Annotated in this window: 52 protein-coding genes (2 of these 52 cut by a window edge); 44 read left to right on the forward strand and 8 right to left on the reverse strand. The window is 42.2% G+C overall.

Annotated features, from left to right (window positions below):
- The 13 genes from BXY41_RS05205 to BXY41_RS05265 form a co-directional block, all read left to right on the forward strand.
- A protein-coding gene (locus tag BXY41_RS05205) for a metal ABC transporter ATP-binding protein (protein WP_104435418.1) crosses the window boundary here: on the forward strand, nt 1–17 show its final stretch. 691 nt of this gene lie to the left of the window's left edge; only the last 17 of its 708 coding nucleotides appear in the window; its start codon lies off the left edge, out of view; it ends in the stop codon at nt 15–17.
- Nucleotides 4–810: a metal ABC transporter permease gene (locus BXY41_RS05210; protein ID WP_104435421.1), complete on the forward strand. Its 807-nt coding sequence runs from the start codon at nt 4–6 to the stop codon at nt 808–810. Before BXY41_RS05205 ends, BXY41_RS05210 begins: the two co-directional genes overlap by 14 nt.
- 21 nt (nt 811–831) lie before the next feature.
- Nucleotides 832–1794 (forward strand): CobW family GTP-binding protein, encoded by a 963-nt coding sequence (locus BXY41_RS05215; protein ID WP_104435423.1) that lies wholly within the window; start codon nt 832–834, stop codon nt 1792–1794.
- Between the two features lie 4 nt (nt 1795–1798).
- Nucleotides 1799–3340 (forward strand): permease, encoded by a 1542-nt coding sequence (locus BXY41_RS05220; RefSeq protein WP_104435425.1) that lies wholly within the window; start codon nt 1799–1801, stop codon nt 3338–3340.
- A complete protein-coding gene (locus BXY41_RS05225; RefSeq protein ID WP_104435427.1) occupies nt 3337–4200 on the forward strand; it encodes a TIGR03943 family putative permease subunit in 864 nt (287 codons plus the stop codon). Before BXY41_RS05220 ends, BXY41_RS05225 begins: the two co-directional genes overlap by 4 nt.
- A 175-nt stretch (nt 4201–4375) precedes the next feature.
- Complete coding sequence (locus BXY41_RS05230) at nt 4376–5344, forward strand: ABC transporter substrate-binding protein (RefSeq protein ID WP_207657051.1); 969 nt, start codon at nt 4376–4378, stop codon at nt 5342–5344.
- A 19-nt stretch (nt 5345–5363) separates the two neighbouring features.
- Nucleotides 5364–6377 (forward strand): FecCD family ABC transporter permease, encoded by a 1014-nt coding sequence (locus BXY41_RS05235; protein WP_104435429.1) that lies wholly within the window; start codon nt 5364–5366, stop codon nt 6375–6377.
- Nucleotides 6374–7399, forward strand: coding sequence for a FecCD family ABC transporter permease (locus BXY41_RS05240; protein ID WP_104435431.1), 1026 nt, complete (start codon nt 6374–6376; stop codon nt 7397–7399). The genes BXY41_RS05235 and BXY41_RS05240 overlap by 4 nt, the downstream gene beginning before the upstream one ends.
- Before the next feature lie 13 nt (nt 7400–7412).
- Nucleotides 7413–8222 carry an ABC transporter ATP-binding protein gene (locus BXY41_RS05245; RefSeq protein ID WP_104435433.1) on the forward strand — a complete coding sequence of 270 codons (810 nt, stop codon included), beginning with the start codon at nt 7413–7415 and terminating at the stop codon, nt 8220–8222.
- Nucleotides 8223–8316: 94 nt separating this feature from the next.
- A complete protein-coding gene (locus BXY41_RS05250) occupies nt 8317–9528 on the forward strand; it encodes an HD-GYP domain-containing protein (protein ID WP_104435435.1) in 1212 nt (403 codons plus the stop codon).
- 13 nt (nt 9529–9541) lie between these two features.
- A complete protein-coding gene (locus BXY41_RS05255) occupies nt 9542–10729 on the forward strand; it encodes an MFS transporter (protein WP_104435437.1) in 1188 nt (395 codons plus the stop codon).
- A 397-nt stretch (nt 10730–11126) separates the two neighbouring features.
- Nucleotides 11127–12659: an ABC-F family ATP-binding cassette domain-containing protein gene (locus tag BXY41_RS05260; RefSeq protein WP_104435439.1), complete on the forward strand. Its 1533-nt coding sequence runs from the start codon at nt 11127–11129 to the stop codon at nt 12657–12659.
- A 153-nt stretch (nt 12660–12812) separates the two neighbouring features.
- On the forward strand, nt 12813–13388 hold the full coding sequence (locus tag BXY41_RS05265; protein WP_341457803.1) for a nitroreductase family protein: 576 nt from the start codon (nt 12813–12815) through the stop codon (nt 13386–13388).
- Nucleotides 13389–13460: 72 nt separating this feature from the next.
- On the opposite strand, the gene BXY41_RS05270 is transcribed toward BXY41_RS05265, so the two are convergent.
- Entirely contained in the window at nt 13461–14369 is a 909-nt protein-coding gene (locus tag BXY41_RS05270; RefSeq protein ID WP_104435441.1) for a LysR family transcriptional regulator, read from the reverse strand.
- 192 nt (nt 14370–14561) lie between these two features.
- On the opposite strand from BXY41_RS05270, the gene BXY41_RS05275 reads away from it, so the two are divergent.
- The 18 genes from BXY41_RS05275 (at nt 14562) to BXY41_RS05360 (ending at nt 32802) form a co-directional block, all read left to right on the forward strand.
- Entirely contained in the window at nt 14562–15836 is a 1275-nt protein-coding gene (locus BXY41_RS05275) for an SLC13 family permease (RefSeq protein WP_104435443.1), read from the forward strand.
- A 14-nt stretch (nt 15837–15850) separates the two neighbouring features.
- On the forward strand, nt 15851–16993 hold the full coding sequence (locus BXY41_RS05280; RefSeq protein ID WP_104435445.1) for a 2-methylaconitate cis-trans isomerase PrpF family protein: 1143 nt from the start codon (nt 15851–15853) through the stop codon (nt 16991–16993).
- 49 nt (nt 16994–17042) lie between these two features.
- On the forward strand, nt 17043–19331 hold the full coding sequence (locus BXY41_RS05285; protein ID WP_104435447.1) for a hydratase: 2289 nt from the start codon (nt 17043–17045) through the stop codon (nt 19329–19331).
- 13 nt (nt 19332–19344) lie between these two features.
- On the forward strand, nt 19345–19644 hold the full coding sequence (gene citD, locus BXY41_RS05290) for a citrate lyase acyl carrier protein (RefSeq protein WP_104435450.1): 300 nt from the start codon (nt 19345–19347) through the stop codon (nt 19642–19644).
- Nucleotides 19641–20543: an aldolase/citrate lyase family protein gene (locus BXY41_RS05295; RefSeq protein ID WP_185140338.1), complete on the forward strand. Its 903-nt coding sequence runs from the start codon at nt 19641–19643 to the stop codon at nt 20541–20543. Before citD ends, BXY41_RS05295 begins: the two co-directional genes overlap by 4 nt.
- 1 nt (nt 20544) lies before the next feature.
- Entirely contained in the window at nt 20545–22107 is a 1563-nt protein-coding gene (gene citF, locus BXY41_RS05300) for a citrate lyase subunit alpha (protein WP_104435452.1), read from the forward strand.
- A complete protein-coding gene (gene citG, locus BXY41_RS05305) occupies nt 22108–22998 on the forward strand; it encodes a triphosphoribosyl-dephospho-CoA synthase CitG (protein ID WP_104435454.1) in 891 nt (296 codons plus the stop codon). It abuts the gene before it with no gap.
- A gap of 11 nt (nt 22999–23009) precedes the next feature.
- Complete coding sequence (gene citC / locus BXY41_RS05310) at nt 23010–24005, forward strand: [citrate (pro-3S)-lyase] ligase (protein ID WP_104435456.1); 996 nt, start codon at nt 23010–23012, stop codon at nt 24003–24005.
- A 188-nt stretch (nt 24006–24193) separates the two neighbouring features.
- Nucleotides 24194–24865 (forward strand): amino acid ABC transporter permease, encoded by a 672-nt coding sequence (locus BXY41_RS05315; RefSeq protein WP_432765499.1) that lies wholly within the window; start codon nt 24194–24196, stop codon nt 24863–24865.
- A gap of 29 nt (nt 24866–24894) precedes the next feature.
- Complete coding sequence (locus BXY41_RS05320; RefSeq protein WP_104435461.1) at nt 24895–25743, forward strand: transporter substrate-binding domain-containing protein; 849 nt, start codon at nt 24895–24897, stop codon at nt 25741–25743.
- Nucleotides 25744–25764: 21 nt separating this feature from the next.
- Nucleotides 25765–26502 (forward strand): amino acid ABC transporter ATP-binding protein, encoded by a 738-nt coding sequence (locus tag BXY41_RS05325; RefSeq protein ID WP_104435463.1) that lies wholly within the window; start codon nt 25765–25767, stop codon nt 26500–26502.
- Nucleotides 26503–26552: 50 nt separating this feature from the next.
- Complete coding sequence (locus tag BXY41_RS05330; protein ID WP_242980047.1) at nt 26553–27707, forward strand: double-cubane-cluster-containing anaerobic reductase; 1155 nt, start codon at nt 26553–26555, stop codon at nt 27705–27707.
- A gap of 3 nt (nt 27708–27710) precedes the next feature.
- Nucleotides 27711–28466 (forward strand): acyl-CoA dehydratase activase, encoded by a 756-nt coding sequence (locus BXY41_RS05335; protein WP_104435468.1) that lies wholly within the window; start codon nt 27711–27713, stop codon nt 28464–28466.
- 260 nt (nt 28467–28726) lie between these two features.
- On the forward strand, nt 28727–29758 hold the full coding sequence (gene selD / locus BXY41_RS05340) for a selenide, water dikinase SelD (protein ID WP_104435470.1): 1032 nt from the start codon (nt 28727–28729) through the stop codon (nt 29756–29758).
- Between the two features lie 48 nt (nt 29759–29806).
- On the forward strand, nt 29807–30709 hold the full coding sequence (locus BXY41_RS05345) for a selenium metabolism-associated LysR family transcriptional regulator (RefSeq protein ID WP_104435472.1): 903 nt from the start codon (nt 29807–29809) through the stop codon (nt 30707–30709).
- A gap of 42 nt (nt 30710–30751) precedes the next feature.
- Entirely contained in the window at nt 30752–31861 is a 1110-nt protein-coding gene (locus BXY41_RS05350; protein WP_104435474.1) for an aminotransferase class V-fold PLP-dependent enzyme, read from the forward strand.
- A gap of 33 nt (nt 31862–31894) precedes the next feature.
- Nucleotides 31895–32509 (forward strand): sulfurtransferase-like selenium metabolism protein YedF, encoded by a 615-nt coding sequence (gene yedF, locus BXY41_RS05355; RefSeq protein WP_104435477.1) that lies wholly within the window; start codon nt 31895–31897, stop codon nt 32507–32509.
- Between the two features lie 17 nt (nt 32510–32526).
- A complete protein-coding gene (locus BXY41_RS05360; protein ID WP_104435479.1) occupies nt 32527–32802 on the forward strand; it encodes a putative Se/S carrier protein in 276 nt (91 codons plus the stop codon).
- Nucleotides 32803–32806: 4 nt separating this feature from the next.
- Here BXY41_RS05360 and BXY41_RS05365 read toward each other — a convergent pair whose 3' ends face one another.
- Nucleotides 32807–34363, reverse strand: coding sequence for a PucR family transcriptional regulator (locus tag BXY41_RS05365; protein WP_104435481.1), 1557 nt, complete (start codon nt 34361–34363; stop codon nt 32807–32809).
- A gap of 244 nt (nt 34364–34607) precedes the next feature.
- Between BXY41_RS05365 and BXY41_RS05370 the strand changes: the two genes are divergently transcribed.
- Nucleotides 34608–36602: an oxidoreductase gene (locus BXY41_RS05370; protein ID WP_104435484.1), complete on the forward strand. Its 1995-nt coding sequence runs from the start codon at nt 34608–34610 to the stop codon at nt 36600–36602.
- Between the two features lie 73 nt (nt 36603–36675).
- Here BXY41_RS05370 and BXY41_RS05375 read toward each other — a convergent pair whose 3' ends face one another.
- From BXY41_RS05375 to BXY41_RS05395, 5 genes are all read right to left on the reverse strand, one after another.
- On the reverse strand, nt 36676–37056 hold the full coding sequence (locus tag BXY41_RS05375) for a cupin domain-containing protein (protein WP_104435486.1): 381 nt from the start codon (nt 37054–37056) through the stop codon (nt 36676–36678).
- 146 nt (nt 37057–37202) lie between these two features.
- On the reverse strand, nt 37203–37862 hold the full coding sequence (locus BXY41_RS05380) for a potassium channel family protein (RefSeq protein ID WP_104435488.1): 660 nt from the start codon (nt 37860–37862) through the stop codon (nt 37203–37205).
- A gap of 49 nt (nt 37863–37911) precedes the next feature.
- Entirely contained in the window at nt 37912–38562 is a 651-nt protein-coding gene (locus BXY41_RS05385) for a potassium channel family protein (RefSeq protein WP_104435490.1), read from the reverse strand.
- Nucleotides 38563–38583: 21 nt separating this feature from the next.
- Nucleotides 38584–41391 (reverse strand): cation-translocating P-type ATPase, encoded by a 2808-nt coding sequence (locus tag BXY41_RS05390; RefSeq protein WP_104435492.1) that lies wholly within the window; start codon nt 41389–41391, stop codon nt 38584–38586.
- 233 nt (nt 41392–41624) lie between these two features.
- Nucleotides 41625–42464, reverse strand: a complete 840-nt coding sequence (locus BXY41_RS05395; protein ID WP_146088553.1) for a MurR/RpiR family transcriptional regulator — start codon at nt 42462–42464, stop codon at nt 41625–41627.
- Nucleotides 42465–42679: 215 nt separating this feature from the next.
- On the opposite strand from BXY41_RS05395, the gene BXY41_RS05400 reads away from it, so the two are divergent.
- The 4 genes from BXY41_RS05400 (at nt 42680) to BXY41_RS05415 (ending at nt 47896) form a co-directional block, all read left to right on the forward strand.
- Nucleotides 42680–44074, forward strand: a complete 1395-nt coding sequence (locus tag BXY41_RS05400; protein ID WP_104435671.1) for a PTS transporter subunit EIIC — start codon at nt 42680–42682, stop codon at nt 44072–44074.
- Between the two features lie 41 nt (nt 44075–44115).
- A complete protein-coding gene (locus BXY41_RS05405) occupies nt 44116–45585 on the forward strand; it encodes a glycoside hydrolase family 1 protein (protein ID WP_104435496.1) in 1470 nt (489 codons plus the stop codon).
- 112 nt (nt 45586–45697) lie between these two features.
- On the forward strand, nt 45698–47044 hold the full coding sequence (locus tag BXY41_RS05410; RefSeq protein ID WP_104435498.1) for an MATE family efflux transporter: 1347 nt from the start codon (nt 45698–45700) through the stop codon (nt 47042–47044).
- An 18-nt stretch (nt 47045–47062) separates the two neighbouring features.
- Nucleotides 47063–47896 carry a MerR family transcriptional regulator gene (locus BXY41_RS05415; protein WP_104435500.1) on the forward strand — a complete coding sequence of 278 codons (834 nt, stop codon included), beginning with the start codon at nt 47063–47065 and terminating at the stop codon, nt 47894–47896.
- A 105-nt stretch (nt 47897–48001) separates the two neighbouring features.
- Here the strand turns inward: BXY41_RS05415 and BXY41_RS05420 are convergent, their stop codons facing one another.
- Nucleotides 48002–48559 carry a GNAT family N-acetyltransferase gene (locus tag BXY41_RS05420; RefSeq protein WP_104435502.1) on the reverse strand — a complete coding sequence of 186 codons (558 nt, stop codon included), beginning with the start codon at nt 48557–48559 and terminating at the stop codon, nt 48002–48004.
- Nucleotides 48560–48773: 214 nt separating this feature from the next.
- On the opposite strand from BXY41_RS05420, the gene BXY41_RS05425 reads away from it, so the two are divergent.
- The 8 genes from BXY41_RS05425 to BXY41_RS05460 form a co-directional block, all read left to right on the forward strand.
- Entirely contained in the window at nt 48774–49886 is a 1113-nt protein-coding gene (locus BXY41_RS05425) for an ArsR/SmtB family transcription factor (protein ID WP_104435505.1), read from the forward strand.
- Nucleotide 49887: 1 nt separating this feature from the next.
- A complete protein-coding gene (locus BXY41_RS05430) occupies nt 49888–51561 on the forward strand; it encodes a M3 family oligoendopeptidase (RefSeq protein ID WP_104435507.1) in 1674 nt (557 codons plus the stop codon).
- A 182-nt stretch (nt 51562–51743) separates the two neighbouring features.
- Entirely contained in the window at nt 51744–53486 is a 1743-nt protein-coding gene (locus tag BXY41_RS05435; RefSeq protein WP_104435509.1) for a peptide ABC transporter substrate-binding protein, read from the forward strand.
- Nucleotides 53487–53568: 82 nt separating this feature from the next.
- Nucleotides 53569–54528 carry an ABC transporter permease gene (locus BXY41_RS05440; protein WP_104435511.1) on the forward strand — a complete coding sequence of 320 codons (960 nt, stop codon included), beginning with the start codon at nt 53569–53571 and terminating at the stop codon, nt 54526–54528.
- A gap of 17 nt (nt 54529–54545) precedes the next feature.
- On the forward strand, nt 54546–55463 hold the full coding sequence (locus tag BXY41_RS05445; RefSeq protein ID WP_104435513.1) for an ABC transporter permease: 918 nt from the start codon (nt 54546–54548) through the stop codon (nt 55461–55463).
- A gap of 12 nt (nt 55464–55475) precedes the next feature.
- Nucleotides 55476–56546 (forward strand): ABC transporter ATP-binding protein, encoded by a 1071-nt coding sequence (locus tag BXY41_RS05450; protein ID WP_104435515.1) that lies wholly within the window; start codon nt 55476–55478, stop codon nt 56544–56546.
- Nucleotide 56547: 1 nt separating this feature from the next.
- The gene (locus tag BXY41_RS05455; protein WP_170072223.1) at nt 56548–57513 is read left to right on the forward strand and encodes an ABC transporter ATP-binding protein; all 966 of its coding nucleotides are present in this window, start codon (nt 56548–56550) and stop codon (nt 57511–57513) included.
- Between the two features lie 10 nt (nt 57514–57523).
- Nucleotides 57524–57671: the 5' portion of a hypothetical protein gene (locus BXY41_RS05460; protein ID WP_104435517.1), read on the forward strand. 206 nt of this gene lie beyond the right edge of the window; only the first 148 of its 354 coding nucleotides appear in the window; the start codon lies at nt 57524–57526; the stop codon falls past the right edge of the window.

Consider the following 57671-nt stretch of genomic DNA (forward strand, 5'->3'; position numbering starts at 1 on the left):
GTGATGGAGATATTTAATTATGCCTTTATGCAGAGGGCCTTTGTAGTGGGAATCCTGCTTGCCATGGTGATTCCCTGTATCGGTGTGGTAATTGTGTTAAAAAGGCTTTCCATGATTGGAGATGCGCTTTCCCATACTTCTCTGGCAGGAGTTGCGTTCGGGCTGATTATTGGAATTAATCCGGTTGCCGGAGCAGTGGCTGCCTGCATTATGGCTGCCCTTGGAATCGAGGCGATACGAAGAAGACTGCCCCGTTATTCGGAAATGTCCATCGCCATTATTATGTCTGCCGGAATCGGTCTGGCAGGTGTGCTGTCTGGCTTTGTGAAGAACTCTGCCAATTTTAACAGTTTTCTCTTTGGCAGTATTGTGGCAATCAGCGATATGGAGATGTTTCTGGTTATCGGAGTATCCTTAACGGTGCTTTTGCTGTTTGTACTTCTTTATAAAGAACTGTTTTACATTGCCCTTGATGAAAGGAGTGCAAGACTTGCCGGTGTTCCAGTTAAAATAGTCAATTTTATATTTACCGTATTAACGGCAGTTACGGTCTCCATTGCGGCAAGAACCGTAGGAGCCTTAATTGTTTCGTCCATGATGGTGATACCCACTGCCTGTTCCATGCAGTTTTCCAAAAATTACAGGCAGACGGTCCTTTATGCCATTGTTTTTGATGTGGTATTTATGATAATCGGTCTTTTTGCTGCCTATTATCTGGGATTAAAGCCGGGAGGAACCATTGTATTAGTAGGTGTGGTTTTCCTTCTCTTTATATTTATTGGAAAAAAACTGCTTGGAGTGAAAGGTTAGGTCACGATAAGGAGTAGATCAATGACAGATTTATATATCATATCCGGTTTTCTTGGGGCAGGTAAGACCACACTGATACAGACTATGGTCCCTGCCGTTTTTGAAAACCGGAAGGTTGTAGTAATAGAAAATGATTTCGGCGATGCCGGAATCGATGAAGAACTTTTAAAAGGTGACAGTTTAACTGTGACCAGTTTAAACTCAGGGTGTATCTGCTGCAGTCTGAACGGAGATTTTAACAGATCCCTGGAACAGGTTGTAAAGGAGTATGCGCCGGAGGTAATTTTAGTGGAGCCGTCTGGAGCAGGGAGACTTTCTGATATTATTAAAGCCTGTATGAACCAAAAGGATCTGGTGAAGATCTGCCGCTGTATTACGGTGGTGGATGTGATGAATTTTGATAAATACAGGGAAAATTTCGGAGACGTGTTTATTAATCAGATTCAATTCGGTGATTTAATTCTTTTGAGCCATTTAAGCGGGAAAGCAGGAGAGATCCGGGAGACCATGGATAAAATCAGGAAACTGAATCCTGAGGCAAGAATTGAAGCGGATTTTTGGGACGGGATTCCTGCAGAAGTATTTCGTGAGGGCGACAGGGTTTCTCTTACGGAGTCTTTGATGGAAGATCTGAAAAAGCCCATAGCGCTTAATCGGAAGATTCGAACCGGCGGTAAGGGAGAATGTGCGGTGCGACCTCTGTTTCGTTTTACCAGAGACTTCTTTTTATCAGTAAGTTTCGATTGTGAGGAAGTTCTTACAGAGGAGGAGCTGAAAGCGAAAATTAACAGAGTGACCGGTCAGGCTGATGGAATGATTCTGAGAGGAAAAGGGATCGTGAAAGGGCCAGCTGGAAGCATTTCTTTTCATTACATACCCGGAATGCTTAAGATACAAAGCTTACGGGGAGAAGGAAACAGTGTGTGTTTTATCGGGACGGGAATAAAGAAAGAACAGATTATATCATTGTTTAAAGGAGAATGACACCATGGTAATACCTGCTTGGGTAGTCACAGGATTTCTTGATTCCGGGAAGACAACGCTGATAAACCGGTTAATCCGGGAAGAGCTTTCTGAACAGGAAGTCCTGGTGATTCAATTTGAGAGGGGAGACACCCCCCTTGCTGAAGGGGAAGGAGTGCGCTCTCTTTATTATTCTAAGGCGGAAATAGAGGAATCACCATACGATGTGGCTGATTCCATTTGTGAAGAGATAAAGAAGGATCCGGCAGAGTTAATCTTAATTGAGTGGAACGGAATGGAGCATTTTCATCGATTTGAGGAGATGTTTCTTCAGTTTCATTTAAAGCCGGCCATCCATGTGGAAAAGGTTATTTATGCAGGCGATGAAAAAGGTCTGAAGCACAAAATTGCAGATTCCGGATTGATTTCCATGTCCCAGATTGCTGCAGGCAATCTGGCGTATTTAAGGGCGGAGGAGAATGCAGAACTAAATGCGCGGGAGCTTTTTCAGATTAATCCTGACATCCATGTATTTACAGAAGGAAAATGGGATCGTTTTAAGAAAAAAATGTTTCAGTATGAAGTAAAATCCCAGATATCCCTGCTACTGGTGGCTGCTGCAGCCATTTTTTATCTGATAGCCAATACTTATCTGGGATCTTTTGTTACCTTGTTTTTGGGAGTGTTTTTACAGGCGGTGCCTTTTCTTGTGATCGGGGTGTTACTTTCCTCCGCCATACAGGTTTATGTATCAGCGGACTGGATCCGGAGTAAATTTCCCAAGAATATGGTTTTAGGGCAGCTGTTTGCCATAGTGGCGGGATTCTGTCTTCCGGTTTGTGACTGTGCTTCCATACCAGTGTTTAAAGGTCTGGTAAAAAAAGGAGTTCCGTTATCGGCTGCAGTTACCTTTATGCTGGTTTCTCCAGTGATTAACCCGGTTGTAATATTGTCTACCTGGTATGCTTTTAATGGGAACCTGAAGATCATTGCAGCAAGATGCGGATTGGGAATGTTATGTGCAGTGCTGACGGGACTGACCTGTCTGATCAGTCCTCCCCAGAAGGTTCTGTTAGCAGATCCGGTAATACAGGGAGGAGATGGGTACGGAGATTATGAGATTCCCACATCGGATGACAGCAAAGCAGCCCGTTTCTTTAAGATGATGCGTCATGCCCAGAATGAATTTTTTACAGTTGGAACGTACCTGCTTACGGGGATTTTTGTATCCACCGTGCTGCAGGAGGTATGGCCGGGAATGACCCGGTCGGGAGGGGGAATTCCCATCCTGGCATCGGTAGGGTTTCTGATGGCAATGGCATTTATCCTGTCTTTGTGCTCCTCTTCCGATGCAATTGTGGCAAGAACCATGGCAGGTGTTTTCCCGGCTGGGGCACTGATGGGCTTTCTGGTGTTTGGTCCCATGATTGATTTAAAGAATGGAGCTATGCTTCTTGGCGGTTTTGAAAAGAAGTTTATTGTCCGCCTTTTTGTTACAACGTTCCTGATATGCTTTGGTGTAGTTGGAATATTTGCCTTACTTGGAAGCGGAGGGATCCGGATATGAAACTAAGAGGAAAGGGATTGAATATTCAGGCATTGACGGAAACGGCCTGCTATCTGATTTTTGGAATTCTTCTGTTTCGTCTGACTGTAACAGGCGCCTATCTGTCCTATGTGACTCCAAGAATGAAGCCTTATTTATATGGTTTATCTGCAGTCATGGTACTGTGGGCAGGAATGGCAGTTTCCAGAGTTTTCCGCCCCAAATATAAAGCCCGCCTGTTTCACTGTGTGGTTCTTGGTATTCCCATTCTTGTTTTAGCAGTGCCGCCGGCACCACCGACGGGAAGTGCTGCAATAAAGAATTATTCCAGTTCCAGCATACCCGGATCCTCTTTGGAAAGTGGCGGAAATGGTTATGGGAGTTCCAGTGAACAGGAAACGGCAGAGGCAGAACAACCGGATTATAGTGCCGGTTATGAAGGAAATGCAGAGGATGACCAGCAGGGACAGACTGAGCAGCCCGAGCTTTTAAAAGGAGCCGGTTTAAATGGAATTGATCAGGACAGCAAGACGATTACCATAGCAGATGATGACTATTATGCATGGATGACAGAGCTTGGGGCCCATGGGGATCAATACCAGGGCTATACCGTTACCATGAAAGGATTTGTATTTTTAGATTTGGAAAACCGGCAGGAAAATGAATTTGCCCTGGTTCGTCTGTCCATGTGGTGCTGTTCCGCAGATATGGCGCCCATGGGACTGATGGCATATGACTTAAAAGGGCAGGGGTTTAAAGAGAATGACTGGGTTACAGTTACGGGAAAGCTGTCTGTAAAAGACGGTTATCCTACCATTGAAGCAGAAACCATGGTGGCAGCGGAAAAGCCCCAGCAGGAGTATGTTTATCCTTATTACTGATAAAGCAGGAGAACGGTGCGTAACGCATTTTTCTCCTGCTTTATTGATATTTTATCTCAGTTGTCCTATGTTGACAGAAGGTGGATCCAATGATAGACTGTACAGGTATTTCTGCTAGTTAGCATAAACTAACTAATGAGAAATTAAATCAATAAGAACAAAGGAGTGTATAAGATTGAAGCTTATAAAACTTTTTTCCGGATTCATGGTACTTGCAGTTCTCTTATCTGGATGCGGGGCATCCGGACAGAGTGGGGAGAGTACGAAAACAGAAACCGTAACTGCGAAGACAACGGAAGGGGAGTCTTCCAGAGTCATTGAACATGCCATGGGAACAACGGAGATCAAAGGAACGCCTCTTAGAGTTGTAACGCTGTTCCAGGGAGCAACGGACAGCGCCCTCCTTCTTGGCGTAACCCCTCTTGGTGCAGTAGAATCCTGGGCGGAAAAGCCGGTTTATGAATACTTAAGGGGTCAGATGGATGGCGTGGTGAATTTAGGAATAGAAACCCAGCCCAACTTAGAGGAGATCATTGCGCTAAAGCCCGATTTAATTATTGCTTCTAAAGTCCGTCATGAAAAAATATATTCCCAGCTCAATGAAATTGCACCAACTGTTATGGTAAAAGAGGTGTATCAGTGGAAGGATACGTTGAATATCTGTGCAAAAGCCCTGAACAAAGAAGAAAAGGCAGAAGAGTTTTTTGCAAAGTGGGATGAAAAAACCGCATATTTTAAAGAAAAGGCAGCAGATAAAATCAAGGATACCAAGGTGGCAGTGATTGATTTCCGGGCGGATCATGCCCGAATCGTTTATACAGGCTTTGCTGCTACGGTATTAGATGACATGGGGATTGAACGTCCGGAAAGCCATAAGAAAGAGGAGTGGGGGGTTATGCTTCAGTCTGAGGAGGCAATTCCACAGATGGAGGCAGATCTGATTTTTGACCAGACCAACTTAAATGAGGCAGAAAATGTGACAAACCGGGATAAATGGACCTCCAATCCATTATGGTCCAATCTGACCGCAGTAAAAAACAATCAGGTATATCCGGTTAATTCTGTATTCTGGAACAGCGGCGGCGGCCCTCAGGCAGCCATGCATATGCTTGAGGAAGTATATGAATTTTACGGAATAGAATAAGAGAAAAGGAGAAAGGCCTATGGCTTGGCTGCGGACCACAACACAAAAAACAGCAGTATTAACTGGACTTCTTGCAGGAATGGTGTTCTGCTTTGGAGCCAGCGTATCTCTTGGTACTTATTCCATTGCTTTTCATGAGGTAGTTCAGGCGTTTATTCATTTTGATCCTGGTTTGACGGAGCATATTCTGGTTATACATACCAGGCTTCCAAGAGCAGTCACAGCCATGCTGGTGGGTGGAAGTTTAGGGGTTTCCGGCGTGCTGACCCAGGCACTGACCAGAAATCCCCTGGCTTCCCCCAGTATCCTGGGGATTAATTCAGGCGCCGTTTTTTTTGCGGTGCTAGCTTCCTCCTTTGCAGGGAATCTGCCTGCGGAAGGTGTTTTATGGGCAGCTTTTGCAGGAGCGGCTCTTTCTGCCGTTTGTGTATACGTTCTGGGGTCGGTAGGGAGAGATGGTCTGACACCTGTTAAGATCGTACTGGCCGGATCTGCCATTACTGCACTTTTTTCCTCTTTTACCCAGGGAATTCTGGTTTTAAGCGAATCGGGAATCCGTAACACCTTATCCTGGCTGGCAGGAGGCATTGCAGGCCGTGATATGAAACAGCAGATGATGGTGATTCCCTATATGGCAGCAGGTATGCTTCTGGCCCTGCTGCTTTCGGTTCCTGTGAATATTTTATCTTCAGGAGATGACGTTGCAAAAGGATTGGGACAGCGTACCCTGCTTGTTAAAATCATAATGGGAGTCTGCATTATATTATTAGCAGGCAGCTCCGTGGCAGCAGCAGGCTCCATCGGCTTTGTGGGTCTGGTAGTTCCCCATTTGTCCAGAAATCTTGTGGGGCAGGATCACAGGTGGATTATTCCCTACAGCGCAGTACTGGGAGCGGCTCTTTTATTATCTGCTGATGTACTGGCCAGATTTATAGTCATGCCTTCCGAAGCACCGGTGGGAGTCATGACAGCTCTCATAGGTGCACCATTTTTCATTTATATCGCAAGAAAAGGAGGGAAAGGCAGACGATGAAATTAAGATTAAAAACTGCAGCTGCAAAAGGTGCATCAGCACCAAAAAGAAAGCTTCTGATACTTGCCATATTACTGGCTGCTTCCTATGCGGCCTGCGTCTGCGCAGGATCTCTGATTCTTTCTCTAGATACTGTTCTTCTTGGAATTCTTGGAAAGTCTGACAGCCAGGTGAAAATGATTCTGGAGACTGTCCGGCTCCCCCGTGCAACAACTGCAGTTCTTGCAGGAGCAGCACTTGGAGTTTCCGGAACTCTCCTTCAGGGTACCATAAGAAATCCCTTAGCCGCTCCCAATGTAATCGGTATTACCGGAGGAGGCAGTCTTTTTGCAGTTCTGTTCCTCAATTATTTTCCGGATGGTGGAACGGTTTTCCTTTCTCTGGCATCATTTCTGGGAGCACTTGTAGCAGCAGTGCTTGTCTACTTGCTGGCATTTAAGAAAGGAGTAACCCCCATACGGCTCATACTGGTCGGGATCGGTGTTTCATCTGTGACAAGTGCTTTGACCACCCTGCTGCTTTCTAAAAGTAAAAATGCGGCAGTGGATAAGGCTTATTTATGGATGGTGGGCAGTGTGTATGGCGCGGACTGGAACGATGTGCGCCTTCTTCTGACCTGGTTTTCCATTTGCTTTTTCTTTTCCATGGCATACTCCCGCCATATTGATGTGCAGGGGCTGGGAGATGAAGTGGCAGCAGGTCTGGGAGCTCATTTACAGAGACACAGGGCAGTCATTATTTTACTCAGCGCTGCTTTATCGGGAGGCGCGGCAGCTGTGGTGGGAGCCATCGGATTTATCGGTCTGATTGCACCCCATATGGGCCGCCGTCTGGTGGGGACAGAGCATATCTTTCTGCTCCCTGCCTCGGCACTGATCGGTGCCTTGATCCTGCTGGTTTCCGATACGGTAGCCAGAACGGTATTCCTGCCGGTTGATGTGCCTGCAGGAGTATTTACTGCCGCAATCGGAGCTCCATTTTTCATTTACCAGCTTTACCGCAGCCGCAATCAGTCCAATTGACAGGAGAAAATACATGAATGAATTATTGACCAATCAATTATCTCTGTCCTACGGAGACCAGCTTATTATAGAACAATTAAATCTTCATATTCCAAAAGGAAAGATCACCATACTGGTGGGAAGCAACGGGTGCGGAAAGTCAACGCTGCTAAAATCCCTCTGCCGTCTGTTAAGACCCGGCAAAGGAAACGTGGTTCTGGACGGACAGGATATCTTTAAAATGTCCACAAAGGCTGTGGCAAGAAAACTGGCGGTATTGCCTCAGGGTCCCACTGCGCCGGAGGGACTGACCGTTTCCCAGTTAGTAAGACAGGGCAGATACCCTCATCAGAATTTTATGGGGCAATGGACCAGGCAGGACGAGGAAATGGTGCAAAAAGCCATGGAAGATACCAATGTGATAAGTATCGCTGACAGAACTGTAGATTCCCTCTCCGGCGGTCAGCGCCAGCGCGCCTGGATTGCCATGACTCTTGCCCAGGGAACGGAGTACCTGCTTTTAGACGAACCCACTACATATCTGGATCTTGCCCATCAGATTGAGGTGCTGGATCTGCTTTATGACTTAAATGCCAGAGAAGGACGCACCATTGTTATGGTACTTCACGATTTAAATCTTTCCTGCCGCTACGGCCATCACATGGTTGCATTAAGTAATCGCAGAGTATATGCCGAGGGGGCACCGGAAGAGGTTATGACTGCAGAGACAGTCAGAAAAGTCTTTCATCTGGAGTGTGAAATCTCCACAGACCCATTATTTGGAACACCTTTACTTATCCCCCATGGCAGAGGAAGGAACATGACCCCAGCCCATTCTGGTTGACAGACATCACTGGCTGATTTACAATAAACTTATACAAAATTTACCAGTAGATGAGTGACTCTACTGGTTTGGATAAGGAAGGAGCTGATACGATATGAAATTCAGCTTAAATGATTTTTTAATCGCTGTCTCCTTTGCATTGGACTTTATGGAGAAGGACCGGCTGGGAATGCAGTCCAATCATGGAAAGAGAACGGCATATTTAACCGTATGCATCGCCAGGAGGATGAATTTATCAGAGGAAGAGATTTATGATGCAGCTGCGCTCTCTATCCTGCATGATAACGGTTTAAGTGAATCAAGCCTTTATGAAGAGCTTCCCGGGGAATGGGATCATGCAGTAAATAGATTTGAAGGCTCCAGAGGCCATTGTATGATTGGAGAAAAGAATATAAAAGATTACCCGTTTCTGACAAAACCTCAGGATGTAATTCTCTATCATCATGAGCGTTATGACGGAAATGGGTATTTCGGGTTAGAAGGAGATGACATTCCCCTTATTTCCCAGATTATTGCTGCGGCTGACAGCTTTGAAAACTATTTCAAGTTTGCTGACGGAGATTATTCTCATGGAGAGGTGCTGAAATGGCTTTCCATCTGTCAGGCTGGCATGGTTTGTCCAAGGCTTGCCAAAGTTCTTCAGCAGATGGTGGAAGATCAGTCAGTCTGGGCAAATCTAAGCAATGACAGGATTGAGCAGGCACTTGATGAGGTGGTTCCGTCCTTTGAGATGGAGGTGCCTCTGGATAAAATTCGTCAGGTTACCGGCGTATTCTCCAGAATCGTTGACTGTAAATCCAGCTTTACCAGACGCCATTCCAAGGGTCTGGCGGAAAAAGCAGCCCGAATGGCAGAATATTATAATAAGGATCAGGCGGAGACAACCAGGCTGATAATTGCAGCTGATTTACATGATTTAGGGAAGCTGGCTGTGCCAAACAGCATTCTTGACGTTCCCCGTGCCCTGACACCGGAGGAATTTGAGACAGTTAAAAAGCATGTGTATTATACAAGAGTTGCCCTTGAGAAGATCAAGGGGTTTGAAGACATCACAGAATGGGCAGCCAACCACCATGAAAAGCTGAACGGGAGGGGATATCCCTTTGGTAAAACAGGCGCTGAACTGGATTTTAATTCCCGTATGATGGGTTGTCTTGATGTGTACCAGGCGCTTACGGAGGATCGCCCTTACCGGACTGGAATGCCTCACAGTCAGGCAGTTAAGGTCCTTTCTGATATGGCAGACAGTGGTTTTGTGGATTCTGGCATTACAAAGGATATAGACCAGGCATTTAGTTCTGTTTAACAAGGGGGAGTTTATGAAGTATGAAAAAGTAGCATTATCAATTATTCTGGTTTCTTTGCCATGCCTGGTTTTTGACTTTTTACTGCCTGCTTATACCACAGAGTTGGGCTATACCGTGTTTCAGTTAAGTATTCTGTATTCAGTTTATTCATTTTCAGAATTGGTAATGAGATTACTGATTGGGAAGATTTCAGACCGTTACAGCCGTTTTCTGGTGCTGTGTTGTGCCATGCTTCTGTACGGGATTGCTTATTTTTTATTTTCCCAGGCAAGAGGTCTGGGATATTTACTGGCTGCAAGAATGGTACAGGGTGCGGCGGGAATTCTCTTGACAATTTCAGCCGTCAGCCTGATTACAGCTGAGAAAACAAGTTTTGCAAAAGGGCTTGGAAGATATGGCGGGAACCGGCAGCTGGGCGGAATCATAGGAATCGGTCTGACATTTTATGTACTAAAACGCACTGATTTTTTAGAGGGCTGGAGCCAGATCTTTTTAATCAGTTCTGCTTTTGCAGTGGTTTCGCTGATTCTTTTATTTATAAAGAAACCTTCTCATGCAAGTGAACCGGCTTCCCGGACTGGGAAAGTGGTCTATACTCCACTGGAACAGAAGATCTGGATGTTGAATCTTTTATATTGTATACCGGTCAGGCTGGTGGGAGTTTTAGTGATTCCATATATGATGGAGGCATATCATACCGATATGCAGGCGATTGGATTCGTCTTTATGCTGCCGGTGATACTTACTGCCTTTTTAAGTCCCAGAATCGGACAGATTGGAGATAAGCTGGGCTATAAGAAAACAATTTTTTCTGCGACTCTGATTGCAGCTGCTTTCATGGTTTTGCTGGTTTTCAGCCCTAATCTGCAGATATTTGCCATTGTCTGGACCTTGTATCAGATCGCCCTTACGGCACAGGACTATTCCTTGGATGCACTGTTTGTGCAAGGGGTTCCGGAGCAGGTAATGGGAGATTTTTATGGAAAGTATATGCTTAGCACCAGTCTGGGCGGAATCATTGGCCCATTCATTGGAGGAAGCGTTTCTTTGCTGGCTGGGGGAAAGGCGCCCTATTTTCTCTGTGCTGTTTTTCTGACTGCTATCAGTATACTTGTATGGAAACTGATCCCTGCTGGAGGAAAGTCCGAAAGGAATGTGCCTGGGTTGACAGAAAATCAGGATGGTGATATAGTCATTTAATCAAAGGTAAGGAGAGCAGATAATGAATTTTTTTATTAGCGATCAATTGACAAGACGAATGAACTCTGTACAAATCAACCCGGTGAAACATTGTACAGAGTATGGCGGTTACTGATACGCTTATAAGATTCATCGGGAAACAGTGCAGCAATAAGAACAGCGTTACAGGCTGTTTCTTCTTTTGATGCCTGTTTTCCCTGCTTCTTTTTGCGGTGAAGGGTCATGGACAATGTTTTATTTGTTCATGGCCTTTTGTTGTATGAAGTTGAAACAGAAGGCTGAGAGAGTTTAATCCAGGTCTTCTGTTTTTTTATTTAAAACCTGCAAAGGGGATATCAGGATTGAAAGAGGAAATGGTCTGTATTTGAAATGAACACAGGAAAGAAGGAAATAAGACGTGAGTTTATTGGAGATTACAGGCTTATCTCACTCATTTGGAGATAATCAGTTATTTTTTGAAACAGATTTAGTTCTTAATAAAGGAGAACATATTGGAATTACAGGGCAGAATGGTACGGGGAAAAGTACCCTGATTAAAATTTGTACAGAACAGATCATACCGGATCAGGGCAGAGTGGTGTGGCATCCCGGCACAAAAGTGGGTTATCTGGATCAATACGCCAGCATGGACAATGGGATGACAATGAAAGCATTTTTAAAAACAGCATTTGAGGAGCTTTATACTCTGGAGAAAAGAATGAATGAGCTGTATGACCGTGCAGCCAGAGGGCAGGAAGGAGCTCTTAAGTCGGCGGCTGTCTGCCAGGAACAATTGGAGCATCGTGATTTTTACCGGATCGATTCACAGATTGATCTGGTTTGCCAGGGGCTGGGACTCACTTCCCTTGGGTTGAACCGTCTGATTGGAGAAATGAGCGGTGGTCAGAGAGCGAAAGTCATTATGGCAAAGCTTTTAATTGAAAAGCCGGATGTATTGCTTTTAGATGAGCCCACCAATTTTTTGGATCATGATCATATTGTCTGGCTTCAGGATTATTTAAGCGGGATCGAACAGGCATTTATGGTGATCTCTCATGACGAGGGGTTTCTGACCAAAACAACAAACTGGATTTGTGATATTGATCAAAAAAGAGTGGTGAAATATTTTGGCTCTTACGGAGAATTTTTGAAAAAGAAGGCTCAGCTACGGGAAAATTATACAAGGCAATACTGCGCACAGCAAAAAGAGATCAAAAAGACAGAAGAATTTATCCGTAAAAATATAGCAGGAAGAAAATCCAAAATGGCAAGAGGCAGGCAAAAACAGCTTGACCATCTGGAACGAATGGAGGCACTGGATCAAAAAGAAATCAGACCTTTTTTCCGGTTTGATCAGGGGACGATTCCGACCGCAGGAAAACTGAAGGTATCAAATCTGACTGTAGGTTACGGTTCTCCTGTTTTATCCTGTGTGAACTTTTCTATGAGAGAGGGGGAAAAGGTGGTGATAACGGGATTTAACGGAGCGGGTAAATCTACGCTGTTAAAAACCCTGATGAATCAGATTCCTGCCATAGGCGGTAATTTTTGTTTTTCTCAAAAGGCAGTCATCGGGTATTATGAGCAGGATCAGGTATGGGAAAATAACAGTCTGACACCCTTAGAAATCGTGTCGGATCATTTTCCATTACTGGATAGAATGGAAGTGAGAAAAAAACTGGCTCAGAATGGGATATCAAAAAAACATGCTCTGCAGCCTGTGGGAACCTTAAGCGGGGGAGAACAGGCAAAAGTTAAGCTATGTCTGCTGACAGGAAGAACTTATAATTTTTTAATACTGGATGAGCCAACCAATCATCTGGATGTACAGGCAAAACTGGCACTCAAAGAGGCATTGGGGGAATTTTCCGGCACTGTTTTGCTGGTCTCCCACGAGATTTCCTTTTACAGGGATTGGGTGGACAGAGTGATTGATATCAGTTTTTATTGATAATTAATTTTGTTAAATATAATTTATTAAAACCATATTGACTTACGTAGAATAATATGGTAGTATTTTACTATAATAATTGTTAATGAATAAAACACGTGAGAAGTGAGATGATTCTCATAGTGGTTTCATATAAAATAAGGAGGAACAAACATGATGTCATTTATTCAGAGCCTTGAGAAGAGAAGAACCTATTATAATATCAACCGTGAGCTTCCTGTATCGGAAGAGGAAGTACTGGATATTATCAGAAAGGTAACAGAAGCAACACCGGATGCGTTCAATATGAAGAGTGCCAGAGTAGTGGTTGCACTTGGAGAGAAGCAGGATCAGCTGTGGGACAGTGCCTATGAAGCATTTGGCGGGCAGGTGGATAAAAGTAAGACTGATTCCTTTAAGAACGGGTATGGAACCATTCTTTATTTTATCGATGAAGAACTTGTAAAGTCATATCAGGAACAGTTTGCCCTCTATGCAGATAACTTCCCGGTCTGGGCGAATCAGTCCAACGGCATGCTTCAGTCTAATATCTGGACTGCATTGCGGGAAGCAGGTGTGGGAGCATCTCTTCAGCATTATAATCCGGTTATCAATGAGGCGGTTGCCAGATTGTTTGACATTCCGGCTGGCTGGAAGCTGATTGGCCAGATGCCATTTGGAGGCATCGGCGCAGAACCAGATGGCAAAGAGAAGGAAGATATTAACAAGAGAGTTGTTGTAAAGAAGTAATGATCGTTTAAAAGCTGTCCGGCACTTGTTCGCCGGGCAGCTTTTTCCATTCTCTGATTCTGTTATGTGAAGTTATGTGAAGTCTTTTACTATTTTAATATATTCATTTGCATGATAATTCAAATACGATCCTTTCCGGTAAGCAGCCACAAAGTCAACCATGGTATTTGGCGTACCAAAGGAAAAACATATCAGCTTGTCTAGAAAATTCATATGCTTTAAATGGGTATCTGTGACAAACGTCACTCCATAATTTCTGGAAGCCAGCTCTGCTCCTGCCCGGATATTGCTTGTAATCAGCATCTTATCAGGCTGGAAGCCAACCTGCTGGAAGACACGTTCAATTGTCTGACGGGAACGCTGATCGGTCTCCTGAAGAATTAATATTTCATCCTTAAGAAGGCTTAAGTCAAACCATTGGTGATTGCAATCATCCCTGGTAATTCCCTGATCTGCCAGCGGATGTCTTTTTGACATGACAAGAAGCATTTCTTCATGGCTGATGACCTCATAATCAACATCAGGACTTTTTACCGGTTTGTTAAAAAAGGCAAGATCTGTCTCACCGGAGAGAATCATGCTTTCCAGTGTGGTTGAAGCAGACTCCTTAATATTAATAATGACATTTGGATACAGACTCTTGAAGATAGGAAGGGTACAGGGGAGCATATAGGTTCCACGCATAACCGGAAATGCAATATTTAATACCCCGATATTGCTCTTAATAATATCTGACAATTCATTGTCCAATTCTTTTTTCAGCTGGAGGATTTCTCCGGCTTTTTTCACGTATCGTTCCCCAGCATAGGTCAGTATAAAACGGTTTCCAATCTTTTTAAACAGCTTCTGTCCAAGGCTGCTTTCCAGACTTTGCAGGAACTTGGTAAGGGTAGGCTGGGAAATATAAAGGGAATTGGCAGCTTTTGTTATATTCTGATACTTGGCAACTGCCAAAACATAACTCAAATCTTTAAAATCCATGGTATCACCTCTTCATCCATTTTACCTGAAGCAAATCAAAAAAACAAGAAAATTATAGTTAAAAACTATAATTTATATGAAAAACATGAATTAGACATATAGTTAAGAAAATGTTATATTTACCATATCGATCGAATTATAATTCAGAGATGGTAACCGTTAGATAAAATTAAATAATGAGGTGGAACAGGCATGAACTACATAGATATTATATCTATTCTATTTTTATTTGTAGTGGTGGCAATTGGGTTTGTTAAAAAGTGCAATATTGGTGTCCTGGCAATCGGATCAGCGTTGATTCTTGCCAGATTGGGGGGCCTGAGTGACAGCAAGGTACTGGCCGGTTTTGATGCGAAATTGTTTATTACATTGGTTGGGGTGTCGTTTTTGTTCAGCGTTGCACAGGTGAATGGTACGCTGGAGCTTGTTGCAAAAAAAGGAATCGGACTTGCAGGAAAGAGAACTTATCTGGTTCCGGTCATTATATTCCTTGTAGCTGGATTCCTGACCATTATCGGACCAGGAAATATCGCGGTAGGAAACTTAATGACAGTAGTAGCAGTAACGATTGCAGTCAGCATGGGAGAAAATCCATTGTTATTTGCTTTGGCGGCGAAAGTGGCAGCCAATGGTTTTACCCTGTCTCCATTAACGCCTCCGGGAGTTTTAATGGAGAAGCTTGGAACAGAGGCAGGTTTTACCGGATTTGAAATCCCGGTCATGTGGAACTGCATTTTATGGTCAACCATCCTTATGATAGGTTTCTCTATTTATTATAAGATCTGGAAAATTAAACCTGCGGACAATAACAATATTTCACTGAAAGTCAAAGAACATCTGAATAAACAGCAGTGGATTACAATTATTGGCGTACTGGTTATGGTGGTCATGGTTGTTGGTCTGAATATTAACGTAGGGCTTGCTTCATTTTTTGTTGCAGCAGCATTGGTAATTTTAGGCGTAACAGATGAAAAGAAAGCGTTGGTAAAGGTACCATGGGGAACACTCCTTTTAATCTGTGGAGTGGGTGTGTTAATGAACGTTGTAATTGAACTGGGTGGCCTGGATCTGATGTCTAAAGGTCTGTTATCTATCATGACACCAAAGACAGCGGCTCCGATTATTGGAATCAGTGCTTCTATTTTATCATTCTTCAGTTCAACTACAGGTGTGGTAATGCCTTCCATGATCCCTACCCTTGGACCGATTGTACAGTCATTAGGAACTGGAAATGCAGGCTTTACAGAGCTTGCCAGTGTGGTAATCACTTCTTCCTTATCAGCAGCATTCAGCCCGGCATCTACCGGAGGCGGACTGATCCTGGCCGCATATATGACAGCGTCAAGCGCTGAGGACAAAGATCAGGAGCAGAATAAACTGTTCGGCCGTTTGTTTTTGATCGCATTTGTCTGCGTAATCGCAAATGCTATTTTAGCAACAATCGGAATTTATGGAATTATTCGATAATTGGAGGAACCAACATGTTAGATAGGCAAAGAAGAAGAATTCCCTGTTCCATTATGCGGGGAGGTACCAGTAAAGGTGTGTACATACTGGAGAATTATCTTCCTTCTGAGGAGCAGGCAAGGGATGAAATTCTCATGAAGATCATGGGAAGTCCTGATATCAAACAGATCAATGGTCTGGGAGGTGCAGCTTCTGTTACAAGTAAGGTTGCAATTATAGGGGTATCCAGCCGTGAGGATGCAGACGTGGATTATACCTTTGCACAGGTATCAGTGGATAAACCCCTTGTAAGCTATAAAGGAAACTGCGGCAATATTTCTTCCGGAGTGGGACCTTTTGCGGTTGAACAGGGACTTGTAAAAATAACCGAGCCTGTCACAATTGTTAAAGTATTCAATACAAATACAGGGAAAATTATTGAAGAAGAGGTACAGGTAAAAGACGGAGCAGTCAAATACGATGGTGATTTTGCCATTGCAGGAGTTCCGGGAACCGGTGCTCCCGTTAAAATGAAGTTTCTTGATCCGGCTGGAAGTGTCTCGGGAAAGCTGCTGCCTACGGGCAATGCAGTGGATCTGCTGGAGGTTCCCGGCATTGGGCAGGTAGAAGTATCCATTGTTGATGCAGCAAATCCATTGGTATTTGTAAAGGCTTCAGACCTGGGACTGACTGGAAAAGAACTTCCAAAAGAACTGGACTCTGATCAGGAAAAACTGGATCTTTTAGAGACGGTAAGAGGACTTGCAGCTGTTAAGATGGGATTAATCACCGATTACAAGAAATCGGCATGGGAGATGCCCGGAATCCCTAAAATGACGTTTGTGGCAGAACCGGATGAGTATGTGACCAACTCCGGAAGTACCATAAAGGGAGACAGCATTGATCTGTTATCCCGTATGATGTCCATGCAGAAGACTCACCCCACCTACGCCATGACTGGTGCCATGTGTACAGCAGCGGCTGCCATTATTCCGGGCAGTGTGGTAAATCAGGTTTTAAGACCAGGAGCAGATACAAAATTTATCCGTATCGGTCATGCAGGCGGTATTCTGGAAGCAGGTGTTGATTTCCATGTGGAAGGAAATGAAACAATTGTGGAAGATACATTTGGATTTCGGACCGCAAACCTGATACTGGAAGGATTTACATATTGCTGATCGGGGACGATGAAACAACTTAATTGTTAGAAAGCAGGAGGATTAACACGTGGTAAAACTTTATGACAGCGGCGTATATCTGATAAATGGTGAGGAAATTGTTTCTGAAGAGGATTACCTGAAATCAGGAGCCCTGACAGATTCAGAGAAAGAAGAAGCAAAAAAAGGGACAATATCCTATCATATTTTAAAGAACCATAACACTTCTGATAATATGTCCCATTTAAAAATTAAATTTGATGCCATGACCTCCCATGATCTCACTTTTGTAGGAGTTATCCAGACCGCCAAAGCATCTGGCATGGATAAATTCCCCATTCCTTATGTACTGACCAACTGCCACAATTCTTTGTGTGCAGTTGGCGGTACGATAAATGAAGACGATCATGTTTTTGGTTTGTCAGCGGCTCAAAAGTATGGAGGCATCTATGTTCCTCCTCATATTGCAGTCATTCATCAGTATATGAGGGAAATGCATGCAGGCGGCGGTCAGATGATTTTAGGTTCTGACTCCCATACCCGTTATGGAGCATTGGGAACCATGGCAGTTGGCGAGGGCGGCGGTGAGCTGGTAAAACAGCTTCTTTCAGATACCTATGATCTGGCTTATCCGGATATTATTGCTGTCTACCTGACTGGGAAGCCAAATCCCGGAGTGGGTCCGCAGGATATTGCCCTGGCAATTATCGGTGCAGTATTTAAAAATGGTTATGTGAAAAATAAAGTTATGGAATTCGTGGGACCAGGAATAGCCTCTATGAGCACGGACTTCCGCAACGGAATTGATGTAATGACAACGGAAACTACCTGTTTAAGCTCCATATGGAGTACAGATGAGGATACAAAAAGTTACTTGTCCATCCATGGCAGAGAGGCTGATTACCAGGAATTAAAACCTGCAGACAAGGCTTATTATGATGGCTGTGTATTTGTGGATTTAAGTACAGTGAAACCTATGATTGCACTGCCATTCCACCCCAGCAATACATATGAAATTGATGAGCTGAATGAAAATCTGGGTGACATTCTGCGTCAGGTAGAAAAAGAGGCAGAGAAAGTAAGTAAGGGACGTGCCCCATTTACTCTGACCGATAAAATAATCAATGGAAAACTTAACGTTCAGCAGGGAATTATTGCCGGCTGTGCAGGCGGCAATTATACCAATGTCATAGAAGCTGCCAATGCATTAAAAGGAAGAGACTGCGGCTATGGTGAATTCTCCCTTTCCGTTTATCCGTCATCACAGCCTGTTTACATGGATCTGGTGAAAAAAGGCGCTGTGACAGATTTGATGGAAGCAGGAGCCGTGTTAAAGACTGCTTTCTGCGGACCGTGCTTTGGTGCTGGTGATACACCTGCTCATAATGGCTTAAGTATCCGTCACACCACCAGAAACTTCCCCAACCGGGAAGGCTCCAAGCCTGGAAACGGTCAGATGGCGGCCGTTGCACTGATGGACGCCCGTTCCATTGCGGCCACTGCAGCAAATGGTGGTGTCCTTACTTCTGCAGAAGCCTTTGACTGCTGGGGAAATATACCGGATTATCAGTTTGACAGCACTGTATATAAAAAGAGAATATACCAGGGATTTAATCAGGAACAGAAAGAGAAGGAGCTGGTATGCGGTCCCAATATTAAAGACTGGCCGGAAATGAGCGCTTTGACAGAGAATATCCTCTTAAAAGTCTGCTCTAAGATTATGGATGAGGTTACAACTACAGATGAGTTAATACCTTCCGGTGAAACCGCTTCCTACCGCTCCAATCCATTGGGACTTGCTGAATTCACCTTATCCAGAAGAGATCCCGCTTATGTGGAACGAAGTAAAAGTGCTGACCGTCTGGAAAAAGCAAGAACTGCAGGAAAATCTCCGGCAGAGTTAGATCCCAAGCTGACAAAGATCTATGATTCCATTAAAAAAATACCTGGTATGGAAACCATTGAAATATCGGATACAGAAATCGGAAGTATGATTTATGCAATTAAGCCGGGAGATGGTTCTGCCAGAGAACAGGCAGCCAGCTGTCAGAGAGTCATTGGCGGACTTGCCAATATTACCAGAGAGTATGCAACAAAACGCTATCGTTCTAATGTGATGAACTGGGGAATGCTGCCATTTCAGATGAAGGCTGAACCGGAATTTGAAACTGGCGATTATATTTTTGTTCCTGGAGTATGTACTGCATTAGAAAGCGGAGATATGTCGGATATCACAGCCTATGTGATAAAAGAAGATTCAGCTCAGGAAATTCATTTATATATCACGGACATGACTCAGGAAGAACGTGAGATTGTGAAAGCAGGAAGCTTAATCAATTACAACAGAAAACGGAAATAAGAGGAGGAACAATATGGAAATCGTGCAGCCGGCAATGGCCGGAACACTGGAATCCAGCGACTGCCAGGTTACGGTAGAACCTGGTAATAATGGTATAGAATTTAATCTGGAAAGTGTGGTTATCAACCAGTATGGGAACCAGATAAAAAAGGTTGTAATGGAAACTCTTAAAAATATGGAAGTCAGTCAGGTGAAAATCTCCATCGTAGACAAAGGAGCACTGGATTGTACAATAAAAGCGCGTCTGGAAGGGGCATTGTTCCGTTCTGTCGGGCAATTTGATCATCTTCCATGGGGAGGAGCCATTCGATGATGAATCCGGAAAAGAAAAGACTGAGAAGAACCATGATGTTTTTAAATGCCCAGAAGCCGGGTTTAATCAAAGATCCCTACATTTATAAGCCGGATTCCATTATGCTGGATTTAGAGGATGCAGTGGCTGAAAACCAAAAGGATGCTGCACGCTTTTCCCTTTATCATGCTTTAAAAGAAATTGATTACCACAAGTGTGAACGGGTAGTCCGCATCAATGCCCTGGATACCCCTTACTGGAAAGAAGATATCCGTTGTGCCATAGCAGGTGGGTGTGATTCCATTCGAATTCCAAAGACAGAGCGGGCGGAGGATGTGAAGCTGGTTGAGGAAACGATTGCAGCAGCAGAAAAGGAATTCCATATTCCGGAAGGAAGAACCCTTATTATGGCAGCCATTGAATCCGCCAGAGGAGTAATGAAGGTTCTTGAAATCTGTGAATCCTCAGAACGGCTTTTTGGTATTGCCCTTTCCGGAGGAGATTACACCAAAGATTTACAGACACGCATTACCGGAACCGGTGTGGAGCTCATGGGTGCAAGGCAGCATATGATCATAGCAGCCAGAGCGGCGGGCGTCCAGTGCTTTGACACTGTTTATACGAATTTGGATGACATGGAAGGCTTTCGAAAAGAGGTTGAATCCATTCATTTAATGGGATTTGACGGAAAATCAATTATAAATCCAAGACAGATCAGGATTGTACATGAAATATTTACACCAACAGTGAAAGACATTATCTTTGCAGAAAAGGTAGTCAAGGAAATCGATGATAAGAAGGCAAAGGGAATCGGTGTATTTACCGTTGACGGAAAGATGATTGATATCGCATTTTATGACGGTGCGATCCGTACCATTTATATGGCGAAAGCATCTGGTGTATATAAGGGGGATTTGTAAAATGATAAATGCAGTTGGAAGAGATATCCCGGATGAGATCTTGAAAGCCACTGGAAAGGAAGTATTTCAGGGAATTCACTACAGAGACGGATATACTTATAAAAAAGATGGCCCGGTAACCAGATGTGTTAGTGATAATACCAGGAGTAAATTGGTAGACAGCATTCATGATGCACTGATTAAATGCAACATAAAAGATGGTATGACTCTTGGCTTCCATCATCACTTTCGGGAAGGTGACTATATCGTCAATATGGTAATGGAAGAAGTGCACCGGCTTGGCATTAAAGATATCACCATTTGCGCCAGTTCCCTTGGTAAGGCTCACGATCCAATCGTTCCATATATAGAAGACGGAACCATAACCAATATCCAGTCCTCTGGCGTCAGAGGAAAAATCGGACAGGCTATTTCCGCCGGAAAGTTAAAAGGACTGGCCATCATGCGTTCTCATGGAGGCCGGGTTCGCGCCATTGAAAGCGGAGAGACCAGAATTGATATTGCATTTATCGGTGCACCCACCTGTGACGACTACGGCAACTGCCGTGGAATCGGAGGCAAAAGTAACTGCGGTGTTCTTTCCTATGCTCTTGTAGACGGAGATTATGCTGACCAGGTTGTTGCAATTACCGACTGCCTGGTTCCTTTCCCCAATTTTCCTGCGCATATCAGCATGACAAAGGTGGATTATGTAGTCGTGGTAGATGCCATCGGAAACCCCGATAAGATTGCCACAGGTGCTGCAAAGCCCACCACAGATATGAGAAAGCTGATGATGGCGGATTACTGTACCCAGTTTGTTGTTAATACTCCTTATTTTAAAGACGGATTTTCTTATCAGACCGGAGTGGGAGGGGCCTCCATTGCATCTACCATCTCACTTGCTAAAATTATGAAGGAACGCAATATCCGCATGCGTTTTGGTGTAGGCGGACTGACAAAACCCATGTGTGATCTGTTGGCAAATGATCAGGTAGACTGTCTTTTGGATACCCAGGATTTCGATCTTGATGCAGTAGAATCAGTAAAAGATCTGAAACACTTCCGTATTTCTGCCGGAGAGTATGCAAATCCGTTTAATAAAGGTGCTGTTGTAAATAAACTGGATTTTGTTATTCTGGCTGCACTTGAAGTGGATATTAATTTCAACTGTAACGTGGTGGTTGGCTCAGACGGAGAGATCACCGGAGCCCAGGGAGGCCATCCGGACACAGCTGCCGGTGCCAAATGTGCAATCGTCATCGTTCCGCTGTTACAGGGAAGAATTCCTGCTGTCTGCACGGAAGTAACTGCTGTGACCACTCCGGGAGAAAGCATTGATGTAGTAGTGACTGATTATGGAATTGCCATCAATCCTAAGAGAAAGGACTTAATTGACGCCATGAGAGGAGTGGACCTTCCTTTTAAAACAATTGAAGAACTTCGGGACATTGCCTATTCCATGGTTGGAGAGCCAGAAAAAGTGAGATTTGATGATAAGGTGGTAGGGATTATCGAAAGCCGGGATGGAACCATATTAGATGTCGTGCGCAAGGTGAAAGAATATACATTCGCAGATAATTAGATGATAGATACAGACAAGAAGAAATATAGTACTTATGCCCACCGGATTGGAGACATGGCAGGATCAGCATTGCTGGAGGAAGTTTATACGGCGCCAAAGCCCGGGCTTGTGGATCCCCTCAGTAATGGAGCTCACCGGGATATGAATCTGCTTACATTTAAAAGAAGCACAAATGCTTTGCTGCCTTTTTTTCATGAATTTGCTGAAACAGGAATTCATATGTCTGAAAAACCAGAAGGCTGCTTCTTAAAGATCCGTCAGATCGGCATTCAGGCAGAAAATGCGATGTATGAAGCCACCGGGCAGGTCAATACCCATAAAGGGGCTGTGTTTACCATGGGTATCTTATGTGCGGCTGCCGGAAGCTGTTTTAAAAAGTATGGTCAGGTGTCCATCAGCAGTCTGATTATGCAGGAACAAAAAATGGTTCGGAATATTTTATTAAATGAACTTGACTCCATACAGTTTAAAAACAGGAAAGATACCCATGGCCAAAAGAATTTATGTACTTATGGTTCCAGAGGAATCAGGGGAGAGGCGGCAGATGGTTATCCTTCAGTCATAAACCTGGCATTACCCGTTATCAGACAGGGGAAGAAAGAGGGACGCCATTGGAATCTGGTGAAAATCCAGACGCTGTTTACCCTGATGAGTCAGGTGGAAGATGGAAATATCCTGTCCAGGTGCAGGCGTGAAGGGCTCAGGGAAGTACAGAAACTGTCTCAGGAATTTTTGCTTGCAGGCGGTGCTTATTCCCAAGGTGCTATGGAGGAGTTAATAAAACTTGACACCTATTTTATTCATAAAAACTATAGCAGCGGCGGATGCGCCGATTTGCTGGCCGCCTCTATCTTTTTATCTGAGATTGAGGATGGGTGGGCAGGAAAGTGAGCAGGTGAATTATGCTGGAAGGAAGACCATTGCAGGGCCGTGCACTGGAGGAATTAAAAATATTTTTAGCCAGTCAGGAACTTAACTATGATGAGGGGATTGAATATAGTGCATGTATACTTGACGATGATTTCAAAATCATTGCAGCAGGTTCTGTAGAAGAGAATGTGTTAAAGTGTATTGCGGTAGATCCTCATCATCTGGGAGAAGGATTATCCGGCAGTGTGGTGTCCCAGCTGATTCAGTATGAGTTTGAGCATGGAAGAAGCAGGCTTGTCCTATATACAAAACCAAAGAATGAGGAAATGTTTAAGAGTTTAGGATTTTATACCGTGTTCCAGACAAAATCTGTATTGTTTATGGAGAATGAGAAACAGGGATTTAAAAAATTTATCCAGGCAATACAGGAAATAACACCAATCGATGCCAAAGATTATGGGAGAATAGTTGGCGCTGTGGTTGCCAACTGTAATCCGTTTACACTGGGACACCGGTATTTAATAGAAGAAGCTTTGAAACAGTGTGACTATCTGCATGTGTTTGTATTATCGGATAAGCGGACCTTTTATAGCGCGAAAGACCGTTATCAGATAGTTTTAAAGGGAACAGAAGATTTAAATCGGGTGATGGTTCATCAGGCTTCTGATTATATGGTTTCTGCCGCCACTTTTCCCACCTACTATCTGAAAGAAAAGGCGTTTGCAAATAAAGCCAATTGTGAATTTGATCTGGAAATGTTTGCTGAAATAATTGCCCCACCCCTTAAGATATCCAGACGCTTTGTAGGAACAGAGCCTATATGCAGAGTAACCGGTTCTTATAATACAGCAATGAAACAGATTCTACCTGAATATGGAATAGAAGTCATAGAGATTGAACGAAACATACAGGGAGATGAAGTGATCAGCGCTTCAAGAGTCAGAGAAGCTGTTAAAAATGGCAGGTTTCAGGAAGCAGAAAGACTGGTGCCGGAAACGACATGGGAATATTTAACACAAAAATCATAAGTATGTAAGCAATCATAAAGTAGTAATCAAAGACCACCGGCTTATCTTGTCGGTGGTTTTTGATTATCCCTGGAAAGGGTTATTATTGGTATTACGTATAGATGGGAGAACGATTAATATATATTTTGAATTTGTTTCGCATATGGCGTAATGCTATAATTATGCTATATAAAATGAAAGATTAAGGAGTGCAAAATTTGTTTGACTTATCTTATTTTTTTAGCGTATTTCCAGTTATAGCATCAAAATTACAGGTGACACTTTTGCTGACCCTGACGGCTGCTGTTTTTTCCATCATCATTGGAATCACAATTGCAGTGATTGCATATTACAAGATCAGGATCTTTTATCCCATTACCCGTTTTTATTTGTCCATTTTAAGGGGGACTCCTCTGGTGGCTCAGTTATATTTTTTTTACTATGGGCTGGCGCGGGTCAGTGAAATTGTTCTGAACATGAAGCCGCTGACGGCAGTGGCATTGGTTTTAAGTCTAAATACCGGTGCCTTTATGTCAGAAAGCATTCGTGGAGCCCTTCTTTCAGTGGATTCAGGGCAAAAGGAAGCTGCCGCCATGATGGGGATGTCAGAGCTTCAGACAATCAGAAGAATCGTCCTGCCTCAGGCATTTCGTGTTTCACTGCCCGCACTGTTTAATGATTTGATTAATCTTTTAAAAGCTACGTCTCTTGCATTCATGCTTGGTGTCAGAGATATTATGGGACAGGCCAAGAGTGAGGGCGCGCAGTCCTTTCGTTACTTTGAAATCTATCTGGCAGTCATGATTATTTACTGGCTTTTAGTGTTGGGATTTTCTCATCTTCATAAGATTATGGATAGAAAATGCATGGAAATGTACTAATGACGAATTTAAATTGGGAGGAAATGAAAATGAAAAAAATGATACCGATTCTCTTCACTGCTGTGGCAGTGACCCTTTCTGGCTGCAGCAGTCAGGCTGTTTCCAAAGCAGCAGATGGAAAGAAAACAGCAGAAGAAAGCGTTAAATCAGAAGCCACAGTGGCTGCAGGGAAGCGTAAAGTTATTATAGCTACTGGCGGCACAGGAGAGCCTTACAGTCTGCTGAGCAGTGATGGAAAAGAATGGACCGGAATTGATGCAGAGATGTGGAGTGAAATCGGAAAACGTACTGGATGGGATATTGAAGTTAAGCAGGCAGAATTTTCCTCTTTATTTGGTGAACTGGATGCCGGACGTGTAGACGTGGCAGCAAATTGTTTTGCTACTACAGAAGCCAGAATGGACAAGTATACCACGTCTCATCCCTATTATGGTGATGCCCAGTGTGTGATTGTCAACGAAGATAAGTCGGATATCAACACCTTTGAAGCATTAAAAGACGTTACCATTGGAGTGACACAGGGGCAGGCCTCTCAGGTGTCTGTGGAAAAAATGGCAGATACATATGGTTGGAACGTAGTGGTTTATGAAACAAGTGATACGGGATATCAGGATCTGCATTTAAAGCGGATTGATGCCATGGCCACCACAGACAGCCTGGTACATAAATATGAAAAAACTCAGAACATGAAGTTTCATATTCTGGATAACAGACTGTTAGCCAATAACGTTGCCTATTATTTTCAAAAAAATGACAAAGGAAAGGAACTTTGTGAGGAAGTAAACCAGGTCCTTGATAAAATGATGGAGGATGGAACCACTTCAAAAATTGTTACAAAATGGATGTATTCCGATATGACCAAAATGATACACAAATAAGCACATGGAAAGGTACTGAAAATGATTGAAATAAGTCATTTATGGAAGTCGTTTGACGGAGAGACTGATATTTTAAAAGATATTAATATATCCATTCAAAAAGGTGAGATTGTAGCAATACTTGGTTCTTCAGGAACCGGAAAATCAACATTGCTACGGTGCCTGAATTATTTAACAAAGCCAACCGATGGAATCATTCGCATCGGCAGTCATGGGATTGATGCAAAGAAACATTCTAAAAAAGAGATTATGGAGCTGAGAAGTCACTCTGCCATGGTTTTTCAGAATTATAATTTATTTAAAAATAAAACAGCCATTGAAAATATTATGGAAGCCTTGATAACCGTGAAGGGGAAAAGTAAAAAGGAAGCACAGGAGATTGGTTTAAGGCTGCTGGATAAGGTCGGAATGCTGGAGCGGAAGGATTTTTTTCCCTCCAGGCTTTCCGGGGGTCAGCAGCAGCGGGTAGGCATAGCCAGAGCGCTGGCTCTCAATCCAGAGGTTTTATTACTGGATGAACCTACCTCTGCGCTGGACCCTGAGCTGGTAGGAGAGGTGTTAAACACCATTCAGAAAGTAGCGGAAGACGGTGCTACCATGATTCTTGTTACTCATGAGATTATGTTTGCACGAAGGATAGCCACCAGAATCTTGTTTATGGCAGAGGGTACCATAATTGCGGATGGGACACCAAAGGAGATACTGGACAACCCGGAAGATGAGAGAGTGAAACGTTTTCTGGATTATAATCTGAAATAAATTACCTCTCTGGGAATCAGAGAATCATATTTGAAAGGAGTCTTACAATGATCGAGATGAAAAAGGAACTGCCCCAGATATTTGATAGTTTTGCTGAGGCCAGAAAAAACGGGTTTCTTGCAGTAAAGAAAATTAAAGATTCAGGTAAGGGAGTGGTGGGACAGTTTTGTACTTACACACCTCTTGAGATATTTATGGCGGCAGGGCTGGTTTCTGTAAGCCTTTGTTCCACCAGTGACGAGACAATTCCTGATGCGGAAAAAGATCTGCCAGGTAATCTGTGTCCGCTTATTAAATCAAGCTATGGTTTTGCAGTTACGGATAAGTGTCCTTATATGTATTTTGCAGATCTGGTGGTTGGAGAAACAACCTGTGACGGCAAGGTAAAGATGTACGAACTGCTTGCCAAAAAGAAAAACTTACATATTTTACAGCTTCCACGCAATCAGTTTTCTCCGGAATCAAAGGCACTCTGGAGGTCAGAAATTGTCCGCTTAAAAGAGCGGGTAGAAAAAGACTTTGGCGTGACAATTACCGATGATATGCTGAGAGATGCCATTCATAAACGCAATGAAGAGCGGAGACTTCTAAAGGAGCTGTATGAGTTAAGCACCTTGTGTCCTCCTCCCATTACGGGCTTGCGCCAGCTTCAGATTTTATTTGGTTCCCAGTTTAAATTTGACTGGAAGGAAAAAACAGAAGAAATCCAGAATGCAATCAATCAGATAAAATCAGGCTATGAAGCAGGAGAACGGCCGGTATCCGTAGATGCCCCCCGGATTCTCATCACCGGATGCCCCATGGGGGGAGTAACGGAGAAGGTAGTTAAGGTGATTGAAGAAGCTGGCGGTGTAGTCGTTGCTTATGAAAACTGTACCGGAGCCAAGCAGATGGATCGGCAGTGTTTAGAAGAAGGAGATCTGATCACCAACATTGCAGAACACTACCTGCAGATTGGCTGTTCCATTATGACACCCAATCCCAACCGGTTTGAACTGTTAGGAAGGCTGTGTGAACAGTTCAAAGTGGATGGAGTAGTGGAAATGACTCTGCAGGCGTGTCATACGTATGCGGTAGAGTCCCATACAGTAAAGACGTTTTTAGAAGAAAGAAACATCCCTTACCTGCAATTAGAAACAGATTATGGAACAGCAGATATCGGACAGCTTTCAACAAGAGCTGGTGCATTTGTGGAGATGTTGTAAACAATGAAACAGATAACTGTAGGAATTGACTGTGGATCAGCCGCCTGTAAGGGAGTCCTGTTAAAAGAAGATTCCATTGCTGCAGTCTGTGTAAAACCCACAGGCTGGAATCCAAAAGAAACTGCCAGAACCGTCTTTCGGGAGCTTCTGGAACAGACAGAAACAGCGGAGCACGAGGTACGTGTGGCAGCAACTGGATACGGAAGAGTGGGAATTGATTTCGCCCATAAAAAAATAACAGAGATTACCTGCCATGGGTCAGGTGCAGATTACCTCCTTAAAGGAGTTCGCACAATTATTGATATTGGAGGCCAGGACTCCAAGGTGATTTCGGTGGAAAATGGTAAGGTGATGTCCTTTCAGATGAATGATAAATGTGCCGCCGGGACAGGGAGATTTCTTGAAATGTCTGCTCATCGCATGGGGTTGGATTTGTCTGATTTTCAAAAGCAGTTAACCGAAGGGAAACGCTGTTCTCTAAGCAGTATGTGTGCAGTTTTTGCCGATTCAGAAATCGTATCCCTGCTGGCAGCAGGGAACACCCGTGAAGAAATTGCCGGTGGAATTATCCAGTCTGTGGTGACAAAAGTAATGGCACTGGCAGGAAGAGTCGGGACGGAGTCTCCCATTCTTTTAACCGGAGGTCTGGCACAAATGGAGGGAATCCGCAAAGAACTGGAATTGCAGACCGGATGTCCCGTAAATGTTTCTCAATTCTCCCGCTATGCAGGAGCCATTGGAGCAGCATTAAAAGCATAAGTATTATAATAAGAGGTAAAGTTAAAATGCACAGTTACTTTCGGGTAATTGTGCATTCTTTGTTTGTATTTATAATTAGTTTTTATGGCTGTTATGAAAAATAGATACATTATTATTAAAACATAGCTGCTTTATAGATAAAATTAATAAAAGCAAACCACATTATAACCAATATTTTCTTGTAAAATGACAAAGTTTCCATTATTATTTAAATGTAGATTGTAGACAATCTACAATACTGACTGGTTTAAGGAGAAGTTATGGACATACGTAAGATTAATAAGTTTACCTCTTGTGGTGGCTGCATTGCCAAACTGCCTCAGGGCATGTTAAAAGAAGCGTTATTAAACATCCCTGTTTTTGACGACCAGAATCTTATTGTGGGATTTGATACTTCTGATGATGGGGCAGTATATCGTCTGAGGGATGATCTGGCGATTATTCAAACCCTCGATTTTTTCCCTCCCATGGTAGAGGATCCTTATTTATTTGGAAAAATAGCGGCAGCAAATGCATTAAGTGATATTTATGCAATGGGGGGAGAAGTGAAAGTTGCTCTTAATATTGTCTGCTTTCCTGAGGATGAAGACCCGGCTATCTTAGGTGAGATACTCAGGGGAGGAGCCGAAAAAGTAAAAGAAGCAGGAGGAGTTCTTAGCGGAGGTCATTCCATTACAGATAAGGAACCAAAATATGGCCTTTCTGTCACAGGAATCGTCAATCCCCAAAAGATTATGAGAAACAATTCCTGTTGTATGGGGGATGATATCATACTTACCAAGCCCCTGGGAGTGGGACTTGTAACATCTTCCTATAAAGCCGGAGAAGCCTCCCTGGAAAGCTATGAGCAGGCGGTTAACAGCATGCAGACATTAAATAAATATGCAGCAGATGCAGGTAGAAAATATCGGCTGCACGCTTGTACGGATGTGACTGGATTTGGTTTTTTAGGACATTTAAACGAAATGGTTACAGAGGAATATACCATTCAGGTAGAATGCTCAGAAATTCCTTATATAAAAGAAGCATACCGATTGGCGGAGGTATATTTAATTACAGGCGGAGGTAAGAAAAACCGGAAGTATTTGCAGGATAAATTGCGGTTTGAACAGGTCCCTCAGCCGATGCAGGAAATATTATTTGATCCTCAGACTTCCGGAGGTTTGCTGCTTAGTGTAGATCCACGGGACACAGAAGGGTTATTAAAGGATCTGGCTGATTTAAATATAGTAAGCTCTAAGGTTGCCTCTGTAATTTCACGTCAGGATAAGAACATGATTATCTCAGGATAATTACTTACATACTGGAATGAATCTTTTTGGTTGAAAGGTTGTGTCACTATGGATTTAAAACAACTGGAAGCATTTGTTTATGTGGCTAAGTTGAATAGTTTTTCAAAAGCGGCTGATACAATTTATTTATCTCAGCCTACGATTAGTTCCCATATTAATGCTTTGGAAAAGGAATTAGGCACGCAGCTGTTAATACGTTCCACAAAGGAAGTTTATCCGACTAAAAGCGGACTGGATTTTTTCGTATATGCTCAGAATATGCTGGCGCTGCGTGATGAGGCAATTCATTCTGTCGCACAGGGAGGCAGCAGTATCAGAGGGGAAATATCGTTATTGGCATCCAGTGTTCCGGCACAGTATTTACTGCCTTCTCTGATCGCCGTATTTCAGAAGAGCTATCCTGACATCCTGTTCAAGGTCCGGCAAAGTGACAGTGAGCAGGTAGGGAAGATGCTTTCTAACTGCATTTATGATTTTGGTATTACAGGTACAAGACTCTCTGGAAACAAGTTTGTTCAGGTACCATTTTATCATGATTCGCTGGTACTTGCAGTTCCTGCCTGTTATTCAACTCCACAGAATCTGTCACCGGAAATGTTAATCAAGCTCCTTCGGACCCAGCCGTTTATTATGAGGGAAGATGGATCCGGGACAAAGAAGGAACTGGAGAATTTCCTTCTTCATCTCAATCTGACTCTGGAACAGTTAAATACGGTCTGCTGCTTTAACAATACTCACAGCGTTTTACAGGCTGTATCCAGCGGAGCCGGTATCTCATTTGTATCGAGGGTATCTTCCGCCATGTATAAACAGATGGGATTAATAAAAACCATTGAGTTAAATGATTTTGTAATTAAACGGAACTTTTATCTCCTGTCAAAAAAAGAAATGATTCTACAGCCTGTTCAGAAATTGTTTCAGACATACCTTCTTAATTATTATAAGGAATAACGATGACGATACCAGTATTTAACTGGTGCCAGAAAGGATTTTATGATGTATTTTGATAGCGCTGCTACTTCATTGCCCAAACCTCAATGTGTAATCGATGCTGTTACAGCTGCAATGCTTACCCAGGGTAACCCATCAAGAGGAGTGAACAATGCTTCCCTTGCGGGACTCAGATGTATAACAAATGCGAGACAGGAGATTGCCCGTTTTTTCGGCGGTGAAAATGAGGTTGATGTGGCATTCTGCCAAAATGCCACCATGGCACTGAATCAGGCAATTGGCTCTGTCGGCAAACATATTGTGACGACTGCGGCAGAACACAATAGTGTCCTTCGGCCGGTTTACCGGACAGGAGATTATACCATTGTTCCAGTGGACACAAAAGGAAGACTGGATATAAAACAGGTAGAGGAAGCAATTCGGCCGGATACCGGGGCGGTTGTAATGACCCACGCTTCCAATGTGACTGGAAATAGTTATGATATATCCGCAGTTGGAGAACTTTGCAGGCAAAAAGGAATCTATTTTATTGTAGACGCCTCCCAGTCTGCCGGGCTTTTGCCCATTGATATGAAAGCAATGAACATAACTGCACTTTGCTTTAGCGGACATAAATCCCTATATGGTCCTCAGGGAACAGGCGGCATATGTGTAAAACCGGAGTTTTCCATATCTCCCATGTTGACAGGTGGAAGCGGCAGCAATACATATTCAAAAACCGGTCCGGAGGAGATGCCAGAGCGGCTGGAGGCCGGCACTCAAAACAGCCACGGGATTGCAGGACTTCTGGCTGGCGTCCGGTATGTAAGCGGGAATAGAGAATTGTTTTTAAATCAGGCAATGGAATTGACAGATTATTTTCTGGAAGAGTTAAGAAAAATACCCTCTATTCAGGTTTATGGTGATTTGAAGTGCACCGCACGTACTCCGGTAGTGGCTCTAAATGCAGCTAAAATGGGAAGCAGTGAATTGGCATTTGAGCTTAATGAAAAGTATGGGATCTGTGTCCGTGCGGGAGCCCATTGTGCTCCGCTTATGCATGAAGCCCTGGGAACAAGGGACAAAGGTGCGGTTCGTTTTTCCTTTTCACATATGAATACCATGGAAGAAGTGGAATCTGCCGTAAAGGCTCTTCGGGATATATGTAGTTAATATATAAAATTTGAATACAAGGAGATGACTGGTATGAAAATAATTGATGCTATGGGAAAGGCCTGTCCGGTTCCGGTAGTCCTGGCTAAGAAAGCAGCGGCAGAACTTGCTTCAGAGGGCGGAGAATTACAGGTGCTGGTAGATAATCAGCCTGCATGCGAGAATTTAAGAAATATGGCAGAAGGAAACGGCTATGCTGTCATGGAAGAAAAGATCGAGCCTGGCAGATATCGGGTTACCATAACGGTTCCGGTACAGGAACAGGCGCAGGTTCAGTCTGTCACAGAGCAGACTCCAGTAAAAAGGGAAGAGAGCGGACTGGTCGTTGTCATCAGCAAAGATTCTATGGGGCAGGGAAGTGAAGAACTGGGAAAAATACTTATTAAAGGGTTCTTGTTTTCCCTCACCCAGTTAAAGAATCCGCCAAAGGCTGTCTTATTTTTTAATTCAGGTGTCCTCCTCACGGTGGAGGGATGCAATACATTAGATGACCTGCGTGAACTGGAGCAGGCAGGTACCCAGATTGAAATCTGCGGAACTTGTGCGGATTATTATTCTGTGAAAGACTCCATTGGTGTTGGTAAGATTGTAAACATGATGACAATTACAGAGCGTATGGCTTATGCAGGCTCTGTCATTAACATATAAGCTGAAAGGAATGCCTCATGGAAGATATTTTGTTCACATTTCACAACACACATCATTCAATTATGGCTGAGACACTATTGCTGGGTGAAAAAATATCAGTAAAGGTTATGCCCATGCCGGAGGCGATTACTGCCGGCTGTGGGCTATGCCTTCGTCTGCCGGAAGGAGACTGCCCGAAAGCTCTTGAAATTCTGAAACAAAGCAGTATTATACCAAGAGGAGTTTTAAAAAAGACAGCAGAAACATATAGTAATCTGCCCATAGAGCGTTTTCAGGCTTCCCCATCAACCTGACAGGTCATTCTATGGCTTGGAGGATAATCAGGGAGAGCCTGACTCTTATGATAATGTCAATCTTGTTTAAATCAAGGCCGGTGATATCTTTAATCTTTTGAATGCGGTATTTTAGTGTATTAAAATGGATATGCAGACAATCCGAAGCAGTGTGCAGATCCAGCTGATGCTCCAGGTAGCAGGTCAGTGATTCCATTAAGGCTGTACTATGAAGCCTGTCATATTCAATCAGATCATGAATGCCTGGTTCCACTATGTGAACAGGCGGGTTTTGAAGCAGATAGGTTTCTGCCAGATCTTCTAAAATATAATCTTCATAATAAAACAATTGTTCCAGGCCTTTCTTTTGTCTTGAAAAATCAAAGGCTTTTTTTGCCTGTTCTAAGGCATGACCTGCCTGTGAGAGGTCCAAAAAGGCGCGGCTTACTCCTGCAAACAAATGATTCGCACTTAGAATCTGCAGAAAGTTCTGCAGCCGGTCATCATCAAGAGGAGACTTGGTGCATTGATCAGAATCCAGGAGGATCACTATCTTGCCTTCCAGCATCTGAGTCAGCCCTCCGATAAAAAATTTATTCAGCAGTGTACAGATATAAACCATTTTCTCCCTGGAGTCAAAAAGGTCATTGTCTGTAATATAAATTAAGTATATGTACTTTTTAAAGTGGAGTCCGGATTTCTTCATTAGCTGCCTGATCTTTTCCGGATTGGGCTGCTGGGTTTTTAAAACATAAAGAAATATCTCCGATAACGGGGAATCGTAGGAGCAGTAAAAATGCGCATCATTACATAACCGGATTCCCGCAAAATGAGCGAAGATCTGTAATAGTTCACTGGTAAATTCCGTAAATGGCCGATTGTATTCCAGTTCGCTGACAAAAGCAATATTCATATGACTCTGTCTGATGCGAAGAATACGCTGGCGGTGTTTATAAATATCCGGGTAATTCATAATATATGGCGTTGGGGAATTGATCATATGACGTTGAAAAGCGTAATCAGCGTTGCAGATATCGTTGTATTTTTGGGAGAAGGTCTGATTCTCCTTATATTCCATCCACTGAGGTTCATCCAACTGTTCCTCACCCCAGCAGGAGACCACCGGATTGTGGGCGGAATCGATCACTCTCAACGGATTTCCAACATACTTATAGGTTACTTCCAGCATTTTCTTCATGGCATCCGGATCGTCTAATGCCCGGATCATCTCTTCCTTGTACTGGTACAGAGTCAGTTCCTCAAAAAAGAATTCCTCTGTCAGGTTAATTAATTTTGGCAATGAAACCAGTCTGGGATCACAGACAATCCAGTTGATTTTATTTTCCATGCCATAGGAGCGGGGGAGTTCCTTATCCCCAATGAGTAAAAGATTGACAGCTTCTGAAAGCGGGAAAGAGTCAGGCAGGTCGGAAACGTGTGCGATGTAGACTATATCTGAGCAGAATGCCTCAGGTAAGCCATCCAGACAACGGCATGATCTTATGGTGAAATCATTACTGATATGACAATGACAGCTGTAATTCTTTAAAAACTCCGCCAGATTTTTCACATGCTTTGCCATAAGCGTCCTCTTTTCATATGAATTTATGAATCATTATAGGAAATATTATATCACTGTTTTTATGTGGTTTCCAGAATGAGCTGTTAAAATAATCAAAAAATGCAGATAAAATTGTTTGATTTAACAAAAATCATCTTGGTAAAACCCATAAGAAACTGGTAAAAGTTTATAGATTCAGACATACCCTTTTCCTTTTGTATTTGATACTATTTTTTCATAGCAAAAATAAAAGGAGAGGACAAATATGCAGAACAAATATGAAAAGCTTTTTGAACCGGTCAAAATCGGCAATGTTACATTGAAAAACCGCTTTGTTATGGCACCCATGGGTCCCCAGGGGCTAGGTGACTCTGTAGGGGGATTTAATCAGAGAGGAATTGATTATTATGTGGAGCGGGCCAAGGGCGGAACCGGGCTTATAATCACAGGAGTATGTTTTGTTGATAACGAAGCAGAACATCACTCCATGCCAAGTACTCCCTGTCCCACCATTAATCCGGTGCATTTTACCAGGACTGCAAGAGAAATGACAGAACGGATTCATGCTTATGATGCCAAAGTATTTCTCCAGTTAAGTGCTGGTTTCGGCCGTGTTGCACCTCCTGTTGATCCGGATTTAAAGCCGGTATCTGCGTCAGAGATTATGAACCGCTGGGTGGATATCCCTTGCAGAGCTTTGACAAAAGAGGAAATCCATCGGATTGTAAAACGGTTTGGGGAAGGAGCAGCAATTGCTAAAAATGCGGGATTTGACGGGATTCAGATTCATGCGGTTCATGAGGGGTACCTGCTTGACCAGTTTGCGATCTCATTTTTTAATAACAGAACGGATGAATACGGAGGGAGCTTAGAAAACCGCCTTCGCTTTGCAAGAGAAATCGTGGAGGAAATAAAGAAAACCTGCGGAGATGATTTCACAGTAACGCTTCGTTACAGTCTCAAATCATTTATTAAAGACTGGCGTGTCGGCGCTCTTCCCGGTGAGGTATTTGAAGAAAAAGGCCGTGACCTGCCGGAAGGCATTGATGCAGCCCAGCTGTTGGAGCAGTATGGGTATGATTCCCTTGACGTGGATGTGGGCTGTTATGATGCATGGTTCTGGAATCATCCGCCAATGTATCAAAAGAAAGGACTTTACATTCCTTATGCGAGAGCAATAAAAGAGGCAGTAAATGGTCCTGTTATCTGTGCCGGCCGTATGGATAACCCGGATCTGGCTCTTTCTGCAATTGAAGATGGAAGCTGCGATTTAATCGGACTTGGACGCCCCCTACTTGCAGATCCTGATTATGTTAATAAACTGCGTTTTGGTCAGACGGAACTGATTCGTCCATGTCTTTCCTGCCATGAGGGATGCCTCGGCCGAATGGTTCATTATGGATGGCTGAACTGCGCTGTCAACCCTTCCTGTGCCAGAGAACGGATTACAGAATTAAAGCCTGTTCTGAAAAAGAAAAAGGTATTGATTATCGGCGGAGGAGTGGCTGGATGCGAAGCTGCCAGGGTGTTGAGTTTAAGAGGCCATCAGCCAATGATCTATGAAAAGACAGACCGCCTGGGAGGAAATTTAATTCCAGGAGGAACACCGGATTTTAAAGAAGATGATCATGCGCTGGCAAAGTGGTATGAGAACACATTAAAAGATCTGTCAGTGCCGGTTTATTATAATACAGAGGTAACTCCTGAAATGGTTCGCAAAGCCAATCCCGATACGGTCATTGTTGCAACCGGGTCAAGACCCAGGGTATTTGGTCTTGGAGATGACAGTAAGGTATTTACAGCCGAAGAAGTCCTTCTAGGAACCAGAGATCCGGGCAGCCGTGTGGTGGTTTTGGGCGGAGGTCTGGTTGGCTGTGAACTGGCTTTGTGGCTTAAGAATAACGGGAAAGAAGTTTCCATTGTGGAAGCCCAGGACGGTTTATTAAAACTAAACGGTCCGCTGTGTTTTGCCAATATCAGCATGCTTTTATCTTTGATTGAAAGTAAAGGAATATCCGTTTATACAGGTTCCAAAGCAATTCATACGACTGAGCAGGGGGTTCTGATTGAGACTGGTGCAGGAAAAGAGGAACTAAACGCGGATTCTGTTGTGCTTGCAGTTGGTTACGATTCCGAAAACAGACTTTATGATGAATTAAAATATGAAGTCAGAGATCTTTACATACTGGGAGATGCAAGAAAGGTTTCCAATATTATGTACGCGATCTGGGATGCATTTGAGGTGGCATCCAATATTTAAATAGGGTAAAATGAGTTTCCGTCGCACAGACCAGCCAATATGGAGTACTGCGGGTGGAAACTCATTTTTTTTGCTATCGGATGAGCTCCTTATCATTCTTTATGATGTTACGTTTATCAACACCGTCAGGCACCATTCTGTAGACCAGGAACCGTACATCTTCATCAGATTCATTTTCCAGTGTATGAATGGAATTTTTTACTCTGACGATTGAATTTTCTGAAACAATCCGACATTCTGTCTGCTCCGCTTCTTTCCACAAAATTTTCAATTTACCGGAGATTATGAATATAACTTCTTCAATATGATGGTGTTTGTGCCATTCCTGAATGGAATGAGGGGGAAGGGTATTGAGATGAATTTCATATTCATCAAAAATAAAATAATTGACCTTTGTGTGGTTCTCTTTTTCTACGTAGATTGAGTCAGCAGTATCATAGATTTCCAGATTCATATTAACACTCCTTTGTACTCTTCCTTTAAAGAGATTTCTTTTCTTCAGTATAGGTCTGGTTTTTGTGATTTGCAATCAGAAATAGTAAAAAAGAACTGCAACCCGTAAGTTTTATCATAGGGCTGCAGTTCCTTTAAAACATATGTTTATCCAAAAATCTCTTTCAATTCTTTCCGGCTACCCTCATCGGTTAAGGCCAGAATATCATCCCCCACCAGAATTTGGGAATCCCCTTTTGGAATGACTAAGGCATCGTCTCTGGTAATGGCGATCAGTACTGTTTTTTGGGGGATAGACAGGTTTTTCAGTAACTGGTTAGCCGCTCTGGCAGACTCTGCAACTTTCATCTGGATAATGGAATAATCACCCCGTTTCAATTTTAATATGGTGAACATATCCTCTAAATCCATTTCTTCCACTACAAAGTGAGCCATTAAATCGGCCTGATTGACACCCACATCTACGCCCATACTGCTGTTATAAAGCCAGGCATTTTTGGGATTGTTCACCCTGGCAACCACCTTTGGAACACCAAATTCCATTTTAGCCAGAGTGGATACCACCAGATTGATTTCATCGGCATCGGTTACTGCTGCAATAACATCGGCAGATTCGATACCTGCCTGTTCCAGCACGGCAGGGTCTGATCCGAAGCCGTTAATTAATACTTCCGAAGGCAGTTCTTTTAATAGTTTATTAAAATTCTTATTCCGATGTTCAATTACCTTTATTTCATGTCCGTTGGATAATAACAGGGAAGCAAGATAGGTTCCGACCTGGCCCCCTCCTACAATAATCACTTTCATAGCTTTGTGGCATCCTTTCTTTCCATTTTCTCACAGTTCGCCTTGTTATCTATAACAGATCCAGCATGGATTTTAACTTATCCGTTGCAGCTATAATAACTGAAATGTACAGGATATCCTCTGCTTCCAGAATTGTACCAAGAGTGGGTAAAAAAGTTTTGTTATCCCGGCTGATGGAGACAACCTGTATTTCACCCAGCACTGTGATCTCATTTACCTGATGACCGACCAGGAGAGAGGGAACTTCAATACGGACCAGATTCACGGTACCATTTCCAATGTCATAGACACTGTCCAGATGATGATAGGTTAAAAACTGGGTTGCCCGTTCAATGCCCCAGGAAGTAGTGGATATAGTCTGAATGCCAAGCCTGTGATAGATTTCTGCCTTTTTCGTGTCATATAATCTGGCAACCACATGAGGGACACGGTAAATCGTTCGGGCGATCCTGGCGATTACGGCATTGATCTCATCGCTTTCCGTGCAGGATACCACAGCATCTACTTTGTCTATTCTGGCTTTGCTTAAAACGTCCCGGTCAAACCCAAATCCCAGAACCTTAATTCCTGCAAAATCGCTTCCCAGGCTGTCTAAAACTTCCGGATTTGAATCAATGACTGTTACCTCATGTCCTTTTTTAATTAAATTATTGGATAAGCCGATTCCCATTTTTCCTAAGCCAACTACAATCACTTTCATAACGATCACCTCTCTATGATTTTAATTTCCTGCCCGCTCTTTATTACGCAGCCAAAATTTCCTTCCCTCTTCAAGCAGCAATACCAGCGGTGGCCAGATGCATAACAGCAGCCAGTCAGAAAGCAGGAGAGGAGCCGTATGGAATACGGATTGCAATGGCGGCAGATAAACTAAGGCAAAGATTAATATAATCTCGATCAGGATTCCTAAGTTAACCTGTTTATTTTTAAATAATCCGACCTGAAACGCAGACTGTTTTTCAGTACGGCAGTTAAACACAGCTCCAATCTGGCTGAATACAATGGCTGCCAGCGCCATGGTAGTAGCCCTGAAATAAACCGGATTATTTCCGCTGGCCAAAGGCATATCCGGCCAGCCGTTCTGTATATTGACAAAGAAATAGGAAATGGCAGAGGCCAGAGAACCCAGCATTCCATACCATAAGAATGCTTTTATGATCAGTGGTCTGTTTAACAGAGTCTCTTTTGGATTACGGGGCGGCTGATCCATAATTCCTTTTTCCGGTTTCTCAGTCCCTAATCCCAGTGCGGGCATCATATCCGTCCCCAGGTCAATGGTGAGAATCTGCATGACAGTCAGGGGAAGGGGGATTGCACCCCGGGAAAACAGGAACAATGCCGATGGTACGGCTTCTGGCATATTGGAGTTTAAAATATACAGTAAGAACTTTCGGATATTACTGTAAACAGCCCGGCCTTCTTCAATGGCATGGACGATGGAAGCAAAGTTATCATCTGTTAAGATCATATCCGCTGCCTCTTTTGCCACATCGGTTCCGGCGATTCCCATGGCCACTCCGATATCGGCTTTTTTCAGGGCAGGAGAATCATTTACACCATCTCCGGTCACTGCAACAATCTCACCCAGCTCCTGTAAATTGGTTACAACCCTCAGCTTTTGCTCCGGTGCCACACGGGCAAAGATTATTTCGTCCTTTAAATATTCCTTTAACTGCTCATCAGACATCTCTTCCAGTTCCAGCCCTGATACAACCCTTGGATTTGTGCCTTTTACAATCCCAATACGTTTTGCAATGCTTTCTGCTGTCAATCCGTAGTCACCGGTTATCATAATAATGCGGATACCAGCATGTCTGCATTCTTCAACGGCTGCAGCTACTTCCGGTCTGGGCGGATCTGCCATGACTACCAGCCCCACAAAAGTCAGATCCTGTTCGATCAGATCTGGTGTATAGGCGCTCATGGCTGTTGGAATCTTATCTTCTTTTTTCAGAAGGCGGTATGCCACAGCCAGAACACGCAATCCCTGCCTGGCGTAATTGTCATTAGCATCCATGATTTCCCTTCGCATCTCTTCTTCCATGGGTGTGACAGCCCCATTTCTGCGAATGGTATTACTTAGTTTCATGATCTCTTTTGGAGCACCTTTTACGTAGGCAATCAGTCTGGTGCCTTCTATGGACCTTTGAAGCCGATGCACGGTTGTCATTCGTTTCCGGCGGGATTCAAATGGCAGTTCTCTTAATCTTGGTGTCAGTTCCGCCTGTTTTGCCACGTTAATCCCAGCTTTTTCTGCAACAACGCCAAGACATGCCTCGGTAGGATCTCCAAGCACTGTATAACGGGCGGATTCTTCTCCTGGGGGAAGCAATCTTGCATTGCTGCACAGTGCAGCACCAGTCAGCAAAAGATCCATGTCCTCATCTTCACTGGCTTTTACTGTTTTTCCGCCTGTCATGATCTCACCTTTTGGGCTGTAACCAACACCCGTTACTTCATATTCCCGGTCAGCAAGCCACAAATGATTGACTGTCATTTCATTCTGGGTTAGGGTTCCTGTTTTATCCGTACAGATTACTGTAGTACTTCCAAGTGCTTCCACAGAAGAAAGCTTTTTTACCAGAGCATTCCGCTTTGACATTCTTTGGACTGCCATGGCAAGAGATAACGTAACAGTTGGAAGAAGACCTTCCGGAATAAAAGCGACTATCATACCAAGAGCAAAGATGAAGGAGGAGGCCATGGGTTCCTTTACCAGCAACAAAGCTGCCACAAAGAAAAATACCCCAAATGAGATGGCAATCACGGAAATTTGTTTCGTTAAACGGTTCAGTTCCTTTTGCAGGGGACTTTGGACTTCTTTCATATTCTGTGTCAATCCCGCAATTTTTCCAAACTCCGTACGCATGCCAATTTCCATTACAACGGCTTTTCCGTTGCCCTCGGCTACGTTGGTGCCTGCAAATATCAGATTGGGGGTTTCCGCTTTAGTCAGATCATCTTTTAATACGGCATCTTTTACTTTCCGCACCGGATTGGATTCTCCGGTTAAAGTGGACTGATCCACCTGCAGATCACTGCTTTCTATTAATCGGGCATCAGCGGAGATCTTGTCCCCCTCCTCCAACAAGATAATATCGCCGATTATCAGATCTTCTGCCAGTATTTTCTGTTCTTCCCCGTCACGGATGACCCGCGCGTAGGAGGGCAGCATGTTTCTTAATGCATCTGTGGCTTTACCGGCCCGGTGTTCCTGCCAGAAGCTGAAAACACCATTAATGACGTTTACCAGCCAGACAGCCACTCCCAATTGGGGCATCCCCGCAAGAAATGCCACAGCACCGCCAATCCAGAGCAGAATCGCCATAAGATGTATAAAGTTTCCCAGAAAGATAAGTATTACAGATTTTTTCTTTTTTTCTTCAATTAGATTTTTGCCAAGTTTTTTTTGCCGTTCTGCCACCTGTGCCTGATTCAGTCCACGGACATTGCTTCCAAGTGCAGCATAGACCTGATCCGCAGGCAGCTTTGCAATATTCTCTTCAATACCTTCTTTTTCTGTAACCATTGTGTTATATCCTTCTTTCTCTTAAAAAATGATTTCGAAGACTTTTTAACTGAATCGTTTCTGAGAAAATAATTGTATACCCTATAAGATTGCCGCTCAATAATTTTAACGGAATCCATATACTTCCATATATTTCCTTAATACTATCTTTAAACTGGTAATTCTCCATTATATTATTATGATTTATTGTTAAATCCTATGCAAAAAAAGACAGGTAAAAGAATTTTCAACTTTTACCTGTCTATTATATATTTTTGTACATATCGGTTAAACAGCAAATCAAAAAAGTAGTTAATACCATACCGGGTATAAACGTTTTGCATTCCATTGGAAATGTAATCGCAGGATTGAAACTTGTCACTCAGAAAAATGATGGTGTCATAATATTCCTCAAACTGTTTTGCGTGGTTTAGTGTGATCAGAAATTTACGTGCCTTCACATCTTTTACGTCATCCTTGGTTGCAATGGCATAATTCCCAGATGCAGAGCAGGTAATCAGCAGATCATCTTCCGTAAGAGCCGGAAGAATACCGGTATTGCCGGATATATTGGTGACAAGCTTAATCAGTCTGCCAAGAGAAGTCATCTCCAGCTGAAATTCTTTGGCAGAAGAGCTTGAGGTGTCATAATTCAAAATGACAACATTACGGCTGCTTTTGATCAGATCCACAAGCAGTTCGATATTTTGCTGGTCGATGGTATCATTGATATCCGTCAGCATGTCAACCATGGAATTCATAATGTAATCATGAAAAGAGGACTGGTTGACGAAGTCAATAAATGCTCTGGTATGAACCCGCATATGTCTGATGTTATCCTTCATGTGTGTAAAGCTTTCAAAACCAATGCTTTTTACGAATCTGTGTATTGTACTCCTTGATACATAACAGTAATCGATCACATCATAAATGCTGATTTTATCCAGAATATCAATGCGCTCCAACAGATAATTTGCCAAAACGTAGTTAATATCGTCTTCGTTGGAATTATTAATGATAGCAAGCAGGGAAGAGGTAATATTAAAGCCCTTGAGACTAAATGCATTTTGCTGTTTTTTATTATTTTCATCCATGCCCAGATTATATATCAAAAATATAAGAGACACAATATAAATTCAGGGTAAAATAATTTAAATCCAGATTTGGTTTCATATTCTGAAACCCGCGGTTTTGTCGAAATCTGATATAATCTGGCTATGGAAATACATAAGGCGCGCTGGTGTAAATCCTATGGATCAATGAGGGTATGGTGAAACAAAAAGCAGACTATAAGAAGAGGGGAAAAATCATGGCAAAAAAAGATTATGTACAAATATGTGCAGATATAATCAATACTTGCGGAGGCGAATCAAACATTGCTAATGTTACACACTGTATGACCCGTCTGCGCATTCAGCTGCATGATGAGACAAAACTGAATAAAGATGAGGCAAAAAAAATCCCGGGCATTCTTAACCTGATTGTACAGAGCGGAGAGTACCAGTTTGTGATCGGACAGGATGTACCCGCACTTTTTGCAGAATTTAAGAAGCGTGACGGTATTAAAGCTGGCGGTGAAGTTCGGGATTCCAATGCAGTTAAGCAGGATGGGAAAGCTGGCAGAGGAAATGTTTTTGCAGGCATTATGGCATTTATCGGAGGCACATTTTCTCCGGTGATTCCCGTACTGATCGCTGGCGGTCTTACAGGGGCAGTGTTAACCCTTCTTACCACACTCTTCGGAGTGTCTTCTGAAGATGGGGCATACAAGATTTTCTATGCTGTAAACCAGGCGGCTTTTTATTCCCTGCCGGTATTTATCGGTTTTTCAGCAGCTAACAAATTAAAATCCAACGGATACCTGGGAGCGTTTCTTGGAGCAATCCTGTTATATTCCACCATCAATAATGCAGAAACTCTTGACTTCTTCGGCATTAAGGTTGCACAGATCGCATATAACTCGACGGTATTTCCTGTAATCCTTGGCGTTTTATTTATGTCCGTCATTTATAAATATTTACAGAAGATCGTACCAGTTTATCTGCGGACGATCTTTGTACCCCTGATTACCATGCTGGTTACGGTACCGGTCACACTGATTGTACTGGGCCCCATAGGAAATCTTGCAGGAACCTGGCTGGCAGACGGTGTACTGACTGTTTACAGAGTGGCTCCGGCAATTGCTGTTATGATCATTGGTATTACGACTCCCCTTATGGTGTTCTTTGGAATGAACAACGCAACGTATCCGGTAGTCTTCTTATTAATAGCTGAAATCGGTTCCGACCCGTTAATCTGTACCGGAATGGCTCCGGCTAATGTAGCTGTTGGGGGTGCCTGTCTGGCAGCAGCATTAATTGCAAAGAATGCGGAATCCCGCAGTATCGCAACAGGAGCCGGTATTACCGCACTGTGCGGCATTACAGAACCAGGTGTATACGGTGTATTATTTGTAAAAAAATACCCCCTTCTGGGTGCAATGATCGGCGGCGGTCTTGGCGGCCTCATAGCTGGTTTATTCGGTATGACCCAGTACGTAGTATCAACCCCTGGATTTATTTCAATTCCTGCTTATATCAACCCGGATGGAACAGGCAAAAACCTGATTGTTTCATTAGCGGTTATGGTAACTGCAGTTACGGTTTCATTTGTAATTACCTTAGTGCTTGGTAAAAGAGCGGAAAAGAAGGTGGGGGCCAATTAAGAAACGAATGACAAATTGTATGAAAAAACTGGAGGTGCAACATGTATTATAAAGAAGATCCTAAATTCCCCGAAAACTTTATGTGGGGTGCTTCAAGCGCTGCATGGCAGGTGGAAGGCGGAGTTGCAGAGGGCGGAAGAACACCGGCCATGATTGATATAAACAGCACGAAAAAGAAGCCATATGCGGATAATTCAATCGCAGCGGATCATTTTCACAGATATAAAGAAGATGTGGCACTGATGGCAGAATGCGGATTCAGCTCTTATCGTTTTTCCCTTTCCTGGTCAAGAATCATTCCTCATTCAGACGGAAAAGTCAACCCGGAAGGAATTAAATTCTACAACGGCCTGATTGATGAGCTGATTAAAAATAACATTACTCCGATTGTGACCATTTACCATTATGACCTGCCTGTATGGGTATATGAGGAATTAGGCGGCTGGAGAAGCAGAAAGACCATAGATGCATTTGAACATCTCTGTAAAGTCTGTTTTGAAAATTTCGGAGACAGAGTGAAATACTGGTTGTCACTGAATGAGCAGAATATGCAGATCTGCTATGGTCACTGGCTGGGTACAAGTGTGGGCTGCACAGACTGGGAAAGAGAGAAGTGGGATATTAACCATATCATGAATCTCTGTCATGCAAAAGCAGTCATCCGCTGTCATGAAATGGTGGAGGGCGGAAAAATCGGGCCTGTTCCAGGGTATGTTCCAATCTATCCAAAGACCTGTAATCCCGGCGACCAGATCGCTGCCATGAATGCGGAAGAATTAACCCAGAAGATCTGGAATGACACATATGTATATGGAGAATACAGTAATTTTGTAAAAAAATACTGGGAAACCCATGACATTCATCCAGATATCCGTCCGGAAGACTTAGAGCTGATGAAGAAGGCTAAAATTGACTTTATATCTGTAAACTGTTATAGAAGCAATACTGCATATGAATCAAAAATTGACAGTGAAAGACAGGAGTATGGACTGAATAAGTTTGGGATCAAAGGTCAGATGCAGTGGCCCAATGTCCCTGGAGAATATGCGTTATGTACCAACCCCTATGTGGAATATACAGACTGGGATTGGGAAATCGATCCCCAGGCGATGCGCTACTCTCTCCGTTATCTTTGGAATCACTACAGACTTCCCATGATGATTACGGAAAATGGATTTGGAGCAAACGAGACCAAGGATGCAGACGGACAGGTGCATGATACAGCAAGAATTGAATTCCTCAGAGATCAGATCTATCAAGTGGGCCTTGCCATTGAGGATGGCTGTGAAGTAATTGCATATAACCCATGGTCATTTACGGATTTATTATCAACCGGTAATGGAATTAAGAAGCGTTATGGGCTGGTTTACATTGATACAACAGATGATGAACTGGTTAACTGCAAGGATGTGTCAGAACTTAGTATGAAACGTATTAAAAAAGATTCCTACTATTGGTACTCAAAACTGATTAAATCCAATGGGAAGGATTGGGGCAAAAACATGAAATAGGAATTGCAAAAACACCGTAGCGGAAAAACTATGGTGTTTTTGTATTGACTCTACAACGATTGCAGACTTTATGATATACTAAAATAAATGAAGCAAAGGATGTAATTGATTTATGGAAAAGAATTTAACTAAAGGAAGTGTATTTAAGACCGTTGTATATTTTTCCTTACCGTACCTGCTGTCGTATTTTCTTCAGACACTGTATGGAATGGCAGATCTGTTTATAGTAGGTCAATTTAACGGAGTGGACAGCATTACAGCAGTTTCCATCGCAAGTCAGGTTATGCACATGATAACGGTCATGATCGTTGGTCTGGCAATGGGAGCAACCGTAATGATTGGACGGGCAGTGGGGGCAGGAAAGCATGAGGAGGTATCTACTGTTATCGGCAATACAATTGCTTTGTTTATGGTTTTGTCTGTCATAATTATGATTGTACTGCTCATGGTGGTGAAACCAATCGCTGCCGTTATGTTAACACCACCCGAAGCATTTGGAGAGACAGTTACATACCTTACAATCTGTATGATTGGAATTCCATTTATTACGGGATATAACATTATCAGTTCGATTTTCCGTGGAATGGGGGATTCCAAAAGCCCGATGTATTTTATTGGCATAGCCTGTGCGGCCAACATTGTTCTGGATTATCTTTTTATCGGAGTGTTTAAACTCGGGGCGGCAGGTGCTGCACTTGGTACCACTTTATCACAGTCAATCAGTGTAATTATTTCTCTGACCTTTATCCGGAAGCAGAAAATGGGAATCAGTCTTTCCCGGAAGGATCTTAAACCGAAAACAGAAGTGATTCTTAATCTGCTGAAAGTTGGCATTCCAGTGGCGTTGCAGGATGGATTTATTCAGATCTCTTTTCTTATTATAACAATAATTGCAAATAACAGGGGATTAAATGATGCAGCAGCAGTAGGAATTGTGGAAAAAATAATCGGCATCTTATTTTTGGTTCCCTCATCTATGTTGTCCACTGTATCTGTACTTTCCGCGCAAAATGCTGGTGCCGGGAAACATGATCGTGCCCGTCAGACACTTTGGATTGGGATTTTAATAACGGTTGTATTCGGTACAATATCAGCGGTTGTCATGCAATTTACTGCTGGATCAGTGATAGGACTGTTTACAGATAATACAAAGGTAATTCTGCTTGGCGGACAGTATATGAGCAGCTATGTATGGGATTGCATTTTTGCAGGAATACATTTTTGTTTCAGCGGGTATTTCTGTGCATATGGTTTGTCCGGAATATCCTTTATCCATAATTCCATATCCATTATCTGCGCCCGTATTCCCCTTGCCTATCTGGCATCAATATACTTTGCAGACACACTTTTCCCAATGGGAATTGCAGCTCCCGTGGGGTCAATTCTGTCAGTTGTTATATGTATCAGCGTATTTATCTGGCTGAGTAAGCGCCCAGGTAAGTTAAATGGTTCTATTTGAGAATGGAGAAGAAGATAAATGGAGAAAAGCGGATTATTTCAAATCGGTGATGTAGCTAAAATGTTTCATATAAGCGTTGGAACTCTGCGCCATTATGAGAAGTCCGGACTCTTACAGCCAGAATATACAGACAATAAAACGGGCTACCGCTATTACAGTACACGCCAGTTTGAATGTCTTAATACAATTCGTTATCTTCGAGTACTGGACATGCCGTTAGAGCAAATTGCTGATTTCATAAACAATCGGGATGTTGAACGGATGCAGATCATGCTGCGGCAGCAGAAAGAGATGGTTATCAGCAAACAAAAGGAATTAGAAATTATTGAAAGAAAAATAGAAAACAGGCTGAGACAGATTGAGGATGCTCTTTCCTCTCAGCTTGATACCATTTGTATCAGGCAATTTGAATCCAGACGGATTGCTTGGATTGAAAATACATTATCCATAAACTCCTATCTTGATTTAGAAACTTCCATTCGTCAGTTAGAACAGCACCAGCAGAACACCGTTGTTTTTCTCGGAAAAGTAGGGGTGGGAATTGCCAGGGAAAAGCTGTTAAACGGGGAATACAACAAATATGATAAGGTGTTTCTTTTGTTAGACAAAGAAGATGCTTATTCAGGACCAGTAGAAGAAATACCCGAAGAAACCTGTGTAACCCTGCGGTTTTGCGGCGGTCATAAGGAAGCTTTTGTATATTATAAAAGGATGATGGATTTTATAACAGAGCAGAAATTCCGTATTTCAGGTTTTTCAAAAGAAATTACAATGATTGATTACGGGATAACTGACGATACGGAAAAATTTGTGACAGAAATTCAGATACCTATTTCTCATAGCGAAGCATAGTTATGAGTACAAAAACCAGTCAATTACTATGATTCATGCTTGCGGAACTGGCGGAACTCAGATAGTAACTTTTTACATTAGCTGAGTTCCTCAGTAGGAAGCCACCTAGGAGCGATCATTCCATTCTTTATTTAATATTGAAAAAATATAGTCGTCATAAAATATATGATTGAGCTCATGATGATTTCTTAAAATTCCATCTCTCTTAAAGCCCATCTTATCCAATAATTCAATGGATTCTATATTAAAGCTGCCAGTTTGAGCATATATCTTATTTAACTCCATATTCTTGAACAAAATATCAAGCAGACTTGTAAGAGCTTCCCTCATATATCCGTATTTTCTGAACCTGGGTATCATATAATATCCTAACTCCATACTTCTGTTTCTTGGATTGTAATCGTTAAACGATACTTTGCCCACTAATTCCTCATCCTGTTTTCTCCATATGGAAAATATAAGGTTATTTTCTTTTTTAATAATTTGATTATAAAATTCAATCAACTCAATTCCTTCTCTTTTTATGATTGGCCGGCAAGTCATTTTATTTGTTTCGTCATATTTTGTATCATCTCTGATCAACAGCAAATCATCTGCTGTAATCTTTCTAATACATAATCTTTCAGTTATGATTGGAGATTTTATATAAACATTATCTATCATATTTTTATTTTCCCTTTCGCTTTGGTTGTTTTCCTTATTTCTTTCAAAAAAATCTTTGTATAAAAAAGAAAAACTTTCTCATATTAACTTTATTGTATCATATTTGATGTTTATCTAATGTATTCATTGACAACCCTCTAATTGATGTTATAATTAAAAAAATTGAACTGTATTTCGGCATCAAGTTGACAATTTAAAGTGATGAGGTCTTGGAATGAGCATAGAGTGTACGGTTATAAAAGAAATTGATTACTATATGGAGAGTATAGAATTATTATTTCGAATTATCAATAAAAAATCTTATCAGAACTTAAAAACGGATCTGTTAAAGCGGACAGATGAAAAGAAAAAGGCTGTTATCTCTTATCAATTAGATAAATTATCGTTTATTCAGGAAGAAATTGAAAGAAAAACGGATGTGAATAATCCTGTTATTAAATTCTACTTTACCTCATTTATATCAGAAAATATATGTATTGCAAAAATATTATTTCAATGTGTGCGACATTCCACTTTTTCCGGTAATAAAAACGAAGTGATACACTTTATTAACAACTATTTGAGTGCCATAAAAGATAATAACACGTTAGAACTATCGTTTGATGATGTAGATCTAAGAACTTCTGCTTATGAAAACAATAAAACCGTAACATTTACGGACAGAATTAATAATCTGGAATGTGAACCGGCACAAAAGTGGCAATTATTGGAGTTAATAGAACATTCCAGCAAACATGCGGAAATTCTTTACGAAATTCTTGAAAAGACGGTTTCAGAATTAAAAGAACAAGAAATAATATTGCTGGAATTAAAAGAAACAGCAACTGAGTATTGGATGGAATATTTTAAACAACACAGTTTCTATAAGTTAATGAATAGCTTTTATAATATTAAAGAAGACAGTTATCCCAGCAAACCCACATTTATAAGAACACAGATTATGGCTTGCAACCGGGTTATTTTTTATGGTAATGATGAAAACGTGGGGGATTATCATATATTGGATGTGGGTATACTATTTGACTGTAATTATAAAGTATCGAAACGACAATTGAGTAATCAGGAGTTGAGCAATGGATTAAAGTTATTATCTGATCCCAGTAAATTTGAAATTTTGTGTTTTATTCGGAATAAAAAAGCTTATGGGCAGGAAATTGCGGCAGAACTAAAGCTTACCACGGCTACCATTTCCCATCATATGAATACACTTATGAAGCTGGGACTTATTAATATAGAGAAATCAGATAATAAAGTTTATTATCAAATGAATAAGGAAGCAGTCAATTATTTATTAGAAGTTACGAAAAATAAATTGTTGGAGGATTAAAATGAAGTTTAATGAAATGCCATATCAAAGAATTAATTTAGAAGAAAAAAAGCTTCGGTTTGAAGAACTTATGAAGGATTTCGCTGCTGCGGCTAATGGAGAAGCCCAGTTTGAGGTTCATAAAAGATACTATGAATTCAAAGATGAAATCGATACGATGGTTATAATTGCAAGTATCAGACATGATATTGATACGACAGATGATTTCTATGAAAAAGAGCGGAATTACTATGATGAAATAGAGCCGGAACTGATCGATATGTACGTAAGATATGCACGGCTGATGTATGAATCTCCTTATAGAAATTATCTGGAGGAAAAGATAGGAACCGTTGCATTTAAGAATATTGAGCTGAATATCAGGTCATTTGATAAAAAACTGATCCCCCTTAAGCAGGAAGAGAACGCATTAACAACCGAATACGATAAATTAATCGCCAGTGCAGAAATTGACTGGGATGGGGAAATACTGAATCTTTCCTTATTAAGAAAGTACTTAACCCATAAAGACAGGGAAGTGCGCCGGAAAGCTTATTCAAAATACAGTTCCTTTTTCGAAGCCAATGGAGACAAACTTGATTCTATTTATGATAAGTTAGTAAAAAATCGTACAAGACAGGCAGAAGAATTAGGTCATGATAATTTCGTAGGGTTAGGTTATGACCGGGTACGGAGAAATTGTTATGACAAAGCTATGGTAGAAAATTTCAGAAAACAGGTAAAGGAATATTTTGTGCCTTTTGCTGAAAAGCTTCATGAGAAAAGAAGAAGCAGATTAGGAATTGAAAAATTATCCTGTATCGATGAAAGCGTTTTCTTTGAAAATGGCAATCCGGAACCAGTCGGTACGCCGGAAGAGATTATGGCCAGTGCGCAAGACATGTATGGAAAACTTTCCGATGAAACAAAGGAATTTTTTGATTTTATGTCTGAAAATGAATTGTTTGATGTGCTGGGCAGAAAGAAAAAACGGGCAGGAGGATACATGACCTACCTTCCTGTTTATAACGCACCTTTCATTTTTGCTAATTTCAATGGAACCAGCGGGGACATCAACGTGATTACTCATGAATGCGGCCACGCGTTCCAGGGGTATCTGTCCGGGAAAGATCCAATCAAAGAACATGCGGATATCACCATGGAAACAGCAGAGATTCACTCCATGTCCATGGAATTTTTTACAGCTCCATTTATGGACCAGTTCTTTGGCAGCCGTACGGAAGATTATAGTTCCATGCACTTAGAAGATGCTGCCATATTTATTCCTTATGGATGTATGGTGGATGAATTTCAGCACATTGTCTACGAAAATCCTCAGATGACTCCTGCGCAAAGGCACCAGGCGTGGATTCAGCTTGAAAAGGAATATCGGCCCCATCTGGATTATACCGGATATCCTTACTTTGAAAAGGGAGGATTCTGGCAGAAACAGCCTCATATCTATGACGATCCGTTCTATTATATTGATTACTGCATTGCTCAGATTTGTGCATTTCAGTACAAAATAAGAATGGATGAAAATTATCAGGAAGCCTGGGACAGCTATTTGAAGCTTTGTAAGTTGTCAGCCAGTGATTTCTTTACTAATATGCTGAAAGAGGTTGGGTTAGACAGCCCCTTTGAAGATGGCTGTGTGAAGAGAATTGTTGAGAAACTGGATACATTATGTCTTTAAATATCTGTATAGTATGCGAATAGCAGTCAGCTGATCGTTTAATCTATAAAAATTTTTAAGGAGGGTCGGTATGAAAAAGATTAATAGAGATGATCCAATCCCATAGATGCCAGTAGGCAATATGGGACTACATAAACGTATCATCAAATATTATAAAAGTGAAACGAAAGGGATGAATATTAATGAAATCAAAAAAAATTTTAAGTATGTTAATTGTATCAGGTCTGGTTGTCTCCAGTCTGGCTGGCTGCGGCGGCTCATCTGGCAAATCCACGGGCGGGAATACTGCAGAAACTCAAAAAACAGCACAAAGTGATAAAAAAGGACCCAATGGAGAGACACTAGCATCCGAACAGGTTGCACATGGGCAGCAGTTTAATGTGATTACTTTTGACACGGCACAGGTAGGAGATTCTGAGTCAGGTTCATTTTTCTTAGCAACCTGTGAAGGTTTATTCCGAGAGAATAAAGGTGTGATTGAAAATGCAGGCTGTGAAAAATATGAGGTTTCAGATGATGGTCTTACCTATACATTTCATTTAAGAAAAAACAAATGGTCAGATGGGGTAGAAGTAGTTGCCAGCCAGTATAAAGATGCGGTAGAAAGAGTACTGAATGCTGATTTGGCATGTGCCTATTCCTTCTTCGCATTCCCAATTAAAAATGCAGAAAAATACTACAACAAAGAATGTGGCTTTGACCAGGTCGGTGTAGAAGTAGTAGATGATTACACTTTAAAATTCACACTGGAAGCACCAGAACCTTATTTTGTTGATAAGTTATCTTATACCGTGTTTTATCCGGTCCGCGTAGATAATATTGAAAAGTATGGTGATACATATGGTACCGATGCAATGCAGACTTTATCCTGCGGACCTTATATGGTACAGGAATATACAGCCAATCAGAGTACTGTTCTGGTAAAAAATCCTGAATATTGGGACGCGGAAAATGTTTACTTAGATCAGATTGATCTGCAGCAGGTTGATGAAACTGCGACCCAGTTCCAGTTATTTGAGGCAGGCCAGTTAGATTATGTAGCAGCTTCCGGTGACTATCTGAAAAAATGGGATCAGGCAGCAAGTGAAGGCAAATGCCAGCTGTATACAGACGGAGATGTTGCTTCCCAATATTTTGCATTTAATACCCAGGAGTCATGTCCAAGCGGTTTAATGCAGAATGCAAAAATTAGAAAAGCAGTCGCTTATACATTTGACAGCCAGACATTTATTGATTCTGTTTACAACAGCAGATATACAGCTGCTTATGGACTTGTAACACCGAATATTAAAGTCGGAGACAAAGAATACCGTTCGGAAGTAGCCGAACCCATTAAAGAAGAATATAGCGAATATGCCAATAATCCGGAGAAGTTAAAAGCATTATTCCATGAAGGATTAAAGGAACTTGGAAAAGACACCGATGATTTAAGCACCATCACTCTTCAATTCTTGGGTTATGGCGAAACAACCATTGAAAAAGACATTGAACAATATGTAGTTCAGCGAATTCAGGATAATTTAGGTGTGAAAGTAAATTTAAATATTGTGGGTGACTTTGGTCTTGCACATGCTGCGCAGGTTGCTGGTGAGTTTGACTTATGTATGCAGGTATGGGGAGCAGATTACAATGATCCGATGACATTTATTGATATCTTCAGAACTGGCGGAAGCAGTAACTACGGTAAATACTCAAGTGAGAAATATGATCAGGTTCTGGATCAGTTATCAAAAGAGCAGGACAATGATAAACGTATCAAACTGTATGGGGATGCAGAAAGCATTCTGATCAAGGATGATGCAGCAATTAAACCTCTTCTCTATCGCGACAAACACAGTTATATCAGCAATCGCCTTCATGGCTTCCAATACCCTGTTTTCGGTGGAAAGCATGAATTCAAATATGCTTATATTGTGGAAGAATAAATAGATTTAAAGGTCATACCACATGGCGCATCACTGTACGGAGTGTGCTGTGTGGTATACTTTATAGATTAGGAGAATGAAAATGGTAAAATACATCATCCGAAGAGTATTGGAAATGCTGATTACCCTGTATTTGATAGTGACAGCTACTTTCTTCTTACTGTCCGCAATCCCTGGAAATGCGCTGACTTCCAAAATCGCCAAATTACCCCAAACGGTGCAGACTAAGATTATAGAAAAATATGGATATGATAAACCAGTTGCAGAGCGTTATGTAATTACCATGAAAGGGCTGCTGATCAATGGCGATTTCGGAGAATCCATTATCAGACCAGGCGAAACATTTGCCAAAAATTTAAAGCTTAAACTTCCGGTAACAATCAGGCTCAGTGTTCAGCAAATTTTATTAGGTGTGACGTTAGGCATTTTATTGGGAATTATCGCAGCTATGAAGAGGGGAACTTTCTGGGACAAGCTGATTTTAGTGGGGGCTATGATCTTAGTATCCATGCCTTCGCTGGTTATCTCACTTTTGCTTCAAAAATATTGTGCAAATGGTTCGTTCCTGAAATTGCCTATTATTGGCTGGCCAAAAGGAAAAGAATTATGGTTCGGAGGTTGGAAATACACAATCCTTCCAACCATTGCCGGTTCCTGCAGTTTTATTGCCTATTATTCAAGACTTACCAAAACAAGTATGCTGGAAAGTATCAATCAGGAATATACCCTTACAGCCAGATCAAAAGGACTTTCTGAACTGCAGATTGTAAAGAATCATGTAATACGTAATTCATTTATCCCAATTATCACTGTACTTCCTACTACAGTAGCAGGTATTTTAACTGGTTCTTTGTTTATTGAACGCGTTTTCTCCATTCCGGGTATGGGACGATATTATATAGAAGCTGTTCAGGGAAGAGATATTCCCATTGTCCTGGCAGGGACAACATTTTATGCCATTATTACGGTTATAACAATGCTGGTAACAGATATTTTATATGTTATTGTGGATCCCCGTATTAAAATCGGAGTCTCGAAATAACGGAAAGGAGAAAGAAAATGAATTCAATGGTAGATAAAAGATTTGAACTCGCCGACCAGTCTAAGTTTGATGCTGATGAGGTCGTAAGACCGAATATCAGTTACTGGCAGGATGCGTGGCGAAGATTAAAGAAGAATAAATTAGCCATGTTATCCATGGGCGTACTCCTCATTCTTTTTGTTATGTCTGTAATCGGACCTTCCATAAGCGGTCAGAATTATACAACATTAATGCCGGAAATTAAAAATTTACCCCCTGACAGTACCTATTGGCTGGGAACTGATTATTTAGGAAGAGACCTTTTTTCCCGTTTGTGGAAAGGTCTGAGATTTTCCATTATTGTTGCTGTGGTTGCAGCAAGTTTAAAGGTGCTGATCGGTTGTATTTATGGAGCTGTTATGGCATACCTGGGCGGTTTTGTAGATGATATTATGATGCGTATTGTTGAGGTATTAAACAGTATCCCTTATCTTATCGTTACTTTAATTATTTTAGTTGTACTGGGAAATGGTTATTTACCTTTATTATTTGCATTATGTATCACAAACTGGACAAGTACAGCCCGTATGGTAAGAGGTCAGATTTTAAAGCTTCGGGAAAGCGAATACATCATGGCATCAGCAGCTTTGGGAGCATCCTCCGGAAGAGTAATTATCAAACATTTAATTCCAAATACACTGAGTTTGTTAATTCTGGATCTGGCGACATCCATTCCTTATATTATTTTTGATGAGACTGTCCTTTCGTTCCTGGGAATCGGCCTTCAGCCCCCTGCATTTAGTTTAGGAACACTGCTTTCAGCAGGTCAGGAAGCCATGGCTTTTTATCCCACCCATTTATTATATCCTAGTATACTTTTATGCTTACTTGTATTGTCATTTAATATTTTAGGCGACGGTTTAAGGGATGCGCTTGATCCACAGCTTAGAGACTAGGAGGAAAACAGGATGAGTCAGGAACCTTTATTAAAAGTGGAAGATTTAAAAGTTTCTTTTCATACCTATGCAGGAGAAGTACAGGCTGTAAGAGGCGTGTCCTTTGATGTAAAAGCAGGAGAAGTGTTAGCCATCATCGGAGAGTCAGGCTGTGGCAAAAGTGTTACATCCAGAGCGATTATGTCTCTTGTCAGAGGTCCCCAGGGGGAAATCAAAAAGGGAAGTAAAATTCTCTATGAAGGAAAGAACATATTAGAAATGAATAAAAAGGAGCAAAGAGCCTTTCGTGGCGGTGAATGCTCCATGATTTTTCAGGATGCCTTAGTTTCGTTAAATCCAACCATGAAAATCGGAAAACAGATTATCGAAAATATCGTACAGCATAAAAAGATAAGCAAAAAAGAAGCCAGACAGGAAGCCATTCAGTTATTAGAAGCAGTTGGGATTCCCAATCCTGAAAAGAGAATTGACCAGTATCCATTCGAATTTTCCGGCGGTATGAGGCAAAGGGCCATGATTGCCATTGCAATTGCCTGCAATCCTAGGATTTTAATTGCAGATGAGCCTACCACAGCTCTTGATGTGACGATACAGGCACAGATTATGGAGCTGATTAAAAGTCTGAAAGAGAAACGAAATACGGCTGTTATTTTAATTACCCATGATTTTGGAGTTGTGGCAGGTTCTGCCAATCAAGTTGCCGTTATGTATGCGGGGCAGGTGATTGAAAGCGGGTCAAGAGATGAGATCTTCTACAATCCACAGCATCCATACACCTTAGCGCTTCTTGGCAGTGTGCCAAAATTAGAGTGGGCAAATAAACAGCTGTTACAGACAATTAAAGGAACGCCTCCAGATCTTATTTCTCCTCCAAAGGGCTGTGCATTTGCAAAACGCTGCAATTACTGTATGAATGTCTGCCTGGAAGAGATGCCTGGGACAACTGATTTTGAAGCTGGCCATCATACACGTTGCTGGCTGCATGATCAGGAAGTACCAGAGTCTGTTAAGAAAATGTTCTACGATGACAGAAAGATCATAACTGATAACGAAAATGATGTTACAGCAGTTGAGGGTGAATAAAATGAGTAGTCATGATATTTTAGAAGTAAAACATTTAAAGAAATATTTTAATGTGGGAAAGCATGATCTTTTAAAGGCGGTAGATGATGTTTCTTTCACCATAAAAGAAGGCGAAACCTTAGGCCTTGTAGGCGAATCCGGTTGTGGAAAGACAACCTGCGGCCGTACGGTTGTTGGAATGTACCGCGCAACAGATGGAGAAGTATACTATAAGGGACAAAATGTACATAAATTAAAAGGCAAAGATAAAAAGGCATTTAACAAAGATGTCCAGATCATTTTTCAGGACCCCTATGCGTCTTTAGATCCCAGAATGACCGTTGCGGAAATCATTGGGGAAGGGATTGAAATCCATGAACTGGCGAAAACAAAGCAGGAAAAAGAGGAAAAGATCGCTCATCTGTTAGAATTAGTGGGTTTGAATAAAGAGCATGCCAACCGCTTTATCCATGAATTTTCAGGCGGTCAGAGGCAGAGGATCGGGATTGCAAGAGCGCTTGCGGTTGAACCTAAATTTATTATGTGTGACGAGCCTATTTCAGCACTAGATGTATCCATTCAGGCACAGATTGCCAATATGCTGATTCAATTTCAGAAAGAAATGAAGCTTACCTACCTGTTTATTGCCCATGATCTGGCAATGGTAAAGCATATTTCAGATCGTATTGCCGTGATGTATCTGGGCTCGATTGTGGAACTGGCAGATTCGGAAGTACTTTACCGTCATCCGTTCCACCCTTATACGGAAGCATTAATGTCGGCGATTCCCATTGCTGATCCTAAAATTGAAGATTCCAGACAGAGAATTATGTTAGAAGGTGATGTGCCAAGTCCCATTAACACACCGCCAGGCTGTAAATTCCAGGGCAGATGCCGGAAAGCAATGGATCAGTGTAAATGTGATGCGCCTGAATTAAAAGAAGTAGAACCGGGACATTTTGTTGCCTGTCACTTATATAATAAATAGGTTGAATATAATGGAACGTTTAAAGACAGTGGGATTGGATTTTTATAAATGCCTGAAATACAGCAGTATTATCAGCGGCATCTTAGTGGTGGTTGTTGGTGTAAGCAGTTTTGTAATCTCAAGAGGAAATCTGATGGCTGCTCTGGAAAACATGAAGG

It is taken from the genome of Lacrimispora xylanisolvens, assembly GCF_002934545.1.
GTDB lineage: Bacteria > Bacillota > Clostridia > Lachnospirales > Lachnospiraceae > Lacrimispora > Lacrimispora xylanisolvens.

What these genes read in the sequence shown, in the direction of transcription:
- BXY41_RS05215 (WP_104435423.1), top strand. Translation starts at nt 832, where the DNA reads ATGACAGATTTATATATCATATCCGGTTTTCTTGGGGCAGGTAAGACC.
- BXY41_RS05430 (WP_104435507.1), top strand. Translation starts at nt 49,888, where the DNA reads ATGAAGTTTAATGAAATGCCATATCAAAGAATTAATTTAGAAGAAAAA.
- BXY41_RS05240 (WP_104435431.1), top strand. Translation starts at nt 6,374, where the DNA reads ATGAAATTAAGATTAAAAACTGCAGCTGCAAAAGGTGCATCAGCACCA.
- BXY41_RS05445 (WP_104435513.1), top strand. Translation starts at nt 54,546, where the DNA reads ATGAATTCAATGGTAGATAAAAGATTTGAACTCGCCGACCAGTCTAAG.
- citC (WP_104435456.1), top strand. Translation starts at nt 23,010, where the DNA reads ATGCTGGAAGGAAGACCATTGCAGGGCCGTGCACTGGAGGAATTAAAA.
- BXY41_RS05270 (WP_104435441.1), bottom strand. Translation starts at nt 14,369, where the DNA reads ATGGATTTTAAAGATTTGAGTTATGTTTTGGCAGTTGCCAAGTATCAG.
- BXY41_RS05335 (WP_104435468.1), top strand. Translation starts at nt 27,711, where the DNA reads ATGAAACAGATAACTGTAGGAATTGACTGTGGATCAGCCGCCTGTAAG.
- citG (WP_104435454.1), top strand. Translation starts at nt 22,108, where the DNA reads ATGATAGATACAGACAAGAAGAAATATAGTACTTATGCCCACCGGATT.
- BXY41_RS05350 (WP_104435474.1), top strand. Translation starts at nt 30,752, where the DNA reads ATGATGTATTTTGATAGCGCTGCTACTTCATTGCCCAAACCTCAATGT.
- BXY41_RS05375 (WP_104435486.1), bottom strand. Translation starts at nt 37,056, where the DNA reads ATGAATCTGGAAATCTATGATACTGCTGACTCAATCTACGTAGAAAAA.
- BXY41_RS05235 (WP_104435429.1), top strand. Translation starts at nt 5,364, where the DNA reads ATGGCTTGGCTGCGGACCACAACACAAAAAACAGCAGTATTAACTGGA.
- BXY41_RS05380 (WP_104435488.1), bottom strand. Translation starts at nt 37,862, where the DNA reads ATGAAAGTGATTATTGTAGGAGGGGGCCAGGTCGGAACCTATCTTGCT.
- BXY41_RS05395 (WP_146088553.1), bottom strand. Translation starts at nt 42,464, where the DNA reads ATGGATGAAAATAATAAAAAACAGCAAAATGCATTTAGTCTCAAGGGC.
- selD (WP_104435470.1), top strand. Translation starts at nt 28,727, where the DNA reads ATGGACATACGTAAGATTAATAAGTTTACCTCTTGTGGTGGCTGCATT.
- BXY41_RS05370 (WP_104435484.1), top strand. Translation starts at nt 34,608, where the DNA reads ATGCAGAACAAATATGAAAAGCTTTTTGAACCGGTCAAAATCGGCAAT.
- BXY41_RS05420 (WP_104435502.1), bottom strand. Translation starts at nt 48,559, where the DNA reads ATGATAGATAATGTTTATATAAAATCTCCAATCATAACTGAAAGATTA.
- BXY41_RS05440 (WP_104435511.1), top strand. Translation starts at nt 53,569, where the DNA reads ATGGTAAAATACATCATCCGAAGAGTATTGGAAATGCTGATTACCCTG.
- BXY41_RS05390 (WP_104435492.1), bottom strand. Translation starts at nt 41,391, where the DNA reads ATGGTTACAGAAAAAGAAGGTATTGAAGAGAATATTGCAAAGCTGCCT.
- BXY41_RS05450 (WP_104435515.1), top strand. Translation starts at nt 55,476, where the DNA reads ATGAGTCAGGAACCTTTATTAAAAGTGGAAGATTTAAAAGTTTCTTTT.
- BXY41_RS05405 (WP_104435496.1), top strand. Translation starts at nt 44,116, where the DNA reads ATGTATTATAAAGAAGATCCTAAATTCCCCGAAAACTTTATGTGGGGT.
- yedF (WP_104435477.1), top strand. Translation starts at nt 31,895, where the DNA reads ATGAAAATAATTGATGCTATGGGAAAGGCCTGTCCGGTTCCGGTAGTC.
- BXY41_RS05280 (WP_104435445.1), top strand. Translation starts at nt 15,851, where the DNA reads ATGTTAGATAGGCAAAGAAGAAGAATTCCCTGTTCCATTATGCGGGGA.
- BXY41_RS05410 (WP_104435498.1), top strand. Translation starts at nt 45,698, where the DNA reads ATGGAAAAGAATTTAACTAAAGGAAGTGTATTTAAGACCGTTGTATAT.
- BXY41_RS05250 (WP_104435435.1), top strand. Translation starts at nt 8,317, where the DNA reads ATGAAATTCAGCTTAAATGATTTTTTAATCGCTGTCTCCTTTGCATTG.
- BXY41_RS05295 (WP_185140338.1), top strand. Translation starts at nt 19,641, where the DNA reads ATGATGAATCCGGAAAAGAAAAGACTGAGAAGAACCATGATGTTTTTA.
- BXY41_RS05385 (WP_104435490.1), bottom strand. Translation starts at nt 38,562, where the DNA reads ATGAAAGTGATTGTAGTTGGCTTAGGAAAAATGGGAATCGGCTTATCC.
- BXY41_RS05415 (WP_104435500.1), top strand. Translation starts at nt 47,063, where the DNA reads ATGGAGAAAAGCGGATTATTTCAAATCGGTGATGTAGCTAAAATGTTT.
- BXY41_RS05400 (WP_104435671.1), top strand. Translation starts at nt 42,680, where the DNA reads ATGGCAAAAAAAGATTATGTACAAATATGTGCAGATATAATCAATACT.
- BXY41_RS05365 (WP_104435481.1), bottom strand. Translation starts at nt 34,363, where the DNA reads ATGGCAAAGCATGTGAAAAATCTGGCGGAGTTTTTAAAGAATTACAGC.
- BXY41_RS05435 (WP_104435509.1), top strand. Translation starts at nt 51,744, where the DNA reads ATGAAATCAAAAAAAATTTTAAGTATGTTAATTGTATCAGGTCTGGTT.
- BXY41_RS05360 (WP_104435479.1), top strand. Translation starts at nt 32,527, where the DNA reads ATGGAAGATATTTTGTTCACATTTCACAACACACATCATTCAATTATG.
- BXY41_RS05265 (WP_341457803.1), top strand. Translation starts at nt 12,813, where the DNA reads ATGATGTCATTTATTCAGAGCCTTGAGAAGAGAAGAACCTATTATAAT.
- citD (WP_104435450.1), top strand. Translation starts at nt 19,345, where the DNA reads ATGGAAATCGTGCAGCCGGCAATGGCCGGAACACTGGAATCCAGCGAC.
- BXY41_RS05220 (WP_104435425.1), top strand. Translation starts at nt 1,799, where the DNA reads ATGGTAATACCTGCTTGGGTAGTCACAGGATTTCTTGATTCCGGGAAG.
- BXY41_RS05255 (WP_104435437.1), top strand. Translation starts at nt 9,542, where the DNA reads ATGAAGTATGAAAAAGTAGCATTATCAATTATTCTGGTTTCTTTGCCA.
- BXY41_RS05320 (WP_104435461.1), top strand. Translation starts at nt 24,895, where the DNA reads ATGAAAAAAATGATACCGATTCTCTTCACTGCTGTGGCAGTGACCCTT.
- BXY41_RS05455 (WP_170072223.1), top strand. Translation starts at nt 56,548, where the DNA reads ATGAGTAGTCATGATATTTTAGAAGTAAAACATTTAAAGAAATATTTT.
- BXY41_RS05275 (WP_104435443.1), top strand. Translation starts at nt 14,562, where the DNA reads ATGAACTACATAGATATTATATCTATTCTATTTTTATTTGTAGTGGTG.
- BXY41_RS05245 (WP_104435433.1), top strand. Translation starts at nt 7,413, where the DNA reads ATGAATGAATTATTGACCAATCAATTATCTCTGTCCTACGGAGACCAG.
- BXY41_RS05225 (WP_104435427.1), top strand. Translation starts at nt 3,337, where the DNA reads ATGAAACTAAGAGGAAAGGGATTGAATATTCAGGCATTGACGGAAACG.
- BXY41_RS05210 (WP_104435421.1), top strand. Translation starts at nt 4, where the DNA reads ATGGAGATATTTAATTATGCCTTTATGCAGAGGGCCTTTGTAGTGGGA.
- BXY41_RS05425 (WP_104435505.1), top strand. Translation starts at nt 48,774, where the DNA reads ATGAGCATAGAGTGTACGGTTATAAAAGAAATTGATTACTATATGGAG.
- BXY41_RS05325 (WP_104435463.1), top strand. Translation starts at nt 25,765, where the DNA reads ATGATTGAAATAAGTCATTTATGGAAGTCGTTTGACGGAGAGACTGAT.
- citF (WP_104435452.1), top strand. Translation starts at nt 20,545, where the DNA reads ATGATAAATGCAGTTGGAAGAGATATCCCGGATGAGATCTTGAAAGCC.
- BXY41_RS05345 (WP_104435472.1), top strand. Translation starts at nt 29,807, where the DNA reads ATGGATTTAAAACAACTGGAAGCATTTGTTTATGTGGCTAAGTTGAAT.